A 55,845-nucleotide genomic window follows, 5' to 3' on the forward strand; every position below is an offset into this window, starting at 1 on the left:
GTTTTCGCCAGCTCGGTGAACTTGCCTTGCAGCTCGGTATCGTCGGTCTGGGCAGCCAGCGCCTGAGCCCAGTAGGTGGCCAGGTAGAAGTGGCTACCACGGTTGTCGATCCCGCCAACCTTGCGCGATGGCGACTTGTTGTTGTCCAGGAACTGGCCGGTGGCCTTGTCCAGGGCAGTGGCAAGTACCAGTGCTTTCGGGTTTTTGTAAATGTTACCCAGGTGCTCCAGCGAAGCCGCCAGCGCCAGGAATTCGCCCAGCGAGTCCCAGCGCAGGAAGTTTTCTTCGTTGAGCTGTTGAACGTGCTTGGGTGCCGAACCGCCAGCGCCGGTTTCGAACAGACCGCCGCCGTTCATCAGCGGAACGATCGACAGCATCTTGGCGCTGGTGCCCAGTTCCATGATCGGGAACAGGTCGGTCAGGTAGTCGCGCAGCACGTTGCCGGTCACCGAGATGGTGTCCTTGCCAGCGCGAATACGCTCCAGGGAAACCTTCATCGCGTCGACCGGCGACTTGATGCTGATGTCCAGGCCGTTGGTGTCGTGATCCTTCAGGTATTGCTCGACCTTCTTGATCATCACCGCGTCGTGGGCGCGCTCTGGGTCCAGCCAGAAGATGGCCGGGGTGTTGCTCAAGCGCGAACGGTTGACGGCCAGTTTGACCCAGTCCTGGATCGGCGCGTCCTTGGTCTGGCACATGCGCCAGATATCGCCGGCTTCGACGGTCTGTTCCATCAACACCTGACCTTTGTCGTCGGTGACGCGAACCACGCCGTCAGCTTCGATCTGGAAGGTCTTGTTGTGCGAGCCGTACTCTTCGGCTTTCTGCGCCATCAGGCCAACGTTTGGCACGCTGCCCATGGTGGTCGGATCGAAGGCGCCGTGTTGCTTGCAGTCTTCGATCACCGCCTGGTAGATGGTGGCGTAGCAACGATCCGGGATAACGGCCTTGGTGTCCTGCAGGACGCCGTCGTTGTTCCACATCTTGCCGGAATCACGAATCATCGCAGGCATCGAGGCGTCGACGATGACGTCGCTCGGTACGTGCAGGTTGGTGATGCCCTTGTCGGAGTTGACCATCGCCAGCGCAGGGCGGGTCGCATACACGGCTTTGACGTCGGCTTCGATCTGCGCCTGCTGGTCAGCTGGCAGATCCTTGATGCGGGCGTACAGGTCGCCGATACCGTTGTGCAGGTTGAAGCCGACTTCCTTGAGGACGTCAGCGTGTTTGCTCAGCGCCTGTTGGTAGTACTCGGCAACGAACTCGCCGAACATGATCGGGTCGGAGACTTTCATCATGGTGGCTTTGAGGTGCACCGAAAACAGCACGCCCAGTTTCTTGGCGTCTTCGATTTCCCGGGCCACGAACGCGCGCAGGGCTTTTTTGCTCATGACTGCGCAGTCGATGATTTCGTTGGCCAGCACCGGGGTCTTTTCTTTCAGGACCGTGGTGGTGCCGTCTTTGCCGAACAGCTCGATCTTCACTGCGCCTGCGGTCGAGATCAGCGAGGATTTTTCGCTGCCGTAGAAGTCGCCGTTGTCCATGTGGGCAACGTGGGACTTGGAGTCAGATGCCCAGGCGCCCATTTTGTGCGGGTGCTTGCGAGCGTAGTTCTTCACCGAAAGCGGTGCGCGGCGATCAGAGTTACCTTCACGCAGAACCGGGTTCACGGCGCTGCCTTTGACCTTGTCGTAACCTGCCTGGGCTGCCTTGTCCGCTTCGGTGACGACTTCATCCGGATAGTTGGGGATGTTGTAGCCCTTGGCTTGCAGTTCCTTGATCGCGGCCTTGAGCTGCGGGACCGAGGCGCTGATGTTCGGCAGCTTGATGATGTTGGCTTCAGGCGTGGTCGCCAGCGCGCCAAGCTCGGCCAGATCGTCGGAAACCTTCTTGTCGCCCAGCTGCTCGGGGAAGCTGGCCAGGATACGGGCTGCAAGAGAAATGTCGCGGGTCTCTACGGCGATGTCAGCGGAGGCGGTGAACGCTTCGATGATAGGCAGGAGTGAGTAGGTGGCGAGGGCAGGAGCTTCGTCGGTGAAGGTATAGATGATCTTCGAGCGGTTGGACATTTTCGGGATAACTCTCTTCTTTGCTGAGCGTACACAAAATTTCGAGATGCGCAGGGTAGGCACTTTCGCCCAAAGTATCGATGAGCCGAAAGTCGAGAATTTCGTCGCGTGATATGGGGTGGATCAGTCGAGCATCAAGCAGCTGGGCTGCGGTAACGGTCCAGCCTGTCGAGGGCTTCAAGATGGCTCGGCCCCCTATGACCCAATGGTCACCGGCGCCAGTATATCACCGCTCCCGGCCATTAATACGATAGTAGTGTGAGCGCCACGCACGCGCATTGATCGATTCAGCACCGTCGGTCGCCCTCGCGAAATCGGCGAGAAACCGTCAAACCCTCATGTCACGGGGCCTGCGGCAACCTGTCGCAGTTCGGGCAGGGCGCTGTCGGACAGATGAATAACAAGTCAGTTTTCGACTAAAGGAGCATTTGTTCCGGCGCCTGTTCAGGTGGTCTACGCTCGTTGAGCGCGCACTTCCAACCACAAGAACAATCGGAGTCAAGCATGGGATACCAGAAGATCAAGGTGCCAGCGGTGGGCGAGAAGATCACGGTCAACGCCGATCACTCGCTCAACGTGCCGAACAATCCGATCATCCCGTACATCGAAGGCGACGGCATCGGCGTCGACATCAGTCCGGTCATGATCAAAGTGGTCGATGCCGCCGTGCAAAAGGCTTACGGGGGCGAGCGAAGAATCTCCTGGATGGAAGTCTATGCCGGTGAGAAGGCGACCCAGGTCTATGACCAGGACACCTGGCTGCCCCAAGAGACCCTGGATGCGGTGAAAGACTACGTGGTGTCGATCAAGGGGCCGCTGACGACGCCGGTAGGGGGCGGGATTCGCTCGTTGAACGTGGCACTGCGTCAGCAGCTCGACCTTTATGTGTGTCTGCGGCCGGTGCGCTGGTTCGAAGGGGTGCCTAGCCCGGTGAAAAAGCCCGGCGACGTGGACATGACCATCTTTCGCGAAAACTCCGAGGACATCTACGCAGGCATCGAGTGGAAAGCCGGCTCGCCGGAGGCGATCAAGGTCATCAAGTTTCTCAAGGAAGAAATGGGTGTGACCAAGATCCGCTTCGAGCAGGACTGCGGCATCGGCATCAAGCCTGTCTCCCGGGAGGGCACCCGGCGCCTGGCGCGCAAGGCCCTTCAATATGTCGTGGATAACGACCGCGATTCGCTGACCATCGTCCACAAGGGCAATATCATGAAATTCACCGAGGGCGCCTTTAAAGAGTGGGCCTATGAGGTGGCGGGCGAGGAGTTCGGCGCGACCCTGCTCGATGGCGGCCCATGGATGCAGTTCAAGAACCCGAAAACCGGCAAGAACGTGATCGTCAAAGACGCTATCGCCGACGCCATGCTCCAGCAGATCCTGCTACGCCCGGCCGAATACGATGTGATCGCGACCCTCAATCTCAATGGCGACTATCTGTCCGATGCGTTGGCGGCGGAGGTCGGGGGCATCGGCATCGCGCCGGGTGCCAACCTGTCCGACACCGTGGCGATGTTCGAAGCCACCCACGGCACGGCACCCAAGTATGCAGGCAAGGATCAGGTGAACCCGGGATCGTTGATTCTTTCGGCGGAGATGATGCTGCGGCACATGGGCTGGATCGAAGCGGCAGACCTGATCATCAAGGGCACCAACGGGGCGATCTCGGCCAGGACCGTGACCTATGACTTCGAGCGGTTGATGGAGGGCGCCAAGTTACTGTCTTCGTCGGCCTTTGGCGACGCGTTGATTGCTCACATGTGACGGGCGGCTGCACACCAGGCAGAAAAAAGCCGGTCAACCCGCAAACGGGCTGGCCGGCTTTCAGATCTCGCGCTTGAACGGTCCGGCTCAGGCGTGATCTCAGCTGTGTTCGTGCTGCTGTTCTAGCTGATGAGCGGGTTCCTGACTGGCAGTTGAGGTCGCCGGATGCGCGCTGATGTTGACTGCGTGCATGCCTTTGGGCCCCTGAACGATATCAAAATGAACCGGCTGACCGGCCTTGAGGGTCTTGTAGCCTTCCATAGTGATCACCGAATAGTGCGCAAACAGGTCCTCGTTTTTGCCGTCTTCGATGATGAAGCCATACCCCTTGGCGTTATTAAACCACTTGACCTTACCGCTTAGCATAGTCACATCCCTCTGCAAAGGACTCCGATGGGAGTATCATCACCTCTCATCCGCCGGACCGAAAAAATTTTGGTTGACTGCGCGGACCCTTTTTACCCAATGTGGGTTCTATTGTTTGTACCACCGATTAGCCGATAGTCAAGGTCATGCGGCGGTCCAGTTGAAAACCTGTATGACTGCGACTACTAATTTCAATTTCGCCCCTAACGATCCCTCTTTAACCATGCATGCAATCAGCGAGATTCGACTAACATTCAATCAGGATGATCCGCAATCCCATGAGGACGACGCGGCGGGCATAGCTGTACAGGAAGCCAAGCCGACATTGCAGGTGCCACCGATGTACAAGGTGGTTTTATTTAACGATGACTACACCCCGATGGATTTCGTTGTCGAAGTACTCGAGGTGTTTTTCAACCTGAATCGTGAGCTGGCGACCAAGGTCATGCTGGCCGTCCATACAGAGGGACGGGCAGTGTGTGGATTGTTTACCCGCGACATCGCCGAGACCAAGGCAATGCAGGTCAACCAATACGCCAGGGAAAGCCAGCATCCGCTACTCTGTGAGATCGAGAAGGACGGTTAACGCCGGACACTTGGGTATGAGGTGAAGCTATGTTAAACCGTGAGCTCGAAGTCACCCTCAATTTGGCTTTCAAGGAGGCCCGCTCCAAACGTCATGAATTCATGACCGTGGAGCACCTCCTGCTGGCCCTATTGGACAATGAGGCTGCCGCCACTGTTCTGCGTGCCTGCGGCGCAAACCTCGACAAACTCAAACACGACCTTCAGGAGTTCATCGACTCCACCACGCCGCTGATCCCCGTCCATGACGAGGACCGCGAGACCCAACCCACTCTTGGCTTCCAGCGCGTTCTGCAGCGTGCCGTGTTCCATGTGCAGAGTTCCGGCAAGCGTGAAGTCACCGGCGCCAATGTGCTGGTGGCGATTTTCAGTGAGCAGGAAAGTCAGGCGGTGTTTCTGCTCAAGCAGCAGAGCGTTGCCCGGATCGATGTCGTCAACTATATCGCCCACGGTATTTCCAAGGTGCCTGGGCATGGCGATCACTCTGAAGGTGAGCAAGATATGCAGGATGACGAGGGCGGCGAGTCTTCTTCTTCGGGCAATCCTCTGGATGCCTATGCCAGCAACCTGAATGAACTGGCCCGTCAGGGCCGCATCGATCCCCTGGTCGGCCGTGAGCTGGAAGTCGAGCGTGTCGCTCAGATTCTCGCGCGCCGTCGCAAGAACAACCCGCTGCTGGTGGGTGAGGCCGGTGTCGGTAAAACCGCCATCGCCGAAGGCCTGGCCAAGCGTATCGTCGATAACCAGGTGCCGGATCTGCTGGCCAACAGCGTGGTCTACTCCCTGGATCTTGGCGCTCTGCTGGCTGGCACCAAGTATCGCGGCGATTTCGAGAAGCGCTTCAAGGCGTTGCTCGGCGAGCTGAAAAAACGTCCTCACGCCATTCTGTTCATCGACGAAATCCACACCATCATTGGTGCCGGTGCGGCGTCGGGCGGGGTAATGGATGCGTCCAACCTGCTCAAGCCATTGCTCTCCTCGGGTGATATCCGCTGCATTGGTTCGACCACGTTCCAGGAATTTCGCGGCATCTTCGAAAAAGACCGTGCGCTGGCGCGTCGCTTCCAGAAAGTCGACGTCTCCGAGCCATCGGTTGAAGACACCATCGGCATTCTGCGCGGCCTGAAGGGCCGTTTCGAACAGCATCACAACATCGAATACAGCGATGAGGCCCTGCGTGCCGCCGCTGAGCTTGCGTCACGCTACATCAATGATCGTCATATGCCCGACAAGGCCATTGACGTCATCGACGAGGCGGGTGCCTATCAGCGGCTGCAGCCGGTCGAATTGCGCGTCAAGCGCATCGAAGTGCCGCAGGTAGAAGACATCGTGGCCAAGATCGCGCGGATTCCGCCAAAGCACGTCAACAGCTCCGACAAGGAACTGCTGCGTAACCTGGAGCGCGATCTCAAGCTTACGGTCTTTGGTCAGGATGCGGCGATCGACTCGTTGTCTACCGCGATCAAGCTGTCGCGTGCCGGGTTGAAGTCGCCGGACAAGCCGGTCGGTTCGTTCCTGTTCGCAGGGCCTACCGGTGTCGGCAAGACCGAGGCAGCGCGTCAGCTGGCCAAGGCGCTGGGTATCGAGTTGGTGCGCTTCGACATGTCCGAATACATGGAGCGTCATACCGTTTCGCGTCTGATCGGTGCGCCTCCGGGGTATGTCGGTTTCGATCAGGGTGGTCTGTTGACCGAGGCCATCACCAAGCAGCCACATTGCGTCTTGCTGCTTGATGAGATCGAAAAAGCACATCCGGAAGTCTTCAACCTGCTGTTGCAGGTGATGGACCACGGTACCTTGACCGACAACAACGGGCGCAAGGCGGATTTCCGCAATGTGATCGTGATCATGACCACCAACGCCGGTGCTGAAACAGCGGCTCGGGCGTCGATCGGCTTCACCCATCAGGACCACTCGTCTGATGCGATGGAAGTCATCAAGAAGAGCTTCACGCCGGAATTCCGCAACCGTCTGGACACCATCATTCAGTTCGGTCGCCTCAGCCATGAGGTGATCAAGAGCGTGGTGGACAAGTTCCTTACCGAACTGCAGGCGCAACTGGAAGACAAGCGTGTGCTGCTTGAGGTGACCGACGCGGCGAGAAGTTACCTGGCCGAAGGCGGTTACGATGCGGCGATGGGCGCACGCCCGATGGCGCGTCTGATTCAGGACAAGATCAAGCGTCCACTGGCCGAGGAAATTCTCTTCGGCGAGTTGGCCGACCATGGCGGTGTGGTGCACATCGACTTCAAGGACGGCGAGATCACGTTCGATTACGAAACCACGGCGGAAATGGCCTGACGTTTCGGCAACACAACAAAAGGGCGCCTGATGGCGCCTTTTTGCTGTCTGCGATGGCGTAGGCACTCTGTGAGCGCGCCAGAACCCCTGTAGGAGTGAGCTTGCTCGCGATTTGCTATGGGCCCGGCTTATGTTCGAATCTCGGTAGCGATCTGGGCCTGCCAGCAGCAATCTCAAGTCCATCGCCGCCGGCAAGCCGGATGGCTGCGGGGATTTCAGGGTGAGCCTGCCAAATCACGCGCAAACAAAAACGCCCGGCATCTCTGCCGGGCGTTTTTGTTAAGACCTGTTAGCGGGCGCGGTAAGTGATGCGCCCTTTGCTCAAGTCGTAGGGCGTCAGTTCAACGCGGACCTTATCGCCGGTAAGAATACGAATGTAGTTCTTGCGCATCTTGCCGGAGATGTGCGCGGTTACGACGTGCCCATTTTCCAACTCCACACGGAACATGGTGTTGGGCAGGGTGTCGACGACAGTGCCTTCCATTTCGAAGCTGTCTTCTTTCGACATGCAGTAAAGCCCTCGGTATCCAATGAATGGCCCGGTGCAAACGGCAGCCAGGCAAAAGCGGGCTGCATTGTGCCCGAAAAATGAGGGTTAAGCCAAGGGCTTCAGTAAAGAGTGACCCATCTTTGATTGGTCAGTAGCTCAATGGGCCGATATTGAGTCTTGTAATTCATCTTTTTGCAGTTCTTTATCCAGTAACCCAGGTACACCGCATGCAACTGCAGGCGGGCCGCTTCGGCTATTTGCCAAAGGATTGCATAGCGTCCCAGGCTGCGCCGCTCTTCGGCCGGTTCATAAAAGGTGTAGACAGCCGAGAGGCCGTTTGGCAGTAAGTCGGTCACGGCCACGGCCAGCAGGCGACCTTCGACGCGAAACTCGTAAAAGCGGGAGAAGGGCAGGTCTCGCACCAGAAATGTCGAAAACTGATCGCGACTGGGGGGGAACATGTCGCCATCGGCGTGGCGCTGTTCGATATAGCGTTGGTACAGGTCGAAATATTCTTCACTGAAGTGCGGTTTGGTGCTGATCACTTCGATGTCAGCGTTTTTCTTGAAAATACGTTTTTGCTGGCGATCAGCGACGAAAAGTCCCACGGGAATCCGCGCAGGCACGCAGGCACTGCAATTCTGGCAGTGCGGACGATACAGATGGTCGCCGCTGCGTCGAAACCCCATGTCGGAAAGGTCGGCATAGACCTGCACATCCATTGGCTGGCTGGGATCGAGAAACAGCGTCGTGGCTTGTTCCTCGGGCAGATAGCTGCAGGAGTGGGGTTGAGTGGCATAAAACTTAAGCCGCGCCAGCTCGGTCATGATCAACCCTCGAGAAAAATCTACAGGTAAGAGTGTATGCCAGGCGTATCAAACTCGCCTAGGCAGCCAGTCGGCGGAATTGTCCATATCCAGGTGTTGGAGCAAGTAATCGGCGAACGACTGCCGGGAAATCGAGCGGGCACCCAGGCTTTGCAGGTGTTGCGTGGGCATCTGACAATCGATCAGCACAAATCCCCATTGCCTCAAATGCTCGACCAACGTAACAAAACCGACCTTGGAGGCGTTGTCTGCGCGGCTGAACATGGACTCGCCAAAGAACAGTTGGCCCATGGCCAGGCCGTAAAGACCGCCCACCAGTTCGCCTTGGTCCCAGACTTCGACGCTATGGGCGTGGCCGCGTGCATGCAGTTCGATGTAGGCAGCCTGCATGGATCCGGTGATCCAGGTGCCATCGGCATAGGCGCGAGGTTCTGCGCAGGCACGGATCACCGCAGCGAAATCCTGATCGAAGGTGACCTGATAGCGCTGCTGGCGCAGCACCTTTGCCAGGCTGCGCGACACATGCAGTTCCTCGGGCAGCAGCACCGTGCGCGGATCCGGTGACCACCAGAGAATCGGTTGGCCCTGCTGATACCAGGGAAAGCACCCGTGGCGATAGGCCTGGATCAGGCGGTCAGCCGACAGATCGCCGCCGCCGGCCAGTAGCCCGTTGGGCTCGCGCATGGCTTTATCCAGTGGCGGGAACTCAAGGTTGTCGCGTTGTAACCAGGTCAGCATGGCGTCCAGACTTCACGAGAGGGGAGGGGAGTGTACGGCCAGTATGCAACTCCGGCCGCTGAATGTGGTCACACGCGGTTGACCGTTGCTGCATAGAGGGATCCGGGGCTGATTTGTGATCTTCACCTGCGCCATGGCCGACAGACAGCTGTGTGGCGCAACACGAACACCGCATAAGTCTTTGTCAGCAAAGAAAATGCATGCTCAAATCGCCCGTTGTCATCGCCGCTTGAAGATCTGCAAGGTGCACGCCAGACTAACGTGGCGTGCAGCGTGCAAATCCGTACAATGCCCGATGTTGTTTAACCTCATTTCAAGTCACCTGTCGAGCGTGGGTTCAACCTTGTTGTTCGCTCACGCTGGTCGGGATCGGTCAGTACTATTTCGTCAACGCAGTCGTACATAGTCAACCACCAGATGTTCGCGCTAGCGCGCAGGAATTGAAGCGTTTTGAAGAAATCCACCGCAGCACCCAGTCCCGTTCCGCTTTGGCGGCAGCATTTGCACTACCGACTCAAGGAAGGTGCGCTGATCGCATTCGGCTTCCTGTGCCTGTACCTGATGATGTCACTGTTGACCTACGATCAGGCCGATCCGGGCTGGAGCCACACCAGCAGCTCGATCCAGGTACAGAACGCTGCAGGTCGCGCGGGGGCTTTCTGCGCCGACATTCTGTTCATGGTCCTGGGTTACTTTGCCTATATTTTCCCGTTGCTGCTCGGGGTCAAGGCCTACCAGGTGTTTCGCCAGCGCCACGAGCCCTGGCAGTGGAGCGGCTGGCTGTTCTCCTGGCGCATGATCGGCCTGGTGTTCCTGATCCTGGCCGGCGCGGCGCTGGCGCATCTGCATTTCCACTCGGCCTCGGGTCTGCCTGGCTCGGCCGGCGGAGTGCTGGGTGAGGTGCTGGGCGATCTGGCCAAGCGGGCACTGAATGTCCAGGGCAGCACGTTGCTGTTCATTGCATTGTTCCTGTTCGGGCTGACGGTATTTACCGACCTGTCGTGGTTCAAGGTCATGGACACCACCGGCAAGATCACCCTTGACCTCGTCGAGCTGTTCCAAGGCGCGATGAACCGCTGGTGGACCGCACGCAACGAGCGCAAACAGATGGTCGCCCAGTTGCGGGAAGTCGACATGCGGGTTGACGAGGTGGTTGCTCCCGTAGCACCTGATCGCCGCGAGCAGGCAAAGGCCAAGGAGCGCCTGATCGAGCGCGAGCAGGCCCTGACCGAACACATGGCGGCCCGCGAAAAACACATTCCCGCCGTGATCGCCCCAGCGCCGGTCAAGCCGCCTGAGCCTAGCCAGCGCGTGCAGAAGGAAAAGCAGGCGCCGTTGTTTGTCGACAGCGCGGTCGAAGGCACCTTGCCGCCGATATCGATTCTCGACCCTGCCGAGAAGAAGCAGCTCAACTATTCGCCAGAGTCCCTGGCCGCTGTCGGGCACCTGCTGGAAATCAAGCTCAAGGAGTTCGGTGTCGAGGTTTCGGTGGATTCGATTCATCCGGGGCCGGTGATTACCCGCTACGAGATCCAGCCGGCTGCAGGGGTCAAGGTCAGCCGCATTTCCAACCTGGCCAAAGACCTTGCACGTTCCCTGGCCGTGACCAGCGTACGGGTGGTCGAAGTGATCCCCGGCAAGACCACCGTCGGTATCGAGATTCCCAACGAGGACCGGCAGATCGTGCGCTTCTCCGAGGTGCTGTCGACCCCGGAATACGACAACTTCAAATCCCCGGTCACCCTGGCCCTGGGTCATGACATTGGCGGCAAGCCGATCATCACCGACCTGGCCAAGATGCCGCACCTGCTGGTAGCCGGTACCACCGGCTCCGGTAAGTCGGTGGGGGTGAACGCGATGATCCTGTCGATCCTGTTCAAGTCCGGCCCCGAAGACGCCAAACTGATCATGATCGACCCGAAAATGCTCGAGCTGTCGATCTATGAAGGCATCCCGCACCTCTTGTGCCCGGTCGTGACCGACATGAAGGACGCCGCCAACGCCCTGCGCTGGTCGGTGGCCGAGATGGAGCGTCGCTACAAGCTGATGGCCAAGATGGGCGTTCGTAACCTGTCGGGCTTCAACCAGAAGGTCAAGGACGCCCAGGACGCCGGCACGCCGCTTTCCGATCCTTTGTACCACCGCGAAAGCATCCACGACGAAGCGCCGCTGCTGACCAAGCTGCCGACCATCGTCGTGGTGGTCGACGAATTCGCCGACATGATGATGATCGTCGGCAAGAAGGTCGAAGAGTTGATCGCCCGTATCGCGCAGAAAGCGCGGGCGGCCGGTATTCACCTTATCCTCGCCACCCAGCGTCCGTCGGTGGACGTGATCACCGGTCTGATCAAGGCCAACATCCCGACGCGAATGGCGTTCCAGGTGTCGAGCAAGATCGACTCCCGGACCATCATCGATCAGGGCGGCGCCGAACAGCTCCTGGGTCACGGTGACATGCTCTACATGCCTCCGGGGACCAGCCTGCCGATTCGTGTTCACGGTGCTTTCGTATCCGACGATGAGGTTCATCGCGTCGTGGAAGCCTGGAAGCTGCGCGGCACGCCGCAGTACAACGATGACATTCTGGCAGGCGTCGAAGAGGCAGGCAGCGGGTTCGAAGGTGGGGGTGGCGGTGACAGCGATGACAGCGAAAGCGATGCGCTGTATGACGAAGCCGTCAAGTTCGTGCTCGAAAGCCGTCGCGCCTCGATCTCCGCAGTGCAGCGCAAGCTCAAGATCGGTTACAACCGCGCTGCACGGATGATCGAAGCCATGGAAATGGCCGGCGTCGTGACCTCGATGAACACCAATGGCTCGCGGGAAGTGATTGCGCCAGCCCCCATGCGTGACTGACACTTTGTCAGTCGCAAGTCCCGATGGCGCCTGAGGGCGCCATCGGGCCTTAACCCAACTCAAAGAGGACTCCCATGCGTCTTATCCGCATGTTGTTGGTATCTGCACTGGCTTTTTCCGCTATCCCGGCCCACGCCGACAGCAAGGACGTGGCGCGCCTGACCCAACTGCTGGAAAACTCGAAGACCCTCAGCGGCCGGTTTTCCCAGTTGACCCTGGACGGCGGCGGCACGCAGTTGCAGGAAACCTCCGGCGAGATGACGTTGCAACGTCCCGGTCTTTTCTACTGGCACACCGATGCACCGCAAGAGCAACTGATGGTCTCCGACGGCAAGAAAGTCTCGTTGTGGGACCCGGATCTGGAGCAGGTCACGATCAAGACCATGGATCAGCGCCTGACCCAGACCCCGGCCTTGCTGCTGTCCGGAGATGTTTCGAAGATCAGCGAGAGCTTCGACATCACGGCCAAGGAAGCCGGTGGCGTGATCGACTTCGTGCTCAAGCCCAAATCCAAGGACACACTGTTCGACAACCTGCGCCTGTCTTTTCGTAACGGCATGATCAATGACATGCAGTTGATCGACAGCGTTGGTCAGCGCACCAACATCCTGTTCACTGGCGTGAAGGCCAACGAACCGGTTGCGGCAAGCAAATTTCAGTTCCAGATCCCGAAAGGCGCTGACGTCATTCAGGAATAAGAGGCTCTACATCAGTTGATGGACCTGTTCAGCAGCGAACCGATTGCCCAGCCCCTGGCTGCCCGCTTGCGTGCAACCAACCTGGATGAGTATGTCGGTCAGCAACACTTGCTTGCGCACGGCAAGCCTCTGCGTGAGGCGCTGGAGCAGGGTGCGCTGCATTCGATGATTTTCTGGGGACCGCCGGGCGTGGGCAAGACCACGCTGGCGCGGCTGCTGGCCAAAGTCTCCGATGCGCATTTCGAAACCGTCTCGGCAGTGCTGGCCGGGGTCAAGGAAATCCGTCAGGCCGTGGAAATCGCCAAGCAGCAGGCGGGACAGTACGGTCGGCGTACCATCCTGTTCGTCGACGAGGTGCATCGCTTCAACAAGTCGCAGCAGGACGCGTTCCTGCCTTATGTCGAGGACGGCACGCTGATCTTCATCGGCGCGACCACTGAAAACCCCTCCTTCGAACTCAACAATGCCTTGCTCTCCCGTGCCCGGGTGTACGTGCTCAAAAGCCTGGATGACGCAGCGCTGCGCCGGTTGGTCGATCGCGCGCTGACCGAGGAGCGCGGCCTTGGCAAGCGTCATCTGACCCTGGGGGACGAGAGTTTCAAGACGCTGCTGGCCGCTGCCGATGGCGATGGGCGACGCATGCTCAATCTGCTGGAAAACGCCTCGGACCTGGCTGAAGACAACAGCGAGATCGAGCCCGAGCTGTTGCAGAGCCTGCTGGGCGACAGCCGCCGTCGTTTCGACAAGGGCGGGGAGGCGTTCTACGATCAGATTTCCGCGCTGCACAAGTCCATCCGTGGCTCCAGCCCCGATGCTGCGCTGTACTGGTTCGCGCGGATGATCGACGGCGGCTGCGATCCCCTGTACCTGGCGCGGCGCGTGGTGCGCATGGCCAGTGAGGACATCGGCAACGCCGATCCGCGCGCGCTGCCTTTGTGCATGTCGGCCTGGGATGTGCAGGAGCGCCTGGGCAGCCCGGAAGGCGAGCTGGCGGTCGCTCAGGCCATTGTTTATCTGGCTTGCGCGCCGAAAAGCAATGCGGTGTATATGGGCTTCAAGATGGCGATGCGTGAAGCCACCGAACATGGCTCCCTGGAAGTACCGCTGCACCTGCGCAACGCGCCGACCAAGCTGATGAAGCAATTGGGCTATGGCGAGGAATATCGTTACGCCCATGATGAGCCGGATGCGTATGCCGCTGGCGAAGACTATTTCCCCGAAGAACTTGAACCGCGTCAGTATTATCAGCCGGTGCCCCGTGGCCTGGAGCTGAAGATCGGCGAAAAGCTTAAACATCTGGCCGCTCTTGATCGCGCCAGTCCCCGTCAGCGGAGAAAATAGTGATTCAGTTGATTCTTGCCGTGTCCGCCGGGGGCGTGGCTGGTACATTACTGCGCTTCGCCACGGCTAACGTTGTTTCCGCTAACTGGCCACGCCACTTCTATACCGCAACGCTGGCCGTCAACCTGGTGGGTTGCCTGCTGATCGGCTTGCTCTACGGGCTGTTTCTGATTCGCCCGGACGTGCCAATCGAGCTGCGCGCGGGACTGATGGTGGGCTTTCTGGGCGGCCTGACGACCTTTTCATCCTTTTCACTGGACACCATTCGTCTGCTGGAAAGCGGTCAGGCTCCCCTGGCGATTGGCTACGCCTTGATCAGCGTAATCGGCGGGCTGCTCGCGACGTGGGCCGGCCTGTCTTTGACCCGAATTTAATAAACGAGAGAACGATATGCTCGATTCCAAACTGTTACGTACCCAGCTTCAGGACGTAGCGGATCGCCTGGCTTCCCGTGGTTTCACACTGGACGTGGCCCGCATCGAAGCGCTGGAAAACCAGCGCAAGACTGTGCAGACCCGCACTGAGCAGCTTCAGGCCGAGCGTAACGCCCGTTCCAAATCCATCGGTCAGGCCAAGCAGCGCGGCGAAGACATCGCGCCACTGATGGCCGATATCGATCGCATGGCTGAAGAACTGACCACCGGCAAGAAAGAGCTGGACGGCATTCAGTCAGAGCTAGACGCCATGCTGTTGAGCATGCCGAACCTGCCGCACGAATCGGTGCCGGTCGGCGCTGATGAAGAACAGAACGTCGAAGTGCGCACCTGGGGCACACCTGCCGCCTTCGACTTCGAGGTCAAGGATCACGTTGCCCTGGGCGAGAAGTACGGCTGGCTGGACTTCGAAACCGCCGCCAAGCTGTCCGGCGCGCGCTTCGCCCTGCTGCGTGGCCCTATCGCCCGCCTGCATCGGGCACTGGCGCAGTTCATGATCACTCTGCACATCAACGAGCATGGCTACGAGGAGGCTTATACCCCGTATCTGGTTCAGGCGCCTGCCCTGCAAGGCACCGGCCAGCTGCCGAAGTTCGAGGAAGACCTGTTCAAGATCTCCCGTGAAGGCGAGGCCGATCTGTACCTGATCCCGACGGCTGAGGTATCGCTGACCAACATCGTGTCTGGCGAAATTCTCGATGCCAAGCAGATGCCTTTGAAATTCGTCGCTCATACGCCGTGTTTCCGCAGTGAAGCCGGTGCGTCGGGTCGCGATACCCGCGGCATGATCCGCCAGCATCAGTTCGACAAGGTCGAGATGGTGCAGATCGTCGAACCGGAAAAATCCATGGAAGCCCTGGAAAGCCTCACCGGCAACGCCGAGCGCGTCCTGCAGCTGCTGGAACTGCCATACCGCGTGCTGGCGCTGTGCACCGGCGACATGGGCTTCAGTGCGGTGAAGACCTACGATCTGGAAGTGTGGATTCCAAGCCAGGACAAATACCGCGAAATTTCCTCGTGCTCCAACTGTGGCGATTTCCAGGCGCGCCGCATGCAGGCCCGCTGGCGCAACCCTGAAACCGGCAAGCCTGAGCTGGTTCACACCCTCAATGGTTCTGGCCTGGCGGTCGGTCGTACCCTGGTTGCGGTGCTGGAAAACTACCAGCAGGCCGACGGCTCGATCCGCGTGCCTGAAGTCCTCAAACCATGGATGGGTGGCATCGAGGTCATCGGTTAAATGGAATTCCTGCCACTGTTCCACAACCTTCGGGGCGCCCGTGTGTTGGTGGTGGGCGGCGGCGAGATTGCCTTGCGCAAGTCTCGCCTGCTGGCCGCCGCCGGCGCGGTCCTGCGGGTGGTTGCACCGCAAATAGGGACAGAGCTGCGCGGGCTGATCGATAGCAGCGGTGGCGAGCAGATTCTGCGCGGTTACAACGAAGCGGATCTGAACGGTTGCGTGCTGATCATTGCCGCCACCGACGACGAGCCGCTCAACGCTCAGGTCTCGGCCGACGCGCGTCAGCGTGGCATGCCGGTCAACGTGGTAGACGCGCCTGCCCTGTGCAGCGTGATTTTCCCGGCCATCGTTGATCGCTCGCCGCTGATCATTGCCGTGTCCAGCGGCGGTGATGCGCCCGTGCTGGCGCGTTTGATCCGGGCCAAGCTGGAGAGCTGGATTCCACCCACATACGGTCACCTGGCGGGGCTGGCGGCACGCTTTCGCCATCAGGTCAAAAGCCTTTTCCCCAACGTCCAGCAACGTCGGGCGTTCTGGGAGGACGTGTTTCAGGGGCCGATTGCTGATCGGCAACTGGCCGGCCAGGGTGCCGAAGCCGAGCGTCTGCTGCAGGCCAAGATAGACGGCGATGCGCCGCTGGCGACTGGCGAGGTGTATCTGGTGGGGGCGGGCCCAGGCGACCCGGATCTGTTGACCTTCCGCGCCTTGCGTCTGATGCAGCAGGCCGATGTAGTGCTTTATGACCGCCTGGTCGCTCCGGCGATTCTCGAGCTGTGTCGGCGCGATGCTGATCGGATCTACGTCGGCAAGCAGCGCGCCGATCACGCCTTGCCGCAGGATCAGATCAACCAGCAGCTGGTGACTCTGGCCAAGCAAGGCAAACGCGTGGTGCGACTCAAAGGTGGAGACCCGTTCATCTTTGGTCGTGGCGGCGAGGAAATCGAAGAGCTGGCTGCTCACGGCATCCCGTTCCAGGTCGTACCGGGCATTACCGCGGCCAGTGGTTGCGCGGCGTACGCGGGGATTCCGCTGACCCACCGCGACTATGCGCAGTCCGTGCGTTTCGTCACAGGGCATCTGAAGGACGGCACCACCGACCTGCCGTGGAACGATCTGGTATCGCCGGCGCAGACCCTGGTGTTCTACATGGGGTTGATCGGGCTGCCGATCATCTGCAGTGAGCTGATCAAGCACGGTCGCTCGGCTGATACCCCGGCCGCGCTGATCCAACAGGGCACTACCAGTAACCAACGAGTGTTCACCGGGACCCTCGCCAACCTGCCGCAACTGGTCGCCGAGCATGAAGTGCATGCGCCGACGCTGGTGATCGTGGGGGAGGTGGTGACGTTGCGAGACAAGCTGGCGTGGTTTGAAGGGGCGCAGGGTAGCGTGTAAACGGTTATTCCTGCGCTTGGATCTTCTGCAGCAGTCCGGCCGGGCGACGTTTCGTTTGCCGGCGGTGGCGTCATTGAAATCGCGACCGCCGGCAAGCCGGACTGCTACAGAGAGTTCACCGCTATCAGGCTTGCTGCAAAATCCCGTGGCCAGCCAGTCGTCCACGATCATGCGCTGCGCTGAAATCCTGCTCCGGCCCTTTGGGCACCACACCGGTGGGGTTGATGGTGGCGTGGCTGGCGTAGTAGTGGTGCTTGATGTGCACAAAGTCCACCGTCTCGGCCACACCCGGCAGCTGGTACATCTCGCGTACCCAGTTGCTCAGGTTCGGGTAGTCGGCAATGCGACGCAGGTTGCACTTGAAATGGCCGTGGTACACCGCGTCGAAGCGGATGAGCGTAGTAAACAGCCGCACGTCGGCCTCGGTCAGGTATTCACCGGCCAGATAGCGTTTTTCGCCCAGCAGGTTTTCCAGCGCGTCGAGCTCGGCAAACACCTCATCAAAGGCTTGTTCGTAAGCGCCTTGTGAAGTAGCGAAGCCTGCGCGGTACACGCCATTGTTCACGGCCGGATAGATGCGGTCGTTCAATCGATCAATTTCAGAGCGCAAGGGCTCCGGATACAGGTCCAGTCGATTGCCGGTGAGGTCATCGAACGCGCTGTTGAACATGCGGATGATTTCGGAGGACTCGTTACTGACGATGCGCTGCAGCTTTTTATCCCACAGCACCGGAACGGTCACTCGGCCTGTGTAATCGGCTGTGTCGGCCAGGTAACGCTGATACATGAAGGTGTGGCCGTCGAGGGCATCGCCGGTCGATCCGGTCTGCCGGTCGAAGGTCCAGCCATTTTCGCGCATCAGCCAGCTGACCACGGAAACGTCGATCAGCGTTTCCAGGCCCTTTAGCTTGCGTACGATCAGCGTACGGTGGGCCCAAGGGCAGGCCAGCGATACATACAAATGATAACGGCCGGCTTCAGCTTTGAACCCGCCTTCGCCTGACGGACCCGGACGGCCGTCTGCGGTCACCCAGTTGCGGCGCTTGGCTTGTTCGCGCTGAAATGCCCCGTCTTTGCTGCTTTCGTACCACTGGTCATGCCAGCGCCCTTCGACGAGAAGGCCCATATCTGACTCCAAAATTGTCTGTACTGATGTACGTTGGAGATCAGTCTAAAGACAATCGTTCGAACAAATAGCGCAAAGAGTCGCGGGAAACTATCGATTAAATCGATCTGTTTCGGTTTTCCCAATACTGCTTGGCCCGCTCGAAGGCTTCAATGCGCGGCATTCCGAGCCCGCGCAAGGCCAGGGCGATAGTCGAAATCAGCGCCAATTGCGGGTAGCTGTCCTCGATATCGCCCTTCCAGAAGGCGACCAGTTGTTGTGGGTCCAGCGTCGCTGGCTTGACGTGACGGCGGTCCGACAGTGCCGGCCATTCCTCGTCCCAAGGCTGACCGTTGGTGGTGCCATAGAGATGGCTGATGGTGTCCGGGTTGATCTCGACTTCGCCGCCGTCGCCCTTGATCACAATCGCGTGATCGCCCAGCAGGCTGCTGGCATCGCGATGCACGCCCTGGTAGCCGGGGTGGAAAATACTCTGCAAACCGCAGCGTGCTCCCAGCGGATTGAGAATGCGTGCCAGCGAATGGATGGGCGAGCGCAGGCCCAGGGTGTTGCGCAAGTCGATCATGCGCTGCAACTGAGACGCCCAGTCGCCCAGCGGGATAAACGCCAGATTTTGCTGCTCCAGCGCCTGGCCGACAGCCTGCCAGTTGCGGCACAACGGGATGCCCAGCAGCCCCAACAGCTGCTCGCTGTAGAGACGGCCGGCGGTATGGGCGCCGCCGCCGTGCAGCAATACTTTCACGCCGTTCTGCGCCAGACATTTGGCCGCAAGCAGGTACCACGGCAGATGACGTTTCTTGCCGGCATAGGTGGGCCAGTCGATGTCGACAGCCAACGGCGGTGCGGTCAGGCGTTGGCGCACGGCTTCGGCAAAACCTGCCAGCTCCTCGGCGCTTTCTTCCTTGTGCCGCAGCAACATCAGAAACGCGCCAAGTTGGGTGTCTTCGACCTTTTCGTCCAGGACCATGCCCATGGCTTCGCGGGCTTCCTCACGGGTCATGTTGCGCGCGCCGCGCTTGCCCTTGCCCAGAATCCGCACGAACGGGGCGAATGGGTGCTCGGCAGGGGTTTCGGTCAGCAGGGGGGCGAATTCAGTCATAAGCAATTGGTCGGCTTTGGCAGGCCCGCCAGCTTGGCGGCAAGTTTGGCGGGAGTGCCATTGAACAGGCGGTTCAGGTGCAGGCTGTTACCTTTGTCGGGACCCAGTTTGAGCGCTGTGTACTTGACCAGCGGACGGGTGGCTGGCGACAGCTGAAACTGATCATAGAAAGCCCGCAGCAGCTCAAGGACTTCCCAATGATCGGCGGTCAGGGAGATGTCCTCCTCCAGCGCCAGTGCCTGGGCGACCTCGTGGGACCAATCGTGCAGATCCTCAAGGTAGCCGTCCTTGTCCAGCGCAATGCTACGCCCATCGACGATCAGTTGTTTCATAGCCAGGTATTGACCTTGTCGTACTGCAAGCACAGTGCGACGAATCCGGGGTAATCGACGCCTTTGGCCCAGTCAGGCAGCGCGATGTTGCGTGCCTTGGCGTCTTCATCGAGGACGAACAGCGCCAGGTTTTCGGCCCTGGCGTCCAGGGCCTGACGGGCTGGCGTTGCAGCGGTCAGTGCATAAACGGCATCGCCGCACAGCAGCACCGCATCCGTATTGCCCAACAGCCGCAGGCAACTGCTCAGGCGAGCGTCGGCAAAAGGGGAGTGGGATAAAACGTGCAAAGTCGACATCAGATCGTGATCACCTGGTCATATCGGTCAATGAGCGCGGCCATTTCCTGATCGCTCAGGACTTGCAGCGGCTCGACGCTCAACGCACTGGGCAGCATGCCGCGCTCGGCAAGACTGGCGGTGCAGGCGAACAGATCGTCGACGCCAAACATCGACAGTGCCTGCAGGTTGGCGGTGAGGTCCTTCTGCTGCAACTGGCTGGCGTCTTGGGCAGAGGCCAGTTGCAGCACGCCATCGTCCAGAAACAGCATGCCGACCGGCAGATCGAATGCGCCGCCGGCCAGGGCGATATCCAGGGCTTCGCGGGCGCTGGGCCCGGACCAGGGCGACTGACGGCTGATGATCAAAAGAGATTGGGGCATTTCAAGGCCCTCCGAAGCAGATCAGGCGATCGGCAGCCTGCACCGCATCATGCAATTGACCGAGGCCGGACAGCTCCCAGACAGGCGAAAGGTTGGCCGCCGGGCGTAAGTAGCGCTCGGCCTCTTGTTCATCGAGTACGCCACGGCGCAGGGCAGCCGCGATACACACCACGCCATCGAGCTGGTTGCTGGTGACGAATTCGCGCCACTGCGCAGGGATATCCAGCTCATCCTGGGGTGTCACCACGTTGGATGAGGCGCTGTGGACACCGTCCTGGTAGAAGAACAGCCGCACGATGTCATGCCCGCCGGCCACTACGGCCTGCGCGAACAGCAACGCTCGCCGCGAGGAAGGCGCGTGGGCAGGGGAATATAGGGCGATGGCAAACTTCATGAGCGGCTCTGGCAGCGGGCTGGCAAGGGTCAAGGCAACCAATGATAAAGAAATCATGAACCCGAGGCAGCAAAAAGCCCGCCGAAGCGGGCTTTTTGTTGAAGCTGGCCAGCAATCAGTCCTTGCTGCCCATGATGCCGAAGATCTGCAACAGGCTGATGAACAGGTTGTAGATCGATACATACAGGCTGATGGTCGCCATGATGTAGTTGCGCTCGCCGCCCTGGATGATGGCGCTGGTCTGGAACAGGATGCACACCGAGGAGAACAGCACGAAACCTGCGCTGATCGCCAGTTGCAGGCCGCTGATCTGGAAGAACATGCTTGCCAGCACCGCCGCCAGCAGCACGAAGAAGCCCGCGGTGATGAAGCCACCCAGGAAGCTCATGTCCTTGCGGGTGATCAGTACGTAGGCCGACAGACCACCAAATACCAGCGCAGTCATCGCGAACGCCGAGGAAACGACTTCAGCGCCGCCCTGCATGCCCAGGTAGCGGTTGAGGATCGGGCCGAGGATGAAGCCCATGAAGCCGGTCAGTGCGAACGCCGAAACCAGACCCCAGGCCGAATCGCGCAGCTTGTTGGTGAGGAAGAACAGACCGTAGAAGCCGATCAGCACCACGAAAACGTTCGGGTAACGCACATGCATCTGCTGGGCAACGAACGCCATGATGCCGCTGAAGGCGAGGGTGAGGGCCAAAAGGCCGTAAGTGTTGCGCAGGACGCGGCTAACCTCTAGCTGCTCGACCTGCACGCGGTTGTTGACTGCGTAATCCTGTTCGCGCATGGCGCTACTCCTGATGACTGAAAGGGTGATTTGAAATCTCAAGTTGCAAAGATCATAACAGAGCCGTGGGTGCACGCGAGGCAGAGAGTTTGACAGCGTGTTTCATTCCGGTATTATGGCGCCCGCAACGCAATTGGAGGTGTGGCCGAGTGGTTTAAGGCAGCAGTCTTGAAAACTGCCGACTGTAACAGGTCCCTGAGTTCGAATCTCTGCGCCTCCGCCATATTCTGTACCGACAAAGCCCTGATTATTCAGGGCTTTGTCGTTTCTGGGGTTTGCTGACCATTGGTGCTGCGGGGCTCTCTGAAAAATCCCTTCGAGCGCTTACAATTGCGCCTCCTCCGCGCGACACCCACGCAAACCAGGCAGTCTATGGCGCTCGATCCCATCACCCTGTTGACCCTCTCGATCGCCCTGGCGGCGGCGGCTGCGCTGTATCTGGCGGTCGAATGGCGCCACGTGCGCGAGCCTTCGCTGCTGTTCTGGAGTGCCGGATTCGCCACGATCACCGTGGGATCGACGTTGGCCTTGCTGCGCGGCAGCGGCATCCTGCTGATCGGGATCTGGTTCGCCAACGGTCTGCTGGTCACCGCCCACTGGTTGTTCCTGCTGGGCGTCACGCGTTTCACCGGGTCGCGCCTGTCGCGTGGCTGGTACTTGATCTTCGCGGTGTGGGTGGCGATGTTGCTGCTGCCGGACGGGCCCTGGTGGTCCAAGGTCATGCTGCTGGTCAATTCGTCGCTGGTGGCGCTGATGATGCTCAAGGCCAGCTTGCTGTTACGCCCCCATGGCACCTCGCTGAGCGTCGGGGCGGTGCAGTTGCGCTACGTGCTGCTGGGTCACGGGCTGTTCTATCTGGCGAAGGCGATCACAGCGGCGTTGCCGGGCACCTTGATTGATCTGGCGGCGTTTCGTGGCGAGATCATCCAGGTGTCACTGGTCGAAGGGGCGATGGCGATCATGCTGATCGCGCTGTCGATGACCGGCTCTGAACGCTATCGCCGGGAAAAGCGCATCGCGCGGCTGGCCGCCCGCGATCCATTGACTGCCCTTTATAACCGTCGTGCGCTGGAAGTGCGCGCACCTCGGCTGTTCGAAGAGGTTTCCAGCGAGCGACCGGGCGCTTTGCTGCTGATCGATATCGACAACTTCAAGCCGGTCAACGATCTGCACGGCCACACCGCTGGCGATAAATTGCTGGTGGCATTGAGCGAGATGATCCGCTCGGTCCTGCCCGATGGCGCATTGGCAGCCCGGTTGGGCGGTGACGAGTTCGTGATCCTGCTCAGTAATGCGTCGCGCGAGCGAATCATGGAGCTGGGCAGTATCCTGCGCGACCGGTTTCGCCAGGCGGCCTCTCAGACATTCGCCACGCCGGCGGCGGTGACGCTGAGCATCGGCGCCAACCTGTTCGACCAGCCGCCTGCCAGTCTGGCGGCATTGATCGAACAAGGCGATGCGGCCCTGTACGAGTCCAAGCGTGGCGGCCGCGACCGGATCGAGCTGGTTGACCGAACGCCGGCGAGCAGCGCAACAGCGTCGTCCTGATTCCCGAGCCTGCGCTGGCGCCGGGATTGCGCGGCAATCCTGTGATTGGCTCATTTGTGGTCTGAAGATTGCTACAGCGCTGATGCAGGGGGTCCGATAACCGAAAATTGACGTTATGCCATCCCTGCACCCACCCTCGCCGACACATCGCGGCATGCTCCCAGACGAGCCTGCCATGGAGCCCACCTTGAGCACCCTCTCGGAAATTGCAGCAAATCTTTTGAAGCGTGAACGTTTGAATGAGAGTGTCGGCGCGGGTATCGCTGCGCAGGAGGCGATGGGCTGGGAGCAGTTGATGACGCTTTCCAGGGAGAGGGATGTGCACAAATGGCAAGCGGCGCTCAACCAGTTGATCGAAAACAACCCGGGCAAACGCCGAGTCACGGTTTTGCGCGTGATTGAAGGCGGCTTGTCCTGAGCAAAGCTGTCCTTTAGGCGCTATTGATCGACTTATTGGCGTTAGCCGGCACTCCCGGAGCGGGGTACAGTCGCAACACTGTTCCTGGAACATCTGGATAACGCTTATGAACCGTCCTCGCTTCTTGCCCGACAACTTCACGCTGACTCTGGTCGCCGTGGTCATCATCGCCAGTTTTCTGCCCGCCAGTGGTCAAGTGGCAGTGGGGTTTGGCTGGTTGACCAACGTCGCCATCGCACTGCTGTTCTTCCTCCACGGCGCCAAGCTGTCGCGCGAATCGATCATCGCGGGCGCCGGCCACTGGCGCCTGCACTTGCTGGTATTCGGCCTGACATTTGCCGTGTTCCCGCTGCTGGGCCTGGCGCTCAAGCCGCTGCTCTCACCGCTGATCGGCAATGATCTGTACATGGGCATCCTTTACCTGTGTGCACTGCCCGCTACCGTGCAATCGGCCATCGCCTTCACCTCGCTTGCCCGTGGCAATATTCCGGCGGCTATCTGCAGTGCAGCGGCGTCCAGCCTGTTCGGGATTTTCCTCACGCCGCTGTTGGTCACACTGCTGTTGAACGTGCACGGGGAGGGCGGTTCTACCCTGGATGCCATCATCAAGATCAGCGTGCAACTGCTGCTGCCATTCGTGGCCGGTCAGATTGCCCGACGCTGGATCGGCGCCTGGGTGGGCCGTAACAAGAGCTGGCTGAAGTTCGTCGACCAGGGCTCGATCCTGTTGGTGGTCTACGGCGCGTTCAGCGAGGCGGTGAACGAAGGCATCTGGCACAAGATTCCGGCCTGGGAGCTGGGCGGCCTGGTGGTGGTGTGTTGCGTGCTGCTGGCGCTGGTGCTGATGTTATCCACGCTGCTGAGCAAGGCGTTCGGCTTTAATCAGGAAGATCGCATCACGATTCTGTTCTGCGGCTCGAAGAAGAGTCTGGCCACCGGCGTGCCGATGGCCCAGGTATTGTTCGCTGGCAGCACCATAGGGTTGTTGATCCTGCCGCTGATGCTGTTCCACCAGATCCAGCTGATGGTCTGCGCCATGCTCGCCCAGCGTTATGCCAAGCGCACCGAACCGGTCTCGCAGCTGATGGCGCAGGTAGATCCTTGATGCGACCTCGGGCGCTTTAGAGCGCCCGGGCTCTTCTGTATCCGCACTGAAACAATTTGGTAAAACAGTCTTGTTAACGTCCGAGATCATTTTGATATCAGACGCGGACGTTAACCCATGGCTATCACCTTAGATACCGTTTCATCTCTGTATAAGAACATGCTCGGACGCGAAGGCTTGAGCGGCGAAACCGCCTATTGGGCCGGCCGTATCGACGGCGGAGTTGAAAGCGTTGCCGAGGTGGTGTCGGCCTTTGCCGTTTCTAGGGAAGCCGCCGATCACGTCGCGCCTATCGTCAGTCTTTACTTCACCGCCTTCGGTCGAGTGCCTGATGCTGCGGGTTTGCAGTACTGGCTTGGGGCCCAAAAGAGCGGCTTGAGCCTTGGCAATATCGCCCAGGCGTTCATCCATTCCGACGAATTTGTCCAGGGCGCCAACGGTGCTGATTCCGCTTTTCTGACTTCGCTCTATCACAACGCCCTGGGCCGCACCCCCGACACTGCAGGCCTGGCCTATTGGGGGACGCAACTGGCCAACGGCATGACGCGCGAACAGGTGCTGTCTTCGATCAGCAGCTCGCAGGAAAGCCAGACCAGCATCGGCGTGAAGACCCAGATCGTTCTCACCTACAACGGGCTGTTGGGCCGCTCGCCTTCCGAAGCCGAAGTCACCGCCATCGTGCACAACCAGGGCAGCAAGTCTGTCGCTGAACTGATCAAGGACACCGCGACCGATCTCCTTGCAGGCAGTGGCACCACGCCGGTGACGCCGGTGACGCCGACCCCGCCAAGCACGCCGGTCGAGGCGACCTTTACCCCCAAGGAGGGGACCGCCGGTGGTTCGTCGGATGCGTCCGCGGCCGTGGCACTGGACAACAAATACATGATCGTTGGCGATGATGAAGCGAGCATCTTGCGCGTTTACGATCGGGCCGGCGGCGACGCGGTGCTGGAGTGGGATTACAGCGACGTCATCGGCAGCACCGGCGAAGTCGATCTGGAGGCCATGACCCTGGTTGGCGACACGCTGTACCTGACCGGTTCGCACAGCAATACGAAAAAGGGCGTCGACGCGGACAGTCGCGAGATCGTATTCAGCGTCAAGGTCAGTGGCACGGGTGCGCACACAACCTTTGCCCTCCAAGGCAAATTCACCGGCTTCGAAGCTGCGCTGGTGGCCTGGGACGAGAGTGGCGCCAGCGGCAAGGCCGCCGGTTATTTCGGCTTTGCCGCCTCGTCAGGCCCCGGCATTGCGCCGGAAAACACCAACGGGTTTTCCATCGAAGGGATGACCACCTCTGTCGACAACAGCCAGTTATGGCTCGGTTTTCGGGCGCCACAAACCGATACGACCACCCGCGACAAGGCGCTGATCGTACCGGTCGAGAACTATCAGCAGCTGCTCCATGGCGTGGCGGACCCGGTCTTCGGTGCTGCCATCGAGCTGAATCTGGGCGGCCGCGGTATTCGCTCGATCGACAAGGCCAGCGACGGTAGCGGGTACCTGATCATTGCCGGGCCGTCTGGCGTCGCAACCGCGCAAGTCAGCAACGATTTCCGCCTGTACACCTGGGACGGCAAGTCGGACAGCCAGCCAGTGGAACTGGATAACAATCTTGACGCCCTGCTGCAGGTCACCGGCGGCAGCTTTGAGTCCATCGTCTCGCCCGCCAGCATCAAGCCGGGCACGCAAATCCAGCTGTTGCAGGACAACGGCGACACCGTCTGGCCAGGGCAGACCGACGTCTCCAAGGACCTTGATCCGGCCGATCAGCAGTTCAAGGGCAACCTCATCACCCTTGGCTCTGCGGTAGTCGACAAGACCGCTCCGGTGCTGGTCGCGGCATCGCCGGCCGACGACAGCACGGGCGTGGCAGTCAGCAGCTCGCTGTCGCTGAAGTTCGATGAAGGCATTGCGCTGGGTAACGGGACCATCGAGTTGCAGGATGGTGACGGCCATCTGGTGCAGAGTTTCAGCGCCAATGATCCCGCGGTGAAGGTCGACTACAACGAGATCACCCTGCAACCGGCCGACAAGCTCAAATTCTCCAGCGACTACAAACTGGTGCTCAACGCCAACGCCGTGACCGATCATTCCGGTAACGCACTGGCAGCGAAAACCATCGACTTCAGCACTGGCGAGCAGCCGCATTACGACCTGTTGATCACGGAAGTGAACTCCAACGCCGTGGGTGGTGACTTCTTCGAAATCTACAACTATGGCGCTTCGACCATCGACCTCAGCGGCTGGAAGATGAATGATGAGGCGGGTACCTTCCTCGGGGCCACGGCGCTGCCCGCGCAGCTGACGCTTGGCGCCGGCCAGACGTTGCTGATCGCCTCGGTGAAGGCGGCTGATTTCGGCGCATTCAAGAGCGCATGGGGCCTGACCGATGCCAGCAACGTCATCAGCATTGAGGGGCCGGGGCTGGGCAAGGAAGATGCGGTGGTTCTGTTCGACGCCAACGGTAATGTGGCAACCGCCTTCAATTACGACGCCACCAGTGTGATCGCCAGCGACGGCACGGTCATCACGCAATCGCTGGCCACCAACACTTTCACCGATAACCAGCATGCCGGTGCGGCATATGGCAGTGCCGCCACGGCCTCAGCGGTGTGGGACGGCGCGTCCACCAGCAATCCGCATTACATCGGGGCGGTAGTGGGGCAACTGGGTGCTCACGCACAAGCGGGCAGTTCCAGTTCAGTGGGCTCGCCAGGCACCGTCGAAATCGTGCAATCGGGCGTTGCCCTGCAGTTGCCCGAGACGCTCGTGGCCTGATCGCAATAAGCGCTTCCCGTCAAAAAGCCGCCTTCAGCATGGCCAAGGGCTGAAGGCGGCGTTCGGGCAGGGGTACCGATGGGTGCAACCTCAGCGGGGTCCCGTGGGTTCAGGACTCGGCCAGTTGCTCCTCATACTCCTTCACATATTTGCCCGCCAGCGACTCTTTCTGTTGGTCGTTGAGCAGTTTCCCTGCCACCTGGAAGAACTTCTGTTCCTCTTCCTTCAAGTGATGATGCACCTTTTCCGACAGTTTCTTCGCCGTCGCCAGCCAGGCAGGGCTGGACATCTCGGTCTCGTCGAGCTCTTCCATCATTTCATCCATCTCGTGATGTTCAGAGATGGCATGGCGGCTGAGGTCGACGCCGTTGTCGTGTTTCATCAGCGGGATATAAAAGAAGCGTTCTTCGGCGGTCTCGTGGGCTTGCAGCTCGGCTTTGAGCTGTTTGTAGGCCTCGACCCGCTCCTGGCTGTCACCGTGGGTCTGGATCAGCGAGTCGGCGTAGCCGCGCTGCCGGTCGTGGCTTTCTCTCAGGGCTTCGAAGATATTCACGGTCGGTCCTTTTTCGGCGGGGGGCTTAAGCGTGCCTATAGCTAGACCCTGCGCGCTCGGCAGACGTTCCGTCCGATGCCTGGCATAAGCTTAGATCCATACGTTTCTTTCATAATTCGCTATGGTTTTTATAATCAAAACGACTTTAAGCCAATGGCCTCATGCCTTTTTATGACAAAGCGGCTTTCACGACTTGCCTCGCGCTGGTCACCACCCAAGGACCGCCATGCCCCTTCGTAGATTCCTCATTGCCACAACGCTACTGCTGGCGACCGCCACGGCCCATGCCGAGCAGGTCATCAGTATCGGTTACCAGCGGTCCTCGACGCTCTGGCTGCTGCTCAAGAACGACGGCCAGATCGAGCAGCGCCTCAAGCCACTGGGTTTCACAGTGCAATGGCATGAGTTCAGCAGCGGCCTGTTGAGCGCGATGAACGCTGGCAGCGTCGATCTGCACGCTGACGTGGCCGATGCATTTGCGTTGTTCACCCAGGCGGCGAATACGCCTCTGACGTACTACGCGCGGGAGAACCCTTCGCCGAGCGCTCAGGCAATCATTGTCCAGGACAACTCGCCGATTCGCAGCGTGGCCGATCTCAAAGGCAAGTCGGTGGCGGTGTCCAAAGGTTCAGGCAGCAACTTCCTGCTGATCTCGGCGTTGAAAAAAGCGGGTCTGACACTCGAAGACATCAAGCCGGTTTACCTGGAAGCGCCGGATGGCGTGGCGGCATTCTCCAGCGGCAACGTCGATGCATGGGCGATCTGGGACCCGTTCCTGGCCACTCAGCAGCGTGAACATCACGTGCGGGTGCTGGCCGACGGCACTGACGGCGTGGCCAACTACAACCGCTTTTATGTGGCCAATACCAGCTTCGCCAAGGCTCATCCAGAGGTGCTGCAAGTGGTGTTCGACACCCTTCAGCAGGCCGGACAGTGGGTCAAGGGTCATCCGCAGGAGGCCGCTAAAAACCTCGCGCCGCTGTGGGGCAATATCCCGCCGCAAACCGTCGAGCTGGCCAACAGTCGGCGCAGCTACGACATCGTCCCGGTCAAGGTCGAGCAACTGGCCGAGCAGCAGCGCATCGCCGATTACTACTACCAAGCGAAACTGATCCCCAAGCCGCTGAAGATTTCCGACATTTCCGTCTGGGTCCCTCAGGCTAAATAAGGCAGGAGAACGTTCATGAGTCGTCAAATTCATCTGTCTGCATTTTTGCTTACCGGCCCGGTCATCCACAGCCATGCCGCCTGGCGTCATCCCGAGACGATCGGCAATTACCTTGACCCTGAGTACTATGCGCGCACCGCCCGAGTGGTGGAGGAGGGGCTGTTCGACTTTCTGTTCTTTGCCGATCGCCTGGCGGTAGGTGATCAGATGGGCGGATCGCGGGATGTGGCGCTGCGTTATGGCGCACAGGATGCAACGCGTCTGGACCCGTTGCCAATCCTGTCCTACCTGGTGGGCCAGACGCGCAAACTGGGCCTGGGCGCCACCCGCTCGACCACCTATTACGAGCCGGCACACATTGCCCGCGAGTTCGCCACCCTCGACCATTTATCCAGGGGCCGCGCCGCCTGGAACATCGTCACCTCGATGAATGACAGTGAAGGGCGCCTGTTCGGCAAGGACAAACACCTTGAACATGACCTGCGCTACGACCGCGCCGACGAATTCGTCGAGGTTGCGCTCAAGCTGTGGCGCAGCTGGGCACCGGATGCGTTGAAGCTGGACCGCGAAAGCGGGGTGCTGGCCGACCCTGCGAAGATCACTTCGGTGGAGCATCACGGCGAGTGGTTCAAGGTCCAGGGCCCGTTGAATATTCCACGTACGCCGCAGGGCCGGCCGGTGCTGATTCAGGCGGGCTCTTCGGGACGCGGGCGCCGCTTCGGTGCGCGTTGGGCCGAGGCGATCTTCACCATCCATCCGCACCTGAAGGCGATGCAGGCGTTTCGCGAGGATGTTCGCGGCCAGGTGGTGCAGCAAGGTCGCCCTGCCGACAGCTGCAAGGTACTGACTGCAATTATGCCGTTCATTGGCGGCAGCGAGGCCGAGGCGCGTGCCAAGCGCGACAGACACAACGCCCTGGCGCGTCCTGAGCTGGGCTTGGTGACCCTGGCCTCGCAGCTCAATGTCGACCTGTCGCCGTTCGCGCTGTCGTCCACGCTGGCCGAAATCGCCCGCTCGCCGTCGATTCCTCCTGCGGCGGCCGAGAAACTGCTGATGCAAGGTCCGCAAACCACCCTTGAAGAACTCGGCCGAATCTTCGCCAGCAGTGTGCGGGTGCCGCAACTGGTGGGCACCGGCGCGCAGATCGCCGATCAATTGGCCGAACTGTTCACCCAGGGCGGCTGCGACGGCTTCGTGATTTCACCCGCGTATCTGCCTGGATCGTTCAGCGAATTCGTCGAAAGCGTCATCCCGCATCTGCAACGCAAGGGGCTGTTCCGCACCGCCTACGAAGGCTCGACCCTGCGTGAGCACCTGGGGCTGGCCGCGCTGGAAGAGTGAACCGGGTTTGACCGCCCCTGTAGCAGCCCGGCTTGGCGGAGGGACTGCTACAGAGGGGATGGCAGGCTCTCGATCCTGCTCAAAACTGCGCCTTGTACAGCAACCCGACAGCATCAACCGATCGATTACCGGCTGACATCCAGAACATGCTGCGTATGATGGGCCCGACGTTTTTCTGAAAGGGCCGGTTATCAATGATGAAGTTTTTCGCTGCGCTACTCTGCGTGTTCACGGGTCTGGCCCATGCCGAACCTGCGCTGCTCACCGATCTTGCCTTGCCCTATCTCGCTGCCACCCCTGCAGACGCCAAAGACAAACCCCTGGTCATCTTCCTGCACGGCTACGGCAGTGACGAGCGTGATCTGTTCGGCATCAAGGACGAACTGTCCCCGGATTACACCTACCTGTCGGTGCGCGCGCCGCTGGAAGTCGATGGCGGTGGTTACAAGTGGTTCACCCAGGACACCGATCAGACCGAATACGAAGGTGTGACCAGTGACGTGGACAAGAGCACCGACCTGCTGCGCACCTTCATCGAACAAGCCACCGAAAAGTACGGCACCCAGCCGGACAAGGTGCTGCTGGTCGGTTTCAGCCAGGGCGCGATGATGAGCTATCAGATCGGCTTGCAGCATCCTGAGCTGGTACGGGGTATCGCGCCGTTGAGCGGCAAGATCCTCGCCGCACTCAACGCCCGGCTCAAGCCTGACGAGGGTCTGAAGTCGTTGAAGGTGTTCATCGGCCATGGCTCGGCAGACAACCGCGTGCCGTACTCAGGGGCCACCGAGGCGCAGACAGTGCTGGAAAATCTGCTGATCAACCCAGAGTTTCATGCCTATCCGGGGGCGGGGCATACGATTACCTCGGCAGAGGTCACGGATCTGAAGGGCTGGCTGCAAGCTCAACTGAAGTGACGTTCATGCAGGCGCGTGCTTGTCTTGCGACCGCGGTTCGGCGCAGCGTTAAGCAATGAGGGGTAACGGCCACACCTCCCCTACCTGATTTGATGCCGCTTCGGGTCAATTGCTCAAAGCCGCTCAAGACATGCAGGTTCACACCGGTCCCTGTAGCAGCCGGCTTGCCGGCGGTGACGGTCTGAAATCACCACCGCCGGCGAGCCGGACTGCTGGAGGCACGGGTGCGCCCACACGATGATTTACCCGTGGTTGTGCGCCGAATTCTTCAAGAAAGCCAGCAGCGCCAGCAGCGGGAAAGCCGTCCCGGTAATCACGATCCAGGTCCAGCCGCCGTGGTCGTACAAGGCGCTGGCAATCACTGAACCTATGGCGCCACCAATGAAAATACTGGTCATGTACAGCGCATTCAGGCGGCTGCGGCTCTTGGCGTCCAGGGCGTAGACCGAACGCTGGCCGAGGACCATGTTCATCTGCACGCAGAAATCCAGGACCACGCCGGTCAGCGCCATACCGATCACCGCATAGGACGGCTGGACGAGACTGGGAAGAAAGCTCAAGGCGGCAAACAGCATTGCGCACAAGCTGGCGATGCGCGTGTGCCCGGCGTCTGCCAGACGCCCGGCGAAGGGCGCGGCGATGGCACCGATGGCGCCCACCAGGGCAAATATGGCGATCTGGCTCTGGGACAACCCGTGATTGCGCGCCAGCTCCAACGGCACCGCGGTCCAGAACAGACTGAAAGTGGCAAACATGCACGCCTGATAGAACGCCCGCTGACGCAGCACCGGTTGCTGGCGCAGCAAGGTCCACAGTGACTTGAGCAGTTGCCCGTAACTGGCGTTATGGGATGGCTGATGCTTCGGGATGGTGGTAGCCAGCACCCCACTGATGAGCAACATCAGCACCGCCGCCGTGCCAAACACAGCACGCCAGCCGAAGTGATCGGCGATCAGGCTGGAAGCCGGCCGGGCCAGCAGGATACCCAGCAACAGGCCGCCCATGATGCTGCCGACCACACGCCCGCGCGTCTCCTCAGGCGCAAGGTGAGCCGCCAGCGGGATCAGGATCTGCACCGCCACCGAGCTGAACCCCACCAGCAGCGACGCCAGCAGGAACAGGTTGGGGGTCTGCGCGAACGCCGCACTCAAAAGGCTGAGGATCGCCACGGCAGTGGTAATGATCATCAATCGACGGTTTTCCAGCAGATCACCCAGTGGCACCAGGAAGAACAAGCCCAGGGCGTAGCCGATCTGCGTCAACGACACGATGAAACTGGCCAGGGTACTGGACAGCCCGATGTCCGGCGCAATCAGCCCGATAATGGGCTGGGCGTAATAGATGTTGGCGACGATGGCGCCGCAGCAGAACGCGAACAGGATCGCCAGTCCCTTGGTCATGGCAGCACCGGGGGCAGGCTTGGGCATGGAGGTCATGTGGGTACTCGACTGGGCATGGCGCGGGTGCAGGGTCTGGCACGGCGCATGGGAAACGGAGGCATGTTTGCCGAGAGGCTAACGCTTTTTCGTAGCGTTAAGAAGACGCGGCGGGTCGATATGTTTCATGCATGAAAACAATGCCGGACGTTGTCGCTTGGACACCCGTCGTTTCTCCCGAAACTTTTCCCCGCCCGGCCCGGTCACTGCTAAACACACTCCTTGGGAAATACGGCGATGGCTCGGGCAATCTGGAAAGGCGCGATTAGTTTCGGGCTGGTGCATATTCCTGTGGCACTGGTGTCCGCGACGTCGCGCGAAGGCGTCGACTTTGACTGGCTGGACAAGCGCAGCATGGACCCGGTTGGCTACAAGCGGGTAAATAAGGTCACCGGCAAGGAAATCACCAAGGAGAACATCGTCAAGGGCGTGCAGTACGAAAAAGGTCGCTATGTGGTCATCAGCGAAGAAGAGATTCGCGCCGCGCACCCCAAGTCCACGCAAACCATCGATATCTTCGGTTTTGTCGACAGCGCCCAGATCCCGCTGCAGAACATCGACACGCCGTACTTTCTGGCACCCGACAAGCGTGGTGAGAAGGTCTACGCTTTGTTACGGCAGACGCTGATCGACACCGGCAAGGTCGCGCTGGCGCATGTGGTGATTCGCACCAGCCAGCACCTGGCGGCGGTGATGCCCCTGGAGTCGGCGATCATCCTGGTGTTGCTGCGCTGGCCTGCCGAAGTGCGCGGCGTGAGCCACCTCGATCTGCCCAAGGAGGCCACGGACGTCAAACTGAGCAAGAGCGAACTGGACATGGCCAAGCGTCTGGTTGAGGACATGAGCGCCGAATGGTCCCCGGATGCCGAGGAATACCGCGACACGTTCCAGGACCAGATCATGTCGCTGGTCGAGACCAAGGCCCGGGAGGGCAAGATCGAAGATGTGGAGACCGACGCTGGCGAAACCGAGCGTAAATCCGCTGATGTCATCGATTTGACCGAATTGCTCAAACGCAGTCTGGGCAGCCGTGGTGGTTCGGCCAAGGCCCCGGAAAAAACCAAACCTGCCAGCAAGAGCAAAACCGCAGCCGCTGATGATGTTGCCCCGGCCAAACGGCGTGCCCCTGCGAGGAAGAAAGCGACCAAGGCGTCCTGAGGCATCGTGCGTCGGGAACCCAGCCGCAGAGGTCTGATCGATCATGGCAAAACCTGTGAGTGAGTACACCCGCAAGCGTAACTTCGACATCACCTCCGAGCCGCCTGAAACCCGGGAAAGCGCTCGCAGCACAGGCAAGGCGCTGAGTTTCGTCATTCACAAGCACGATGCGCGCAATCTGCACTACGATTTTCGACTGGAGCTGGACGGGACACTGAAGAGCTGGGCGGTGCCCAAGGGGCCGAGCCTTGACCCGAAAAACAAGCGTCTGGCGGTCCACGTGGAAGACCATCCGCTGGGTTATGGCAGCTTCGAGGGCAGCATTCCCGAGGGGCAGTATGGCGCCGGCGATGTGATCGTCTGGGACCGCGGCATCTGGCAGCCGCACGGCGATCCACAGCAAACCTACAAGGACGGCAAGCTCAAATTCACCCTGATCGGCGAGAAGCTCACCGGTGACTGGGCGCTGGTTCGCACCCATCTGCGCGGCAGCGGCGACAAGGAGCAATGGCTGTTGATCAAGGAGAAAGATCAGGCAGTGCGTTCTGCCGATGAATACGACATCGTCGTCGACAAGCCAGAAAGCGTGGTCAGCGGCGCGACCGTAGGCGATGCTCGGGCGCCGGCCAAAACTGCCAGGCGCAAGGCCGCAGCGGCATCGCCCGATGCGAAGAAGACTACGCCCGTCACGGACAAGGCTGGGCCTGCCAGCAAGGCGGCTAAGAAGGCTGCCAGCCGGAAGTCGGTAGTCCCGGAAAAACTCGCACCGCAACTGGCGACGCTGATGGACACCGCCCCAGAAGGCCAATGGCTGTATGAGGTCAAGTTCGACGGCTACCGCATCATGACCCGGATCCTTGATGGCGACGTGCGACTGATCACCCGCAACGGCCATGACTGGACCGAGCGTCTGCCGTTGCAGGCCAAAGCCATCAGTGAATTGAAGCTGGGTGACGGCTGGCTCGACGGCGAGATGGTGGTACTCAACGACGCCGGCTTGCCGAATTTTCAGGCGCTGCAAAATGCCTTCGAGATCGGCCGCAGCAAGGACATCGTCTATTACCTGTTCGACGTGCCGTTTCTCGATGGCCAGGACCTGCGCGACACGCCCGTGGAAGCACGACGGGCAGCGCTGAAAAAACTCTTGGGTAAGCAGAAAAACCGCTTGCTGCGGTTTTCCGATGCGTTCTCTGCCAGCCACCGCGACATCATCGAAAGCGCTTGCTCGTTGTCCCTGGAAGGGGTGATCGGCAAGCGCGCCGGCAGCGTCTACCAATCCCGGCGCAGTCCTGACTGGATCAAGCTCAAATGCAAGCAGCGTCAGGAGTTCGTGATTGTCGGCTTCACCAAACCGCAAGGTACGCGCGCAGGCTTTGGCGCGCTGCTGCTGGCAGTCAACGAGGAGGGGGCGGGGCTGGTGTATGCCGGGCGAGTTGGCACCGGTTTCAACCAGAAGATGCTGGTCGACATGCTCGAACAGATGAAACCGCTGGAGCAGGAGGCCTCGCCGCTGACCAAGAAAGTCACCAGTGCACAGGCCCGTGGTGTGCACTGGATCAAACCGACCCTGGTCGGCGAAGTGGAGTTCGGCGAATGGACCCGCGAAGGGATTATCCGTCACTCCTCCTTTATCGCCTTGCGCAGCGATAAGCCAGCCAGCGAGGTGGTCCACGAATACCCCAGGACGCCCAAGGATATCAAGGCGCCGTTCAAGCCCAAGGCGAGCAAAGCCAAGGCCGAACCCGAACCCGCCGAACCCGGTCAGCTCGATGGCAAAGACAAACCTGCTGGCAGTAGCAAGAAAGCCGCCAAGGACCACGACCGGATCGATGTGGCGGGGGTGTTGATCAGCCATCCGGAGCGGGTGATCGATGCCCAGAGCGGCCTGCACAAGATCGATCTGGCGCATTATTACCAATCGATCAGCGACTGGATTCTGCCGCATCTGGACCACCGCGCGGTGGCGTTGCTAAGGTGTCCGGAGGGTGTCGAGGGCGAGCAGTTTTTCCAGAAGCACGCCGAGCGTCTGGCCATTCCCAACATCAAGCAGCTGGACCCCAAGCTCGATCCCGGTCATGCGCGGCTGATGGAAATCGACAGCGTCCAGGCGCTGGTCGGTGCGGCGCAGATGGGCACTGTCGAACTGCATACCTGGGGCTCGACGTACGATCAGATCGAATTGCCCGATCATTTTGTCCTCGACCTCGATCCGGACTCCGCATTGCCCTGGCGCAGCATGATCGAAGCCACCCAGATGACCCTGGCGGTGCTCGATGAACTGGGCCTGGATGCCTACATCAAGACCAGCGGCGGCAAAGGCATGCACATCATCGTGCCGCTGGCGCGCAAGGCTGACTGGGACACGGTCAAGGCCTTTGCCAAGGCGCTGGCGCAGTTCATTTCACAGCAACTGCCGGAGCGCTTCACCGCTACATCGGGACCAAAGAACCGGGTCGGCAAGATTTTCATCGACTACCTGCGCAACACTCGCGGGGCCAGTACCGTCGCCGCGTATTCCGCGCGTGCCCGGCCTGGCTTGCCGGTTTCCGTCCCAGTGACCCGTGACGAACTGGGCAGCCTGAAGTCCTCAGCGCAATGGAACATCGGCAACCTGCAGAAGCGTCTGCGCAAGCTCAAGGCCGATCCGTGGGCGGGCTACAAGAATACCCAGCGTCTGACCAAGGCGATGTGGAAGAGACTGGGGGTCAAGCCGCCCGCTTGAGGTTGGTTGGCTGCCGGTTTCATCGAAACCGCAAAAGCGAGCGCCAATTGCTGTCGTCGTCAGGCTTGTCGGCGGCAGCGATTTGATGAGTGCCGGCAAGCGGACCCTCGCCCCCGACCTGCGACTACGCACGAATCAGCGTTCCAGGCTGCGCCGCAGCTGCCCCGGCGCCAAGCCATAGGTGTCCTTGAACACTTTGCTGAAGGCCGCCTGGGATTGATAACCCACCTGCGCGGCGATGTCGCTCAGACCGCTTTGTGAACGGCTCAGCAAGCCATAGGCCATTTGCATGCGCACCTGGGTGAGCAGGGTCCAGGGTGAGCTGCCGCTGAGCTTGCCGAAGGCGCGCATGAAGGTCGCCCTGGACATGCTCGCCAGGTCGGCCAGGGCCTCGATGGTCCAGTCATGGGCCGGCTCTGCGAGCATCGCCTGCCAAGCGCGCCCCAGACGTTTGTCACCGAGCAAGGCCAGGCTGCCTGCGTGCTGCGGTGACTGTTGCAGGTGCGCCCGCAGCACCAGGGTAAACAGCGCCGCAGTCAGGGCATTGACCATGAACCGGCCGCCTGCCTGATCGCCGTCCGCCTCACTGCGCAGCAACGCCACCAGCGAGGGCAGGGGATCGGTGCTGCTGAGGACCTGAGTGGAAATCAACAGGTGGTCGGGCAGCGATGAAAACAGCAGGGAGTCGCGCTGATAGACAAAACGCCCACAGAGCAAGTCCAGTTCGACGCCGTCACCAAAGCGCTGCACCGGCAGCAGGCCGCCTTGCTGCAGCTGCGGTTGGGTCGCCGCCACGCGCTGCCCACCGCTGAGCAGCAGATGGCTGCTACCGCCGGGCAAGACGAAGATATCGCCGGCTGACAGCTTGATCCGGCGACCGCCCGGCAGTTCGACCCGGCATTCGCCAGCCAGCACCACGTGATAGGGCGCGATGCCGCCGGGCTCCTGCTCGTGATCCAGCGCCCAGTCGCCCTGGAACTGGCAACGCAGGTCAAGACTGCCGCGCACGTTGGCTAGACTGATGAGGGTGTCGATGGCGTTCATATGCGACTTTCGGACAAAGAAATGAGCCAAACGAGCAAGTTACCCGAACGCCGTTGGCGGACACTATTTGTGTTCCCGGCGCAGTCTAGTCGCCGCTCTCAGGAGATACCACCATGTTCAGCAATTGGTCCGACCTTGTTTCCACCATCAAGCAATCCTTCGGCTCGTTGTCCAAATCCAACCCGAAAATGGTCAAGGCCTACATGGCTCTGGGCGATGCGGCTGCGGAAAACAATGTACTCGATGCCAAGACCCGCGAGTTGATATCCATCGCCGTGGCCATCACCACCCGCTGCGACGGCTGTATCGGCGCCCACTCCGAAGCCGCCATCGCAGCCGGCGCTACCCGCGAGGAAGTGGCTGCGGCCCTGGCCACCGCCATTTCCTTGAATGCCGGCGCTGCGTACATCTACTCGATGCACGCGCTGGAAGCGTATGACGCGCTGAAGAAGTAATCGGGTCAGGACCCTGATCGCTCCGGTGCATCAGGCGGACCGCGTTGGCAAGGTTGACTGCCGCTTCGCGGCAGATCGCCAGCAAGCTTGCTCCAGGTTTGCGGCGTACCGCCATGCTGCGACCCCATACCATGCCCTGTAGCAACACCCCGCATTGGCGGGGTTTACCGCTGGCCGTTCAACCCCGCCAGGCATCAGCCCATCGCGGCCTGCCCCGAGCCTCTTTCGGCCGGATAAAATTCTCCCCTTAGCCCCAATGCCCGCAGGCGGTCGCGCACCAGGGTTTCCATGTCCAGTACCTGCTTTGTATCATCGATGTCATCAACCACCAGCCACAGCACCTTCACGTTCTGGTCGTGAGTGCCTTCGCTTAGCATGTCGTGGGTGGCGATCTGCTCGGCGCGCCACAGGCACAATACATCCTCCTTGTGGTCGTCACCGGCCAGCGCCTGCGGCGTGGTCAGCCGGACTTCTGCGTACGGCCGCAGGTCCGCTTCGGCAAGTTCTTTCAGGGTGATCAGTGTTTTCATTTCGTCGGCTCCGTGATCTGTGCTTCAGTTGTGACGTGCGGCAAGCGTTGAGTGTTCCCGCGATCTTCGCCGGTGGAGCAAAGGCCCGTTGAACCGATGCCGGTCTGGAACAGTCGATCACTCATTGCCTGCTCAGGAGTTTCCCCATGACCGAGTCGGGCCTGTTTACCCGTAGACGGCTGCTCACGCTGGCTGCGTGCGCATCTGCGGCGCTGGCGCTCGAGGGCAGGGCGGCGCAGGTGATGTCCGACGCGCGGTCCGACCCACAAGGAGACGCCAAAATGCTTACCCGCAACATACCGTCCACTGACGAAGCGCTGCCGATGATCGGCGTCGGTACCTATCGCGGCTTCGATGTCGAACCGGGCAGCGACGCCTACAAGCTCCTGCCACAGGTGATCGACGAGCTGTTTCGGGCAGGTGGTATCGTTATCGACAGCTCGCCGATGTACGGCCGCGCCGAACAGACCACCGGGGAGTTGCTGTCGATTCACCAACCCCGTTCGCCTGCGTTCCTCGCCACCAAGGTCTGGACCCGTGGCCGTGAAGCAGGCATCGCCCAGATGGAGGAGTCCTTTCGTCTGCTGCAGACCGAGCGCATCGACCTGATGCAGATCCACAACCTGCTGGACTGGAAAATCCATCTGCCGACCCTGCGTCAATGGAAGGAGCAGGGCCGTATCCGTTACATCGGCATCACTCACTACACACCCTCGGCCTATGACGAGGTCGAAGCCATGATCAGGGCTGAGCCTCTGGACTTCCTGCAGATCAACTATGCGCTGGATGACCGGGGCGTGGAGAAACGATTGCTGCCCTTGTGCCGGGAGCGTGGGGTTGCGGTCATCTGCAATCGCCCGTTTGGCGGTGGTGGCTTACTCGCGCGCCTGCGGGACAAACGCTTGCCAGGTTGGGCAGGCGAGGTGCAGGCCAGCAGTTGGGCGCAGTTGGCGCTGAAATTTCTGATCTCCCACCCGGCGGTGACGTGTGCGATTCCAGGGACTGGTAATCCTCGCTACATGAAAGAGAATGCCGCTGCCGCCATGGGGCCTTTGTTGACCGATGCACAACGCCAGCAACTGATTGCGTTGGTGGGATAGGACAAGCGATTTTACACAGCGGGTCTGGACTCTGACCGCAGACCTTCCATGGCCTTCTAACCGAAGCAACATCGCGCTGAGCCTGACTTTCCGACTAACCCGCCTTGCCGGCAAGGCGAACCCTGTAGCGCCGCCGCGGCCTCTGATGAAGGTCGCCGGCAGGCCGAACAACACCGGCACCGCCCCGATGATTCCCCTCCCTGCGCGCAACCGTTAATGTACCCACCTCTAACACCCTCTCGCTGACGAGTCATCCGTGTCCACTGACAACACTTCCAATAATAATCAGGACTACACCTTTTCCGAGCAGGTCGGCCACCTGCTGCGCAAGGCTTATCAGCGGCATCTGGCGATTTTCCAGCAGAACGTCGGTGAGTCGCAGCTTACGGCCGTGCAGTTTGTCACCCTGTGTGCACTGCGTGACCACGGTCCCAGCTCGCAGACCGAACTGGTCAGGGCCACGGCTGTGGACCAGGCAACCATTCGCGGCATCGTCGAGCGGCTCAAGGCGCGCGACCTGATCAGCCTCGAGCCGGACCTGCAGGATGGGCGCAAGGTCATCTGCAGCCTGACGGCCAGCGGCCTGACCCTGGTCCAGGACACCGTGCCGCGTGCCGCGCGGATCACTGAAATAACCCTGAGCAAGCTCAACCCGGCCGAGCGCGTGGCGATGTTGTACCTGCTGCGCAAATTGATTGATGAGCCTGAAGATTAAAGCTGGCGCGCCACTGGTGCAGTGACGGGCACCTGATTCTGGCCGAATGGCGTGGGTGCGCTGCTTGCAGGTGATCCGCCGGGCATCGGCAGCGTTGCGGCCATCGCTCAGAGAATCCGGTACAGCAGCCGTTCGACCCGAACCCGGCTGACCCGGCGCAGGAAGGTACGCACGCCAAGCGGGTACTCGCTCAAGGTATCGAGCTCATCGAACTTGCCGACGCGGTGAGTGTTGCGCATCAGCATGTCCAGTTCTTCAGCGCGCGGCTTGAGCCACTGGCCCTTGGGGTCGTCGATCAGTACCGCGTTTTCCAGATCCAGCTGGAAAGCCCGCGGGTTGAGGTTGTTGCCGGTCAACAGGGTGTAGCGCTCGTCGGCCCACAGGCCCTTGAGGTGATAGGTGTTGTCGCCGTCTTTCCACAGATGAATGTTCAGGCGATGCTTGTCCACAGCGGTCTGATGTTTCTGCATGAACCGGCGCAGGCTGATTTCATACAGGTAGGGCAGTGCAGAGATGACCTTGAACGGCTCCTCTGGCGGGATGAAAAAGTCGTTGGCGGTCTTGTCGCCGATGATGATATCGATCTTCACCCCACGCTTGAGCGCACGGTTGATCTCGCGCTTGACCGACAGCGGCATGTTGAAATACGGCGTACACAGGGTCAGCTGCTCACCGGTGGCGGCGATCAGGTCGCAGATCACCTTGCTGAGCGGGTTTTTGTTGCCGATCCCCAGCAGCGGGATCAGGCGCAACTCGCCGTTTTCCCGGACACCCTCATTGATGTCGTAACTGGCACGCTTGAGGCGCTGACGAAACTGACGGATTTCCCCGCGCAGGCTGCGCGAGGTTGGCGGCGAGGGCAGGTCCAGCCGATGCACGGCTTCGGACGGCAGGATGTGCTCTTGCACCAGACGCTGAAACGAATCGGCCAGGCTCTTGTTTTCCAGCAGCTGGTAACGATCCAGGCGGTACTTGCCCAGCTTGTGCAGGTAGACGTTGTTGATGCTGGCGCCGGTGTACAGCACGCAGTCGTCGATAACGCTGCCCTTGAGGTGCAACACGCCGAACAGTTCGCGGGTCTGTACCGGTACGCCGTAGATCGGCACTTCCTGATCGTGCTCCAGGTTCTGCGCCTGATACCACGCCGAGTTGCCCGCCTGCTTGCCGGCGCCGATCAGCCCGCGCTGGGCCCTGAACCAGTCCACCAGGACCACGATGTCCAGCGTCGGCCGGGCGGCCTTGGCGGCATACAGCGCGTCGAGGATTTCCTGGCCGGCTTCGTCCTGTTGCAAGTACAGGGCGACGATGTAAATGCGTTGAGTCGCCGAGGCGATTTTCTCAAGCAGCGTACGGCGATAGTCGGCGGCGCCCGCAAGGATGGTGATCGCCGCGCTGGACGACTCGAAGCCGCGCAACGCTGCCAGGGTAGAACGTCGGAAAGGAGCCCGCATAAGCCTCTCAATGGTCAAATCAACAGCGCAAGAGCTTACACCAGAGTGCGCCTTCTGGTGGTTTTGGCAGCAGTATCGTTGAGTTGTTCAGCGTGATTTCAGCAAGCGCGGTGTCCGTCTTGTCGACAGAGCCCCCTGTAGGAGTGAGCTTGCTTGCGATTGATGTCTGTCTGCCAACATAGCCGTGGCAGATAGAGCCCAATCGCGAGCAAGCTCACTCCTACAAGGGAAAGGGGTTAAACCTTGAGCACCAGCTTGCCGCTGTTCTCCCCCTTGAACAGCATCTGCAGGGTTTCGGGGAAGGTTTCCAGGCCTTCGACGATATGCTCCTTGCTCTTGAGCTTGCCCTGGGCCAGCCATCCGGCCATTTCCTGGCCTGCTCTGGCGAAGTGTTCGGCGTGATCCATGACCACAAAACCTTCCATGCGCGCGCGATTGACCAACAGCGAGAGGTAGTTGGCCGGACCCTTGACCGCCTCTTTATTGTTGTACTGGCTGATGGCGCCGCAGATCACCACGCGAGCCTTGAGCGCCAGGCGGGTCAGCACCGCGTCGAGGATATCGCCGCCGACGTTGTCGAAATACACGTCCACACCTTTCGGACACTCGCGCTTCAACGCCGCGTGGATGTCCTCGTTCTTGTAATCGATGGCCCCATCGAAGCCGAACTCGTCGATCAGGGTCTGGCATTTGTCCTTGCCGCCTGCGATGCCGATCACCCGGCAGCCTTTGATCTTGGCGATCTGTCCGGCGATGCTGCCCACGGCGCCCGCGGCACCGGAGATCACCACGGTTTCGCCGGCTTTGGGCTGGCCGACTTCCAGCAAAGCGAAATACGCCGACATGCCGGTCATGCCGAGCGCGGCCAGGTACACCGGCAACGGCACAAGCCTGGGGTCGACCTTGTTGAAACCCTTGGGCTCTCCAACGAAATAGTCCTGCACGCCCAGCACGCCCTGGACGTAGTCACCTTCGGCGAATTTCGGGTTTTGCGATTCGATGACCTTGCCGACCCCCAATGCGCGCATCACGGCGCCCAGTTCTACTGGCGCGATGTAGGACTTGCCCTCGTTCATCCAGCCGCGCATGGCCGGGTCCAGCGACAGGTATTCGCTCTTCACCAAAATCTGTCCCGGCGCCAGGTCCGCAACCGGGACGGTCTGATAGGTGAAGTCATCACGCCCGGCAGCGCCCACGGGACGGCGGGCAAGAAGAAATTGACGGTTATTCAAAGCGGTCATGGCAGGTTCTCTGTGGAAGGGGTTGGGGAGCAACAGGCGGCTCGCAGAGGATATGCAGTGATAGACCCGGTTCAGGGTCAGGGCAAGCAAACCCCATGGAGCGAATGCGCGTCGATCCATTCAGATGATGTCTTGCGCAGGCTTCATCACCGCCACGCATGACCCCGTAACCGGGGCTTTGATAGTGCTGACCCGGGCGCATCGAGCCTGACTAAACTGCGGCGCTACGGGCAGCACGCCTTTCCTAATAAAAAGCACAACACAGGACGATCCCATGAGCATGACTTTTTCCGGCCAGGTAGCCCTGGTCACCGGCGGCGCTGCAGGCATCGGCCGGGCCACGGCGCTGGCGTTCGCCGAACAGGGTCTGAAGGTGCTGGTGGTGGATCTGGACAGCGACGGCGGTGAAGCCACCGCTGAGCTTGTGCGTCAGGCAGGCGGCGATGCATTGTTCCTGCGCTGTGACGTCACCCGGGAAGTCGATGTGCAGCAGATGATGATCAGGGCCGTTGAGGTGTTCGGTCGGGTGGACTACGCCTTCAACAACGCCGGGATCGAAATCGAGAAGGGCCGTCTGGCCGAAGGCAGTGAAGCCGAGTTCGACGCGATCATGGGCGTCAACGTCAAAGGCGTCTGGCTGTGCATGAAATACCAGTTGCCAGTGATGCTGGCCCAAGGCGGGGGCGCCATCGTCAACACGGCGTCGGTAGCCGGGCTTGGCGCCGCGCCGAAGATGAGTATCTACGCAGCTTCCAAGCACGCGGTGATCGGCCTGACCAAATCGGCGGCCATCGAGTACGCGAAGAAAAATATCCGGGTCAACGCGGTATGCCCGGCGGTGATCGACACCGACATGTTCCGCCGCGCCCATGAAGCCGACCCGCGCAAGGCCGAATTCGCCGCCACCATGCACCCGGTGGGGCGCATCGGCAAGGTCGAGGAAATCGCCGCTGCCGTGCTGTACCTGTGCAGCGACGGTGCTGCGTTTACCACGGGGCATTCATTGGCGGTGGACGGCGGGGTTACAGCATTCTGATTCGGCAGATCCGCTGGCGCATTGCTGTGGGCCCAGGGGCCGCGAGGGTGGCATTTGCTGACACACTGCATGCCCGGTAGCCGTCCGGCTTGCCAGCGGTCGCGATCTCAAGGTCGTCACCGCCGGCAAGGCGTGCGGCTGCATGCCGGTCTTTGCTGAGGCGGTATGTCAGCTAAGCTCCTTGGGCTGTTCACCCTTCGGGAGCTTCGATGGATCATCTGTGGTTCGCCTATCCATTACTCAGTGCCGCGGTGCTGATGATCATCGATCTGCTGCTCTGGCAGTGGATGCACCCCAGGTTGCTGCGACGCAAACTGGCCTGTCGGCTGGTGCTGTTCGTGCTGTTCAGCATGGCCCTGCTCGATGGCGGGCTGAGTCCGCTGTACCCGGTGCCGATCGAGTGGTCGGTACCGCGTCATGTATTGGCAACGATCCTGACCATTGCCTGGTGGCTGTTCGGCGCGCGTACGCTGACCGTGCTGGCCATCGTGGTCATGGAGCCGCGCATCGGTGGCAAGGGCCATTTGTTGCAGGATGTCATGGGCGCGATCATCTTCCTGGTCGCAGCGGTGGCGGCGGCCGGTTACGTGCTCGATCTGCCGGTCAAGGGGCTGTTGGCAACGTCCGGGGCAGTGGCGATCATCTTCGGCCTGGCGGTGCAGAGCACATTGGGCGATGTGTTTTCCGGGATCGTGCTCAACGCCACCAAGCCTTTCCGGGTCGATGACTGGATTCGCGTCGACGATATCGAAGGCAAGGTCATCGAAATCGACTGGCGCTCCACCCATCTGCTGACCTCCGAAGGCAGCATGGCGGTGATTCCCAACGCCATGGCGGCCAAGACCCGTATCGTCAATTTCAGCCGTCCCGACCATTTCCACTCTGTCACCCTGAGCATCGAACTGCCTGCGCGTCTGCGCCCCAGCCTGGTCCTGGATTCGCTGGACAAGGCCCTGCAAGGCTGCCGTGAACTGCTCGCCCAGCCCAAGGCGTCGGCGGTGGTGGTCAAGTCCGGGTTGCGCAGCGTCGAGTACGAGGTCACCGGCTATGTGAAGTCCCGAGACCGGCGCTCTGCCGTGCGCAATCAGTTGTTTGACCTGATTCACCGGCAACTGGCCTCCACCGAAACCCGACACGATCAATCGCGTCCCTCCACCCGGCAATCGGCGGTACTGAACACGGTCGGTGCGCTGCGCATGCTCAGCGACGACGACCGTGGCCAACTTGAGCAGCACATGCGCCTGAGTGCGTACTCGGCCAAGGACGTGGTGTTGGCCGAGGGCGTAGTGCCTGACGCGCTGTACATTATCGAGTCCGGCGTGCTGTCTGCCTCGGTGCAGCGCCCGGAAGGCTGGCTGGAAGTCGGGCGCATGGGCCCGGGCGAGCTGATTGGCGAGACCGGCTTTGTCGACGCCACCCCGACCATGGCGCGTTTCTGCGCCTACACTGATTGCATGATCTACCGGATTGAAAAAGCAGACCTGGAGCCTTGGCTGCAACAACACAGCGAGCTGATCGGCGCACTGGCCGGGCTTGCGAAGTTTCGCCTCAAGGCCCGGGCCTCGTTGCTGGAAATCAAGCCGGTGACCAGCGACCCCGCAGGATTCATCGGCTGGCTGCGCAAGAGTGTCACGCGCTTTCAGGTCCCTCGCGGGCCAGGTCCGACTGACAAGATGAGTTGATCCGGCCTCTGGATTCATGTCAGTGAGTGCTCTACATTGCCTGTTCATTTGAAAGCCCGCCGAGTTGTCCAGATGTCTGCGTTGCGCCCGACCCTTCACCCTGCCGTCCTGCGTGCTGGCGATGCCGTTGCCCTGGTATCGCCAGCCGGTCCCGTTGCTCAAGCCAGGGTTCAGGCGGCAGTACGCGAGCTGACCTCCTGGGGCCTGCGCCCGCGGGTTTATCCCCATGCGCTGGACGCCGAAGGCTTTCTGGCCGGCAGCGACGCCGATCGCGTGAGCGATCTGAATGACGCGCTGGCCGATCCGGAAATCCGTGCGGTGCTGTGCAATCGTGGCGGTTATGGCGTGCAACGTATCCTCCAGCAGGTGGATTACGACGCCGTACGCCGTGATCCGAAACTGGTGGTGGGCTTTTCCGACATCACCGCCTTGCACGCCGCGCTCTGGTGCAAGACGGGGCTGGTCACCGTGCATGGACCCGTGGCGGCGCAACTGGAGCGCGGCGGGACGTTCGCCAGCACGCTCAAGCATGCCCTGATGAGCGCCGAGCCGATGCTGGTGCATGCCGATCCCGGCGAGCCGACCTTCAGCGTGCGCACCTCGGGGGTGGCGAACGGCCTGTTGCTGGGCGGCAACCTGAGCATGCTCAGTACCTGTGCAGGCACCCCGTTCATGCCGGACCTGGAAGGCGCGATCCTGCTGATCGAGGACGTCGGCGAGCTGGCTTACCGGGTCGATCGCCTGCTGACGCATCTGGGTAACTGCGGGATTCTCCAACGTCTGGCCGCAATCGCCGTCGGCCAGTTCAGCGAGCCGGGCCACGGCAATAATCCGGTCAAGCCTGCCGACGTGCTGAACGAACGCCTCGGCGGTCTGGGCATTCCCGTGCTGGGCGGTTTGTCCATCGGCCACGGCGACTGCAATCTGGCGGTGGCGCTGGGCAGTCAGGCGCTGCTCGATGCCGACCGCGGCACCCTCACCGTAGCCCCGGCAGCCCGCTGAGTTCCTGAGCGCGGGCGTTACCGGGGCACAGCCTCGCAGCCCAATTGAGGTTTTGCGCCGTCCTGGCGCGTTACCTTTGGTCGCATTGGTCGCATATTCACAGCCGCTACAGCGCAGTGGTGGCTGTTGAAGATCCCGGCGCCGCCGATAACCATTCTGGAAGCGACCTTGGCGTAGCTAATTGCCATTATTGCGACGTCAAAGACTTGTTTTGCTGCCCAGCCGTTGCGAATCTGCACGAAAATTGAATGGCCGTGCTGGACATGGCCTCGTTGTGTGCGCCTTTTAGCTGTAATGGGGGACTGACCGTATGATTTGGGCCGTGCAAACGCGTTTCGCCAATCTCGGGATGGCAAAGAAACTGGCAATCGGTTTCATGCTGGTGCTGTTGCTGACGGCTCTGGTCGCCGCCATCGGGGTCTGGTCACTGCGCTCGATCAGCGTGCATTTCGACAGTCTCAAGCAAATGACCGCACTCAATACCGATCTGAACCGCGTGCGCCTGCTGGAGCAGGACTTCGCCCTGCACAGCGACCCCAAGACGGTCGATGACCTGCACGCGCGGCTGGATGCACTCAGTGCCCAGGCTGAACAACTCAAGTCCAGCTCGGCGGTCAACCTGCAGCTCATGAGCCAGGTGCAGGAGGCGCTGGCGGCTTATCGCAAATCCTTCGACCAATTCGTCAGCATCAGCCAGAGCAAGGATCTGGCGCTGGAAATGGCCAGCTGGTCGGTGTCCAGCGTGGCCAATAACCTTGATGTGCTGCAGGCCGGCCTGGCAGACGACGGTGCCTACAGCCTCAAGGACTCCCAAGGCCAGCAGGGCGCGGAGTTCATCGAACAGTCGACCCAGGTCAGCCAGATTTCCAGACTGATGATGCAGGCCATGGACGAGGCGCGGGTGCGTCTGGACAAGAGCCGCAAGACCGGCTCCGGCGAAGAGGCCAAGACTGGCAAGATCGAACAGGCGGTACAGGCTCAGGAGCTCGCCGAGCAGCTCAAGGGTGTGATCAAGGACGCCGGTTATCTCACCGTATTGACCGAAGTGGGCGGGCATATCACCAACTTCGGCGACAAACTCAATGAATACACCGGGCTGCTGGCTGACGAGGCCAAGGTGTCGCAGCAGCTGGCGGCCAACGCCAAGACCGTCGTGCAGCAAGTCAATCAGGCCTACGACGCCGAGGACCAGTCGATGGTCGCCGAGCTGCAGGCCAACTCGCTGAAGATCATCGGTTCCTCGGTTCTGGCGTTGTTGGTGGGCCTGATTGCGGCGTTGATCATTACCCGCATCATTGTTGCGCCGCTGCGCAGTGTGATCGCCACGGCCCAGCGCATCGCTTCCGGCGATTTGAGCGGCACGGTGAAGGTCACGCGCAAGGATGAAATCGGTCAGTTGATGCAGGCCATGCAGCAGATGGGTGCCGGGCTGAGCGGCATGGTCAGCGGTTTGCAGGCGGGCATCGAGCAGCTGGCAAGCTCCGCGCATTCGCTGTCGGCCGTCACTGAGCAGACCAATCTGGAAGTCAGCACTCAGAAAGAAGAGACCGAGCAGGTCGCCACGGCCATGAACCAGATGACCGCCACTGTGCATGATGTTGCGCGCAACGCCGAAGAAGCGGCGCAGGCCGCGCAGACGGCCGACAGCAAGGTCGACAGCGGCCAGGCGGTTGTGCGCCAGAGCATGCAACGCATCGAGCAACTGGCGACGTCAGCGAGTTCGGCCAGCAACAGCATCGAGAATCTGAGTGCCGAAATCCACAACATCGGCAAGGTGCTGGGTGTGATCAAGAGCGTGGCTGAACAGACCAACCTGCTGGCGCTCAACGCGGCCATCGAAGCTGCGCGTGCCGGCGAGCAGGGCAGGGGCTTTGCCGTGGTCGCCGATGAGGTACGGGCCCTGGCCAAGCGCACCCAGCAATCGACCGAAGAAATCGAGCGCCTGGTCATCAGCCTGCAAAACGGTGCGCAGGCCTCGGTGGCGCAGATCCAGAGCAGTGGCGAACTGGTCAAGCTGGCGGTCAGCGACGCACTGCAAACCGAAAGCGCGCTGGGCAGCATTGCCGCGGCGGTGTCGTTGATCCAGCAGATGAACCAGCAGATCGCGGCTGCCGCCGAAGAGCAGAGTTCGGTGGCCGAAGAGATCAACCGCAGTGTCACCAGCATCCGCGCCAGCGCCGATCAGTCAGCCCTGGCCATGCAAGGCAACGCCGCTTCGAGCATCCAGCTGGCATCGCTGGGCATGGAGTTGAAGGGGATGGTGGGGCATTTCAGGTTGTAAGCGATGCCTTTCGATCAATTCATGGAGCAGTCCGGCTTGCCGGCGGTAGCGATTTCAAGGACGCCACCGCCGGCAAGCCGGACTGCTACAGAGAATGCGGTGTGTCTGGCTCCTGCAATGGATCGATATCACTTGCGATAGTTGAGAATCAGCAACGTCAAAACCCCCGCCACAATTCCCCAGAACGCCGAGCCGATGGAAAACAGCGTCAGCCCTGATGCGGTGACCATGAAGGTGATCAGCGCCGCCTCACGCTCCTTCGGTTGGTTCATGGCCACCGTCAGGCCATTGATGATCGAGCCGAACAGCGCCAGTGCGGCAATCGACAGCACCAACTCCTTCGGAAACGCCGCGAACAGCGCAGCCAGCGTTGCGCCGAAGACTCCGGCGATGGCGTAGAAAATCCCGCACCAGATGGCCGCCGTATAGCGCTTGGCATGATCTTCATGGGCATGCGGGCCGGTGCAGATCGCCGCGCTGATGGCCGCCAGGTTGATCCCGTGGGCACCGAAGGGCGCGGTGATCAGCGAAGCGAGGCCGGTGGCGGTGATCAACGGTGAAGCCGCAACCGTGTAGCCGTCAGCGCGCAGCACCGCAATGCCCGGCATGTTCTGTGAGGTCATGGCGACCACGAACAGGGGAATGCCGATGCTGATGGTTGCGCCAAGGGAAAACGCCGGGGTGGTCCAGACCGGCATGGCGACCTCAAGCGCAAAGCCGCTGAAGTCGAGCAGCCCGAGCATGGCCGACAGCGCCACCCCGACCAGCAAGGTGACCAGCACGGCATAGCGCGGCGAGTAGCGTTTGACGATCAGGTAGGTGAAGAACATGCCCAGTACCAGGCCGGTGCGATGCTGCGCGGCAACGAAAATCTCGCTGCCGATCTTGAACAGAATCCCGGCCAGCAAGGCTGCGGCCAGTGATGTGGGCAGGCGTTTGACCAGGCGTTCGAAGCTGCCGGTGACGCCGCAGATGATCACCAGAATCGCGCAGGTGATGAATGCGCCGATGGCTTCGGGGTAGGCCACGCCGCCCAGACTTGTGATCAGCAGCGCCGCCCCGGGCGTTGACCAGGCCACGGTGATCGGCGAGCGATAACGCAGCGACAGGCCAATGCTGCAGACCGCCATGCCCATGAACAGCGCCCAGATCCACGAGGAAATCTGCGCCGAACTCAGGCCCGCGGCCTGGCCGGCCTGGAACATCAGCACCAGCGAACTGGTAACGCCGGTCATCATGGCGATGAACCCGGCAACGATGGCTGAGGGCGAGGAGTCGGTCAGCGGGCGCAAGGGTATGTGAGTCGCGTCAGTCATGCGGTCTATCCTTGGAAACGGCAGTGTGAACAGAGCTGCAAGCCTATACGCAGTTGTCACAATTGGTTGCGATACAGCCATACGCGCAATAGTCGGCACAGTTGCACGGAACGCCGCAGTTGTCGGATATGGCCCAGACCTATTGCTGCACGGCTTGCCGGCGCTGGCGTGCTGACAATCGCCACCGCCGGCAAGCCATGCTGCTACGCGAACATTGCGAACCGAGGCTATGGCCTGTATGCACCCTGCTGCCGGCGCAGTCGATCATTTCGCCTTGAATGTATTACCCAACGCCTGATTCACCGCCAGCCAGCCATCCACCGCCTCACGGCCAGCCTCGGCGAACACTCGCTGCAGCAGCTTGACCTGTTCGCGGCGCAGCGACTCCTCGAACTTTCGTCCTTCAGCGGTCAATTGCAGCAGGCGTTTGCGCTTGTCATCTTCGGCGGCGGCGCTGAGCACCAGCTCCATCTCGACCAGCTGACGCAGCGGCGTGTTCAGCGCTTGCTTGCTCACGCCCAGGACGCCGAGCAGCTCCTTGACACTCAGGCCCGGATATCGCGCGATGAAAAACACGATGCGCTGATGCACCCGGCTCAATCCTCGACGGTCGAGCATCTCATCGGCTTTGGCCGTGAACGCCTGGTAGCCATAGAAAAACGCTTCCATGGCGATCTGTTGGGTCGATGAATTTTTAAGGTCAAGCATATTGACGTATCCGGGTTCGGTATCGTAATTTCGGTCAACCAGTTTGACGTATTTCCATTTATTTCCGCCAGTGGTGATCTCATGGCTTTTTCCGAACGCGTCACCCGTCTGAAGAGTTCTCTGATTCGCGAAATTCTCGCCGCCGCCCAGCGCCCGGACATGATGTCCTTCGCCGGCGGCCTGCCAGCCGAGGCCATGTTGCCGCACAGCCAATGGTCGGACATGCCGCGCAGCATTGGTCAGTACGGCATGAGCGAAGGCGAGCCACAACTGCGCGAGGCGCTTGCTGCCCAGGCGCGTGCCTTGGGTATCGACTGCCAGGCGAGCCAGGTGATGATCGTCAGCGGTTCGCAGCAGACGCTGGACCTGGCGGCCAAGCTGTACATCGACCGAGGCACCGAGATTCTGCTGGAAGGCCCGACCTACCTTGCGGCGTTGCAGATATTTCAGCTGTTCGGCGCCGATTGCCTGACCGTGCCGCTGCTGGCCGACGGGCCGGATCTGCAGGTCATGCGTCAGCGCCTGGAGCAACACACGCCAGCGTTCGCCTACCTGATTCCGACGTTTCAGAATCCCTCGGCGGTGCGCTACAGCGAGGGTGCGCGCGACGCGGTGGCGGCGTTGCTGGACGAGTTCGGCGTGACCCTGATCGAAGACGAGCCGTATCGGGAGCTGACCTTCGATGGCGGCAGTGCCCGGCCCATTGTCAGCCGCCTTGCCAAAGCCAGCTGGATCTACACCGGCACCGTGTCCAAGACACTGATGCCGGGTCTGCGTGTCGGTTATCTGATCGCCACGCCCGACCTGTTCCCTCATCTGCTCAAGCTCAAGCAGGCCGCTGACTTGCACACCAACCGCGTTGGACAGTGGCAGGCGTTGCAGTGGATCGGCAGCCAACAGTATCAACAGCACCTGACAGAGTTGCGCGGGTTTTACCGTACCCGCCGGGACCAGTTCGAAGCGGCGCTGCAGCGGCATTTCAGCGATCTGGCGCAGTGGAACAGCCCTCAGGGCGGGCTGTTTTTCTGGCTGACGCTCAAGCAGAAACTCGACACGCGCACGCTGCTCGATACGGCGCTGGGGCAAAACGTCGCATTCATGCCGGGCGAGCCGTTTTTCACCGATCCGGACGCCAATCCCGGCTACCTGCGCCTGAACTTCAGTCACATCGATCCTGCGCGCCTGGACGAGGGGTTGAAACGATTGGCACAGGTCATCCGCCACGCGCAGACCGCCCAGGCGGCCTGATACATTACGCACACGCATCAACGAGCAGGGTTGAGGGGAGAAGCAGCAGATGTACAAAGTTTACGGCGATTACAATTCGGGCAACTGCTACAAGATCAAGCTGATGTTCAGCCTGCTGGGCGCAACCTATGAATGGGTGCCGGTGGATATCCTCAACGGCGAAACCGAGACTGTGGCGTTTCTGGCGAAAAACCCCAACGGCAAGATTCCGGTGCTTGAACTCGAGGATGGCACCTGCCTGTGGGAGTCCAACGCGATTCTCAACTTTCTGGCCGAAGGCACGCCGTATCTGCTGACCGAGCCGCGTCTGCGCACGCAGATGCTGCAGTGGCAGTTCTTCGAGCAATACAGCCACGAACCGGCCATTGCCGTGGCCCGTTTCATTGAGTTTTATCTGGGGTTGCCACAAGAGCGTCTGGAGGAGTATCGCGTGCTGCACAAGCGTGGATACAAGGCGCTGAAAGTCATGGAGCATCAGCTGATGCGTACGCCGTTTTTGGTAGGCGAGCACTTTTCCATTGCTGACATCGCGCTCTACGCCTACACCCATGTCGCGCATCAGGGTGGTTTTGACCTGACGCAGTTCCCGGCTATTGAGCAGTGGCTTGAGCGAATCAGGCAGCAGCCGGGCTATGTCGGCATGCTGGATTGACCCTGAATGAATAAAAAAACCGGCGCTGGCAGCAGTGGCCGGTTTTTTTATGTCTGAAGGTTGAGCGGGATGAAACGCGCCGTTGCGCTGTTTTACCCTGCGCCCCCGTTCATTTTCAGGCCGGGCGATCAATCACAAGGGAGAGTTCGATGCGGTACATGATGATAGCGCTTGGCATGTTCATGGCGTTGGGTATTGGCTGCTCGGCCCAGGCTGAAGACTGCGATGCCAGTCAGGCGTCGATGAATCAGTGCGCGAGCAAGGAATATGCGGCGCTGGATGCCGAGCTGAACACTCAATACAAGACCCAGATGGCCTACCTGACGACCCCGACGCGGAAGAAAGCGCTGCAGGACGCGCAGAAGCAGTGGATTGCGTTTCGCGACGCCGACTGCGCTTATCAGGTCGGCAAGCGCGAGCAGGGCGGTAGCCTGTGGCCGCTCGCCCGGGCGCAGTGCCTGTCGGCGCAGACCAGGGTCCGGGTCGAGCAGTTGAAGGCGTACACCGAGTGTCGCGATGAGGGCTGCCCGCGTTGACGCCGTGTTTGGGCTATGGAAACCGCCAGGGGGCGATTAAGCATCTGTAGGTTTCAGGGGCTGTGAGATCGATCAAACCGCGGAAAAGCGCTGCTCCAGGTAATCGATGATCACCTTGGACTCGTACATCCACACCGTCTGACCGGCCTCTTCGATGCGCAGGCAAGGCACCTTGATCCTGCCGCCTTCGGTCAGCAGCGTCTGGCGGTCCAGCTCGTTGTTCTTGGCATCGCGCAGCGCCACCGGGACGTTGAGTCGGCGCAGCGTGCGGCGGGTCTTTACACAGAACGGGCAGGCCTGGAACTGATACAGGGTCAGATCCTTTGCCGATGCCTCGACCGCTGCCTGCGCTTGGGGCGAACGTTTTTTCCTGGCGGGCCGGGTCAGAAAATCGACCAGAATGACCAGCTGGCCCAGGCCAACCCTCAATGCCTTCATCAACATGCTTGAAACCTCGCTCGGCGGACAGTACCGCCAGACAGCCGCGACAACAGGGCGTCACGGCCTTTCAGGACGCCCGGATCATTTGATCAGGCTGAGGAACTCGGTGCGGGTGGCGGCGTTTTCGCGGAACTCACCCAACATCACCGAAGTGATCATCGAAGAATTCTGCTTTTCGACTCCGCGCATCATCATGCACATGTGCTTGGCTTCGATGACCACGGCCACGCCCAGCGCGCCGGTGACCTGGGAAATGGCTTCGGCGATCTGGCGGCTGAGGTTTTCCTGGATCTGCAGGCGGCGGGCGAACATGTCGACGATCCGCGCGACTTTCGACAGGCCCAGCACCTTGCCACTCGGGATATAGGCCACATGGGCCTTGCCGATGAAAGGCAGCAGGTGGTGTTCGCACAGCGAATACAGCTCGATGTCCTTGACCACGACCATTTCGCTGTTGTCGGAGCTGAACAGCGCACCGTTGGTGACTTCTTCCAGGCTTTGCTGATAGCCGCGGCAAAGATACTGCATGGCCTTGGCCGCACGCTTCGGGGTATCGAGCAGGCCTTCGCGGGAGACGTCCTCGCCGAGTTGACCAAGAATCTCCGTGTAGTTCTGTTCCAGTGTCACAGGGGTGTGTTCCGTAAGGGTTTCAGAGGGGTACTGGTTCAGCCCGTACCAAATTTGTACCAATCATCTTCGTTTCCAGTTTATCCAACTCGCCCCAGTCGGTGCTGGAGTTGATCCACTTGGCATACGTCGACAGCAGCATCTGAACGCTGTGTCCCAGCTGATTGGCAATAAACGCAGGGTTCATACCCGCCATGAGGCACATGGTAGCGTACGTATGCCTGCAGTTGTACTGTCGTCTTCCCCGGATGCCCAGGTCTTCGACGACCACCTTGAAGAATTTATCGGTCAGGCTAGCCTGCTGCAGGTAGTCACTGATCCTCGTCGGCGGGAACACGTACGGCGATTCCTTCCTCATCCGCTTCTTCTGGGACTTGCGCAGCGTAGCGATGTCCTCGGCCACACGGAGGGAGTTTAGCGCCCGGCTGTTAAGCATGACCGTGCGGGCGGCTTTCGTCTTGGTCCGCTCCTCGATGACTTTGTCCACTACGATCCTGCAGACGTGCGCAAGACGCCGCTCCTTGTCTACCTCATCCCAGCGCAGGGCAGCGATCTCGCCTGGGCGCATACCGGTATAGAAGGCGAATTCGAAGTACGCTGCATAGATGGCCGTCGCACCTGTCAAGGTTTCGTACAGGGACGCGATTATCTGATCCGCCTGCTCGACAGTGAATGGGTCGGGGGCTTTCTTCGGGCGCGCCGGTAGCTCGATCGCATCAACGGGATTGCGGGGGATCACGCCGTCAATGACCGCAGATCTGAACATTGCGCCGAGTCGCTGTATTGCCGAACGCTTCACCTCCTGGCTCTGCCACTTCGTTTCAGTGACAACCCGGCGCAGATCCAGCGACGACACATATTCGATTGGCATCGTCGCGAAATACGGCATCCAGTATTTGTTCAGGGAGATCCGGTAATTCTTGCGAGTGCCGTTCACAACCTCGCGTCCGTTCAGCCAAGCCTGGGCATAAGCTCCGAACAGCATCTTCGAGCCATGATGGGAGTGCTTTGAGTTGGGGAACAGCTCGGCGTACCTGTCCGCGTCCAGTACGCCATGCTTCGCGAGGCTGATTACTTGAGCACGTAGATCGGCGGCAGCCTTGATCCCTTTTGGCGTTTGGGGATAGGGGAGGGTTTCGCAGCGT

The 55,845-nt window shown here is 60.6% G+C and carries 50 protein-coding genes, 1 tRNA gene and 2 pseudogenes (2 of these 53 running past the window's edge); 30 read left to right on the forward strand and 23 right to left on the reverse strand.

Features of this window, described 5'->3' with window-relative positions:
• Positions 1-2,069, reverse strand: the 5' portion of a protein-coding gene (locus ACI2KS_RS23500) for an NADP-dependent isocitrate dehydrogenase (RefSeq protein ID WP_404623398.1). 157 nt of this gene lie to the left of the window's left edge; only the first 2,069 of its 2,226 coding nucleotides appear in the window; its start codon is at positions 2,067-2,069; its stop codon lies off the left edge, out of view.
• Positions 2,070-2,573: 504 nt separating this feature from the next.
• Here ACI2KS_RS23500 and icd point away from each other — a divergent pair.
• Positions 2,574-3,830 carry an NADP-dependent isocitrate dehydrogenase gene (gene icd, locus ACI2KS_RS23505; protein ID WP_404623399.1) on the forward strand — a complete coding sequence of 419 codons (1,257 nt, stop codon included), beginning with the start codon at positions 2,574-2,576 and terminating at the stop codon, positions 3,828-3,830.
• A 99-nt stretch (positions 3,831-3,929) separates the two neighbouring features.
• Here icd and cspD read toward each other — a convergent pair whose 3' ends face one another.
• Positions 3,930-4,196 carry a cold shock domain-containing protein CspD gene (gene cspD / locus ACI2KS_RS23510; protein ID WP_404623400.1) on the reverse strand — a complete coding sequence of 89 codons (267 nt, stop codon included), beginning with the start codon at positions 4,194-4,196 and terminating at the stop codon, positions 3,930-3,932.
• Positions 4,197-4,419: 223 nt separating this feature from the next.
• Between cspD and clpS the strand changes: the two genes are divergently transcribed.
• Positions 4,420-4,782, forward strand: coding sequence for an ATP-dependent Clp protease adapter ClpS (gene clpS, locus ACI2KS_RS23515; protein ID WP_404623549.1), 363 nt, complete (start codon positions 4,420-4,422; stop codon positions 4,780-4,782).
• 29 nt (positions 4,783-4,811) lie between these two features.
• The gene (clpA, locus tag ACI2KS_RS23520; protein ID WP_404623401.1) at positions 4,812-7,082 is read left to right on the forward strand and encodes an ATP-dependent Clp protease ATP-binding subunit ClpA; all 2,271 of its coding nucleotides are present in this window, start codon (positions 4,812-4,814) and stop codon (positions 7,080-7,082) included.
• 289 nt (positions 7,083-7,371) lie between these two features.
• Here clpA and infA read toward each other — a convergent pair whose 3' ends face one another.
• The 3 genes from infA to aat form a co-directional block, all read right to left on the reverse strand.
• Positions 7,372-7,590, reverse strand: coding sequence for a translation initiation factor IF-1 (infA, locus tag ACI2KS_RS23525; RefSeq protein ID WP_002553999.1), 219 nt, complete (start codon positions 7,588-7,590; stop codon positions 7,372-7,374).
• 101 nt (positions 7,591-7,691) lie between these two features.
• On the reverse strand, positions 7,692-8,399 hold the full coding sequence (locus tag ACI2KS_RS23530) for an arginyltransferase (RefSeq protein WP_404623402.1): 708 nt from the start codon (positions 8,397-8,399) through the stop codon (positions 7,692-7,694).
• Between the two features lie 48 nt (positions 8,400-8,447).
• Positions 8,448-9,137 (reverse strand): leucyl/phenylalanyl-tRNA--protein transferase, encoded by a 690-nt coding sequence (gene aat / locus ACI2KS_RS23535; protein ID WP_404623403.1) that lies wholly within the window; start codon positions 9,135-9,137, stop codon positions 8,448-8,450.
• 450 nt (positions 9,138-9,587) lie between these two features.
• Between aat and ftsK the strand changes: the two genes are divergently transcribed.
• From ftsK to cysG, 6 genes are all read left to right on the forward strand, one after another.
• The gene (ftsK, locus tag ACI2KS_RS23540; RefSeq protein ID WP_404623404.1) at positions 9,588-11,990 is read left to right on the forward strand and encodes a DNA translocase FtsK; all 2,403 of its coding nucleotides are present in this window, start codon (positions 9,588-9,590) and stop codon (positions 11,988-11,990) included.
• Between the two features lie 74 nt (positions 11,991-12,064).
• Positions 12,065-12,688, forward strand: a complete 624-nt coding sequence (gene lolA, locus ACI2KS_RS23545) for an outer membrane lipoprotein chaperone LolA (RefSeq protein ID WP_404623405.1) — start codon at positions 12,065-12,067, stop codon at positions 12,686-12,688.
• 18 nt (positions 12,689-12,706) lie between these two features.
• Positions 12,707-14,029: a replication-associated recombination protein A gene (locus tag ACI2KS_RS23550; RefSeq protein ID WP_404623406.1), complete on the forward strand. Its 1,323-nt coding sequence runs from the start codon at positions 12,707-12,709 to the stop codon at positions 14,027-14,029.
• The gene (gene crcB / locus ACI2KS_RS23555) at positions 14,029-14,403 is read left to right on the forward strand and encodes a fluoride efflux transporter CrcB (protein WP_404623407.1); all 375 of its coding nucleotides are present in this window, start codon (positions 14,029-14,031) and stop codon (positions 14,401-14,403) included. Before ACI2KS_RS23550 ends, crcB begins: the two co-directional genes overlap by 1 nt.
• Positions 14,404-14,419: 16 nt before the next feature.
• Positions 14,420-15,700 carry a serine--tRNA ligase gene (gene serS / locus ACI2KS_RS23560; RefSeq protein ID WP_404623408.1) on the forward strand — a complete coding sequence of 427 codons (1,281 nt, stop codon included), beginning with the start codon at positions 14,420-14,422 and terminating at the stop codon, positions 15,698-15,700.
• Positions 15,701-17,095 carry a siroheme synthase CysG gene (gene cysG, locus ACI2KS_RS23565; RefSeq protein ID WP_404623409.1) on the forward strand — a complete coding sequence of 465 codons (1,395 nt, stop codon included), beginning with the start codon at positions 15,701-15,703 and terminating at the stop codon, positions 17,093-17,095.
• Positions 17,096-17,219: 124 nt separating this feature from the next.
• Here the strand turns inward: cysG and ACI2KS_RS23570 are convergent, their stop codons facing one another.
• The 7 genes from ACI2KS_RS23570 to ACI2KS_RS23600 form a co-directional block, all read right to left on the reverse strand.
• Entirely contained in the window at positions 17,220-18,221 is a 1,002-nt protein-coding gene (locus tag ACI2KS_RS23570) for a glutathione S-transferase family protein (protein WP_404623410.1), read from the reverse strand.
• Between the two features lie 97 nt (positions 18,222-18,318).
• Positions 18,319-19,320 carry a glycosyl transferase family protein gene (locus ACI2KS_RS23575; protein ID WP_404623411.1) on the reverse strand — a complete coding sequence of 334 codons (1,002 nt, stop codon included), beginning with the start codon at positions 19,318-19,320 and terminating at the stop codon, positions 18,319-18,321.
• Positions 19,317-19,652 (reverse strand): TusE/DsrC/DsvC family sulfur relay protein, encoded by a 336-nt coding sequence (locus tag ACI2KS_RS23580; protein ID WP_404623412.1) that lies wholly within the window; start codon positions 19,650-19,652, stop codon positions 19,317-19,319. Before ACI2KS_RS23580 ends, ACI2KS_RS23575 begins: the two co-directional genes overlap by 4 nt.
• On the reverse strand, positions 19,649-19,948 hold the full coding sequence (tusB, locus tag ACI2KS_RS23585; RefSeq protein WP_404623413.1) for a sulfurtransferase complex subunit TusB: 300 nt from the start codon (positions 19,946-19,948) through the stop codon (positions 19,649-19,651). The genes ACI2KS_RS23580 and tusB overlap by 4 nt, the downstream gene beginning before the upstream one ends.
• Positions 19,948-20,310, reverse strand: a complete 363-nt coding sequence (gene tusC / locus ACI2KS_RS23590; protein ID WP_404623414.1) for a sulfurtransferase complex subunit TusC — start codon at positions 20,308-20,310, stop codon at positions 19,948-19,950. Before tusC ends, tusB begins: the two co-directional genes overlap by 1 nt.
• Position 20,311: 1 nt before the next feature.
• Positions 20,312-20,704: a sulfurtransferase complex subunit TusD gene (gene tusD / locus ACI2KS_RS23595; protein WP_404623416.1), complete on the reverse strand. Its 393-nt coding sequence runs from the start codon at positions 20,702-20,704 to the stop codon at positions 20,312-20,314.
• A 115-nt stretch (positions 20,705-20,819) separates the two neighbouring features.
• The gene (locus tag ACI2KS_RS23600) at positions 20,820-21,491 is read right to left on the reverse strand and encodes a Bax inhibitor-1/YccA family protein (RefSeq protein ID WP_404623417.1); all 672 of its coding nucleotides are present in this window, start codon (positions 21,489-21,491) and stop codon (positions 20,820-20,822) included.
• 135 nt (positions 21,492-21,626) lie between these two features.
• Here ACI2KS_RS23600 and ACI2KS_RS23605 point away from each other — a divergent pair.
• The 5 genes from ACI2KS_RS23605 (at position 21,627) to ACI2KS_RS23625 (ending at position 27,343) form a co-directional block, all read left to right on the forward strand.
• Positions 21,627-21,714, forward strand: a tRNA-Ser gene (locus ACI2KS_RS23605).
• Positions 21,715-21,863: 149 nt separating this feature from the next.
• Positions 21,864-23,039, forward strand: coding sequence for a GGDEF domain-containing protein (locus ACI2KS_RS23610; protein WP_404623418.1), 1,176 nt, complete (start codon positions 21,864-21,866; stop codon positions 23,037-23,039).
• 187 nt (positions 23,040-23,226) lie between these two features.
• Complete coding sequence (locus ACI2KS_RS23615; protein WP_404623419.1) at positions 23,227-23,457, forward strand: hypothetical protein; 231 nt, start codon at positions 23,227-23,229, stop codon at positions 23,455-23,457.
• Between the two features lie 106 nt (positions 23,458-23,563).
• On the forward strand, positions 23,564-24,562 hold the full coding sequence (locus ACI2KS_RS23620; protein WP_404623420.1) for a bile acid:sodium symporter family protein: 999 nt from the start codon (positions 23,564-23,566) through the stop codon (positions 24,560-24,562).
• A 117-nt stretch (positions 24,563-24,679) separates the two neighbouring features.
• Complete coding sequence (locus tag ACI2KS_RS23625) at positions 24,680-27,343, forward strand: DUF3616 domain-containing protein (RefSeq protein WP_404623421.1); 2,664 nt, start codon at positions 24,680-24,682, stop codon at positions 27,341-27,343.
• Positions 27,344-27,452: 109 nt separating this feature from the next.
• Here ACI2KS_RS23625 and ACI2KS_RS23630 read toward each other — a convergent pair whose 3' ends face one another.
• Complete coding sequence (locus tag ACI2KS_RS23630) at positions 27,453-27,896, reverse strand: hemerythrin domain-containing protein (RefSeq protein ID WP_404623422.1); 444 nt, start codon at positions 27,894-27,896, stop codon at positions 27,453-27,455.
• A 226-nt stretch (positions 27,897-28,122) separates the two neighbouring features.
• Here ACI2KS_RS23630 and ACI2KS_RS23635 point away from each other — a divergent pair, with 226 nt between their 5' ends.
• From ACI2KS_RS23635 to ACI2KS_RS23645, 3 genes are all read left to right on the forward strand, one after another.
• Positions 28,123-29,064 (forward strand): aliphatic sulfonate ABC transporter substrate-binding protein, encoded by a 942-nt coding sequence (locus ACI2KS_RS23635; protein WP_404623423.1) that lies wholly within the window; start codon positions 28,123-28,125, stop codon positions 29,062-29,064.
• A gap of 15 nt (positions 29,065-29,079) precedes the next feature.
• A complete protein-coding gene (locus tag ACI2KS_RS23640; protein ID WP_404623424.1) occupies positions 29,080-30,405 on the forward strand; it encodes an LLM class flavin-dependent oxidoreductase in 1,326 nt (441 codons plus the stop codon).
• Positions 30,406-30,599: 194 nt separating this feature from the next.
• A complete protein-coding gene (locus ACI2KS_RS23645) occupies positions 30,600-31,319 on the forward strand; it encodes an alpha/beta hydrolase (RefSeq protein WP_404623425.1) in 720 nt (239 codons plus the stop codon).
• A 242-nt stretch (positions 31,320-31,561) separates the two neighbouring features.
• Here ACI2KS_RS23645 and ACI2KS_RS23650 read toward each other — a convergent pair whose 3' ends face one another.
• Positions 31,562-32,755, reverse strand: coding sequence for an MFS transporter (locus ACI2KS_RS23650; protein WP_404623426.1), 1,194 nt, complete (start codon positions 32,753-32,755; stop codon positions 31,562-31,564).
• A 237-nt stretch (positions 32,756-32,992) separates the two neighbouring features.
• Between ACI2KS_RS23650 and ACI2KS_RS23655 the strand changes: the two genes are divergently transcribed.
• Both ACI2KS_RS23655 and ligD read left to right on the forward strand, forming a co-directional pair.
• Entirely contained in the window at positions 32,993-33,913 is a 921-nt protein-coding gene (locus ACI2KS_RS23655; RefSeq protein WP_404623427.1) for a Ku protein, read from the forward strand.
• Positions 33,914-33,956: 43 nt separating this feature from the next.
• Positions 33,957-36,635, forward strand: coding sequence for a DNA ligase D (ligD, locus tag ACI2KS_RS23660; protein ID WP_404623428.1), 2,679 nt, complete (start codon positions 33,957-33,959; stop codon positions 36,633-36,635).
• A gap of 135 nt (positions 36,636-36,770) precedes the next feature.
• Here the strand turns inward: ligD and ACI2KS_RS23665 are convergent, their stop codons facing one another.
• Positions 36,771-37,679, reverse strand: a complete 909-nt coding sequence (locus ACI2KS_RS23665) for an AraC family transcriptional regulator (protein WP_404623429.1) — start codon at positions 37,677-37,679, stop codon at positions 36,771-36,773.
• A 113-nt stretch (positions 37,680-37,792) separates the two neighbouring features.
• Between ACI2KS_RS23665 and ACI2KS_RS23670 the strand changes: the two genes are divergently transcribed.
• Positions 37,793-38,134, forward strand: coding sequence for a carboxymuconolactone decarboxylase family protein (locus ACI2KS_RS23670; protein WP_274132548.1), 342 nt, complete (start codon positions 37,793-37,795; stop codon positions 38,132-38,134).
• A 194-nt stretch (positions 38,135-38,328) separates the two neighbouring features.
• On the opposite strand, the gene ACI2KS_RS23675 is transcribed toward ACI2KS_RS23670, so the two are convergent.
• Complete coding sequence (locus ACI2KS_RS23675) at positions 38,329-38,664, reverse strand: hypothetical protein (protein WP_404623430.1); 336 nt, start codon at positions 38,662-38,664, stop codon at positions 38,329-38,331.
• Positions 38,665-38,810: 146 nt separating this feature from the next.
• On the opposite strand from ACI2KS_RS23675, the gene ACI2KS_RS23680 reads away from it, so the two are divergent.
• Positions 38,811-39,764 carry an aldo/keto reductase gene (locus tag ACI2KS_RS23680; protein WP_404623431.1) on the forward strand — a complete coding sequence of 318 codons (954 nt, stop codon included), beginning with the start codon at positions 38,811-38,813 and terminating at the stop codon, positions 39,762-39,764.
• 256 nt (positions 39,765-40,020) lie between these two features.
• Positions 40,021-40,479: a MarR family winged helix-turn-helix transcriptional regulator gene (locus tag ACI2KS_RS23685; protein WP_404623432.1), complete on the forward strand. Its 459-nt coding sequence runs from the start codon at positions 40,021-40,023 to the stop codon at positions 40,477-40,479.
• Positions 40,480-40,586: 107 nt separating this feature from the next.
• Here ACI2KS_RS23685 and pssA read toward each other — a convergent pair whose 3' ends face one another.
• Positions 40,587-41,930 (reverse strand): CDP-diacylglycerol--serine O-phosphatidyltransferase, encoded by a 1,344-nt coding sequence (gene pssA / locus ACI2KS_RS23690; protein WP_404623434.1) that lies wholly within the window; start codon positions 41,928-41,930, stop codon positions 40,587-40,589.
• 236 nt (positions 41,931-42,166) lie between these two features.
• A complete protein-coding gene (locus ACI2KS_RS23695) occupies positions 42,167-43,171 on the reverse strand; it encodes an NADP-dependent oxidoreductase (RefSeq protein WP_404623435.1) in 1,005 nt (334 codons plus the stop codon).
• Between the two features lie 274 nt (positions 43,172-43,445).
• Here ACI2KS_RS23695 and ACI2KS_RS23700 point away from each other — a divergent pair, with 274 nt between their 5' ends.
• The 5 genes and pseudogenes from ACI2KS_RS23700 to ACI2KS_RS23720 all read left to right on the forward strand — a co-directional run.
• Positions 43,446-44,207, forward strand: coding sequence for an SDR family oxidoreductase (locus ACI2KS_RS23700; protein ID WP_404623436.1), 762 nt, complete (start codon positions 43,446-43,448; stop codon positions 44,205-44,207).
• 209 nt (positions 44,208-44,416) lie between these two features.
• A complete protein-coding gene (locus tag ACI2KS_RS23705) occupies positions 44,417-45,889 on the forward strand; it encodes a mechanosensitive ion channel domain-containing protein (RefSeq protein WP_404623437.1) in 1,473 nt (490 codons plus the stop codon).
• Positions 45,890-45,961: 72 nt separating this feature from the next.
• Positions 45,962-46,891, forward strand: a complete 930-nt coding sequence (locus tag ACI2KS_RS23710; protein WP_404623438.1) for an LD-carboxypeptidase — start codon at positions 45,962-45,964, stop codon at positions 46,889-46,891.
• Between the two features lie 349 nt (positions 46,892-47,240).
• Positions 47,241-48,311: pseudogene (locus ACI2KS_RS23715) on the forward strand (HAMP domain-containing protein); the annotation flags it as partial.
• 264 nt (positions 48,312-48,575) lie between these two features.
• Positions 48,576-49,172: pseudogene (locus ACI2KS_RS23720) on the forward strand (methyl-accepting chemotaxis protein); the annotation flags it as partial.
• A gap of 128 nt (positions 49,173-49,300) precedes the next feature.
• On the opposite strand, the gene ACI2KS_RS23725 reads toward ACI2KS_RS23720, so the two are convergent.
• The gene (locus tag ACI2KS_RS23725) at positions 49,301-50,488 is read right to left on the reverse strand and encodes a benzoate/H(+) symporter BenE family transporter (RefSeq protein WP_404623439.1); all 1,188 of its coding nucleotides are present in this window, start codon (positions 50,486-50,488) and stop codon (positions 49,301-49,303) included.
• Between the two features lie 264 nt (positions 50,489-50,752).
• Positions 50,753-51,196, reverse strand: coding sequence for a MarR family transcriptional regulator (locus tag ACI2KS_RS23730; RefSeq protein ID WP_404623440.1), 444 nt, complete (start codon positions 51,194-51,196; stop codon positions 50,753-50,755).
• A gap of 81 nt (positions 51,197-51,277) precedes the next feature.
• Between ACI2KS_RS23730 and ACI2KS_RS23735 the strand changes: the two genes are divergently transcribed.
• The 3 genes from ACI2KS_RS23735 (at position 51,278) to ACI2KS_RS23745 (ending at position 53,632) form a co-directional block, all read left to right on the forward strand.
• Positions 51,278-52,444: a PLP-dependent aminotransferase family protein gene (locus ACI2KS_RS23735; protein ID WP_404623441.1), complete on the forward strand. Its 1,167-nt coding sequence runs from the start codon at positions 51,278-51,280 to the stop codon at positions 52,442-52,444.
• A 49-nt stretch (positions 52,445-52,493) separates the two neighbouring features.
• Positions 52,494-53,096 (forward strand): glutathione S-transferase family protein, encoded by a 603-nt coding sequence (locus ACI2KS_RS23740; RefSeq protein ID WP_404623442.1) that lies wholly within the window; start codon positions 52,494-52,496, stop codon positions 53,094-53,096.
• Positions 53,097-53,245: 149 nt separating this feature from the next.
• Positions 53,246-53,632 carry a lysozyme inhibitor LprI family protein gene (locus ACI2KS_RS23745; protein ID WP_404623443.1) on the forward strand — a complete coding sequence of 129 codons (387 nt, stop codon included), beginning with the start codon at positions 53,246-53,248 and terminating at the stop codon, positions 53,630-53,632.
• Positions 53,633-53,704: 72 nt separating this feature from the next.
• Here the strand turns inward: ACI2KS_RS23745 and ACI2KS_RS23750 are convergent, their stop codons facing one another.
• From ACI2KS_RS23750 to ACI2KS_RS23760, 3 genes are all read right to left on the reverse strand, one after another.
• Positions 53,705-54,076 carry a glutathione S-transferase N-terminal domain-containing protein gene (locus ACI2KS_RS23750; RefSeq protein WP_404623444.1) on the reverse strand — a complete coding sequence of 124 codons (372 nt, stop codon included), beginning with the start codon at positions 54,074-54,076 and terminating at the stop codon, positions 53,705-53,707.
• 78 nt (positions 54,077-54,154) lie between these two features.
• On the reverse strand, positions 54,155-54,700 hold the full coding sequence (gene folE / locus ACI2KS_RS23755; RefSeq protein WP_404623445.1) for a GTP cyclohydrolase I FolE: 546 nt from the start codon (positions 54,698-54,700) through the stop codon (positions 54,155-54,157).
• Positions 54,701-54,722: 22 nt separating this feature from the next.
• Positions 54,723-55,845, reverse strand: the 3' portion of a protein-coding gene (locus tag ACI2KS_RS23760; RefSeq protein WP_404623446.1) for a tyrosine-type recombinase/integrase. 86 nt of this gene lie beyond the right edge of the window; 1,123 of the gene's 1,209 nt are visible here — the last part of the coding sequence; the start codon falls outside the window, past its right edge; its stop codon occupies positions 54,723-54,725.

It is taken from the genome of Pseudomonas sp. NPDC087358, from assembly GCF_044900785.1.
Taxonomy (GTDB): Bacteria; Pseudomonadota; Gammaproteobacteria; order Pseudomonadales; family Pseudomonadaceae; genus Aquipseudomonas.

Coding starts and splice junctions, on each gene's coding strand:
- serS (WP_404623408.1), top strand. CDS start 14,420: ATGCTCGATTCCAAACTGTTACGTACCCAGCTTCAGGACGTAGCGGAT.
- aat (WP_404623403.1), bottom strand. CDS start 9,137: ATGCTGACCTGGTTACAACGCGACAACCTTGAGTTCCCGCCACTGGAT.
- ACI2KS_RS23705 (WP_404623437.1), top strand. CDS start 44,417: ATGGATCATCTGTGGTTCGCCTATCCATTACTCAGTGCCGCGGTGCTG.
- ACI2KS_RS23550 (WP_404623406.1), top strand. CDS start 12,707: ATGGACCTGTTCAGCAGCGAACCGATTGCCCAGCCCCTGGCTGCCCGC.
- ACI2KS_RS23745 (WP_404623443.1), top strand. CDS start 53,246: ATGCGGTACATGATGATAGCGCTTGGCATGTTCATGGCGTTGGGTATT.
- ACI2KS_RS23700 (WP_404623436.1), top strand. CDS start 43,446: ATGAGCATGACTTTTTCCGGCCAGGTAGCCCTGGTCACCGGCGGCGCT.
- pssA (WP_404623434.1), bottom strand. CDS start 41,930: ATGCGGGCTCCTTTCCGACGTTCTACCCTGGCAGCGTTGCGCGGCTTC.
- cysG (WP_404623409.1), top strand. CDS start 15,701: ATGGAATTCCTGCCACTGTTCCACAACCTTCGGGGCGCCCGTGTGTTG.
- tusB (WP_404623413.1), bottom strand. CDS start 19,948: ATGTCGACTTTGCACGTTTTATCCCACTCCCCTTTTGCCGACGCTCGC.
- cspD (WP_404623400.1), bottom strand. CDS start 4,196: ATGCTAAGCGGTAAGGTCAAGTGGTTTAATAACGCCAAGGGGTATGGC.
- ACI2KS_RS23580 (WP_404623412.1), bottom strand. CDS start 19,652: ATGAAACAACTGATCGTCGATGGGCGTAGCATTGCGCTGGACAAGGAC.
- clpA (WP_404623401.1), top strand. CDS start 4,812: ATGTTAAACCGTGAGCTCGAAGTCACCCTCAATTTGGCTTTCAAGGAG.
- ACI2KS_RS23635 (WP_404623423.1), top strand. CDS start 28,123: ATGCCCCTTCGTAGATTCCTCATTGCCACAACGCTACTGCTGGCGACC.
- ACI2KS_RS23750 (WP_404623444.1), bottom strand. CDS start 54,076: ATGTTGATGAAGGCATTGAGGGTTGGCCTGGGCCAGCTGGTCATTCTG.
- ACI2KS_RS23570 (WP_404623410.1), bottom strand. CDS start 18,221: ATGGGCCTTCTCGTCGAAGGGCGCTGGCATGACCAGTGGTACGAAAGC.
- ACI2KS_RS23695 (WP_404623435.1), bottom strand. CDS start 43,171: ATGACCGCTTTGAATAACCGTCAATTTCTTCTTGCCCGCCGTCCCGTG.
- ACI2KS_RS23620 (WP_404623420.1), top strand. CDS start 23,564: ATGAACCGTCCTCGCTTCTTGCCCGACAACTTCACGCTGACTCTGGTC.
- ACI2KS_RS23730 (WP_404623440.1), bottom strand. CDS start 51,196: ATGCTTGACCTTAAAAATTCATCGACCCAACAGATCGCCATGGAAGCG.
- ACI2KS_RS23725 (WP_404623439.1), bottom strand. CDS start 50,488: ATGACTGACGCGACTCACATACCCTTGCGCCCGCTGACCGACTCCTCG.
- ACI2KS_RS23530 (WP_404623402.1), bottom strand. CDS start 8,399: ATGACCGAGCTGGCGCGGCTTAAGTTTTATGCCACTCAACCCCACTCC.
- ACI2KS_RS23665 (WP_404623429.1), bottom strand. CDS start 37,679: ATGAACGCCATCGACACCCTCATCAGTCTAGCCAACGTGCGCGGCAGT.
- ACI2KS_RS23670 (WP_274132548.1), top strand. CDS start 37,793: ATGTTCAGCAATTGGTCCGACCTTGTTTCCACCATCAAGCAATCCTTC.
- lolA (WP_404623405.1), top strand. CDS start 12,065: ATGCGTCTTATCCGCATGTTGTTGGTATCTGCACTGGCTTTTTCCGCT.
- ACI2KS_RS23575 (WP_404623411.1), bottom strand. CDS start 19,320: ATGACTGAATTCGCCCCCCTGCTGACCGAAACCCCTGCCGAGCACCCA.
- ACI2KS_RS23735 (WP_404623441.1), top strand. CDS start 51,278: ATGGCTTTTTCCGAACGCGTCACCCGTCTGAAGAGTTCTCTGATTCGC.
- ACI2KS_RS23600 (WP_404623417.1), bottom strand. CDS start 21,491: ATGCGCGAACAGGATTACGCAGTCAACAACCGCGTGCAGGTCGAGCAG.
- ACI2KS_RS23610 (WP_404623418.1), top strand. CDS start 21,864: ATGGCGCTCGATCCCATCACCCTGTTGACCCTCTCGATCGCCCTGGCG.
- clpS (WP_404623549.1), top strand. CDS start 4,420: ATGCATGCAATCAGCGAGATTCGACTAACATTCAATCAGGATGATCCG.
- ACI2KS_RS23680 (WP_404623431.1), top strand. CDS start 38,811: ATGACCGAGTCGGGCCTGTTTACCCGTAGACGGCTGCTCACGCTGGCT.
- ACI2KS_RS23740 (WP_404623442.1), top strand. CDS start 52,494: ATGTACAAAGTTTACGGCGATTACAATTCGGGCAACTGCTACAAGATC.
- ACI2KS_RS23710 (WP_404623438.1), top strand. CDS start 45,962: ATGTCTGCGTTGCGCCCGACCCTTCACCCTGCCGTCCTGCGTGCTGGC.
- ACI2KS_RS23625 (WP_404623421.1), top strand. CDS start 24,680: ATGGCTATCACCTTAGATACCGTTTCATCTCTGTATAAGAACATGCTC.
- infA (WP_002553999.1), bottom strand. CDS start 7,590: ATGTCGAAAGAAGACAGCTTCGAAATGGAAGGCACTGTCGTCGACACC.
- ACI2KS_RS23675 (WP_404623430.1), bottom strand. CDS start 38,664: ATGAAAACACTGATCACCCTGAAAGAACTTGCCGAAGCGGACCTGCGG.
- ACI2KS_RS23650 (WP_404623426.1), bottom strand. CDS start 32,755: ATGACCTCCATGCCCAAGCCTGCCCCCGGTGCTGCCATGACCAAGGGA.
- tusD (WP_404623416.1), bottom strand. CDS start 20,704: ATGAAGTTTGCCATCGCCCTATATTCCCCTGCCCACGCGCCTTCCTCG.
- tusC (WP_404623414.1), bottom strand. CDS start 20,310: ATGCCCCAATCTCTTTTGATCATCAGCCGTCAGTCGCCCTGGTCCGGG.
- icd (WP_404623399.1), top strand. CDS start 2,574: ATGGGATACCAGAAGATCAAGGTGCCAGCGGTGGGCGAGAAGATCACG.
- ACI2KS_RS23655 (WP_404623427.1), top strand. CDS start 32,993: ATGGCTCGGGCAATCTGGAAAGGCGCGATTAGTTTCGGGCTGGTGCAT.
- ACI2KS_RS23645 (WP_404623425.1), top strand. CDS start 30,600: ATGATGAAGTTTTTCGCTGCGCTACTCTGCGTGTTCACGGGTCTGGCC.
- ligD (WP_404623428.1), top strand. CDS start 33,957: ATGGCAAAACCTGTGAGTGAGTACACCCGCAAGCGTAACTTCGACATC.
- ACI2KS_RS23640 (WP_404623424.1), top strand. CDS start 29,080: ATGAGTCGTCAAATTCATCTGTCTGCATTTTTGCTTACCGGCCCGGTC.